General features: G+C 70.0%; 50 protein-coding genes and 1 riboswitch (2 of these 51 running past the window's edge). Of the genes, 20 read left to right on the forward strand and 30 right to left on the reverse strand.

Annotation, left to right across the window (positions count from 1 at the left end):
• Both BUR99_RS16345 and BUR99_RS16350 read right to left on the reverse strand, forming a co-directional pair.
• Positions 1 to 58, reverse strand: the 5' end (the start) of a protein-coding gene (locus tag BUR99_RS16345; protein WP_074261646.1) for a pyridoxal phosphate-dependent decarboxylase family protein. Its footprint begins 1496 nt before the window's first position; 58 of the gene's 1554 nt are visible here — the first part of the coding sequence; the start codon lies at positions 56 to 58; its stop codon lies off the left edge, out of view.
• Entirely contained in the window at positions 58 to 1434 is a 1377-nt protein-coding gene (locus tag BUR99_RS16350; RefSeq protein WP_074261409.1) for an MFS transporter, read from the reverse strand. Before BUR99_RS16350 ends, BUR99_RS16345 begins: the two co-directional genes overlap by 1 nt.
• 89 nt (positions 1435 to 1523) lie before the next feature.
• On the opposite strand from BUR99_RS16350, the gene BUR99_RS16355 reads away from it, so the two are divergent.
• Complete coding sequence (locus BUR99_RS16355; protein WP_074261410.1) at positions 1524 to 3074, forward strand: succinic semialdehyde dehydrogenase; 1551 nt, start codon at positions 1524 to 1526, stop codon at positions 3072 to 3074.
• 20 nt (positions 3075 to 3094) lie between these two features.
• Here BUR99_RS16355 and BUR99_RS16360 read toward each other — a convergent pair whose 3' ends face one another.
• Positions 3095 to 3493: a twin-arginine translocase TatA/TatE family subunit gene (locus BUR99_RS16360; RefSeq protein WP_074261411.1), complete on the reverse strand. Its 399-nt coding sequence runs from the start codon at positions 3491 to 3493 to the stop codon at positions 3095 to 3097.
• Positions 3494 to 3584: 91 nt separating this feature from the next.
• Here BUR99_RS16360 and BUR99_RS16365 point away from each other — a divergent pair, with 91 nt between their 5' ends.
• A complete protein-coding gene (locus tag BUR99_RS16365; RefSeq protein WP_074261412.1) occupies positions 3585 to 4217 on the forward strand; it encodes an O-methyltransferase in 633 nt (210 codons plus the stop codon).
• A gap of 184 nt (positions 4218 to 4401) precedes the next feature.
• Here BUR99_RS16365 and BUR99_RS16370 read toward each other — a convergent pair whose 3' ends face one another.
• The 3 genes from BUR99_RS16370 to dapE all read right to left on the reverse strand — a co-directional run bounded on the left by BUR99_RS16370 (position 4402) and on the right by dapE (position 7071).
• A complete protein-coding gene (locus tag BUR99_RS16370; RefSeq protein WP_067875042.1) occupies positions 4402 to 4575 on the reverse strand; it encodes a DUF3117 domain-containing protein in 174 nt (57 codons plus the stop codon).
• 140 nt (positions 4576 to 4715) lie between these two features.
• Positions 4716 to 5948 carry a hypothetical protein gene (locus BUR99_RS16375; RefSeq protein ID WP_074261413.1) on the reverse strand — a complete coding sequence of 411 codons (1233 nt, stop codon included), beginning with the start codon at positions 5946 to 5948 and terminating at the stop codon, positions 4716 to 4718.
• Between the two features lie 25 nt (positions 5949 to 5973).
• The gene (gene dapE / locus BUR99_RS16380) at positions 5974 to 7071 is read right to left on the reverse strand and encodes a succinyl-diaminopimelate desuccinylase (protein WP_074261414.1); all 1098 of its coding nucleotides are present in this window, start codon (positions 7069 to 7071) and stop codon (positions 5974 to 5976) included.
• Between dapE and BUR99_RS16385 the strand changes: the two genes are divergently transcribed.
• Entirely contained in the window at positions 7049 to 8269 is a 1221-nt protein-coding gene (locus BUR99_RS16385) for a LacI family DNA-binding transcriptional regulator (protein ID WP_159441002.1), read from the forward strand. The two genes, dapE and BUR99_RS16385, sit on opposite strands and share 23 nt — an antisense overlap.
• Here BUR99_RS16385 and BUR99_RS16390 read toward each other — a convergent pair.
• Positions 8246 to 9145 carry an ROK family protein gene (locus tag BUR99_RS16390; RefSeq protein WP_084184075.1) on the reverse strand — a complete coding sequence of 300 codons (900 nt, stop codon included), beginning with the start codon at positions 9143 to 9145 and terminating at the stop codon, positions 8246 to 8248. The genes BUR99_RS16385 and BUR99_RS16390 overlap by 24 nt on opposite strands.
• Positions 9146 to 9286: 141 nt before the next feature.
• A complete protein-coding gene (locus tag BUR99_RS16395; protein WP_074261416.1) occupies positions 9287 to 13960 on the reverse strand; it encodes a GH92 family glycosyl hydrolase in 4674 nt (1557 codons plus the stop codon).
• Between the two features lie 116 nt (positions 13961 to 14076).
• Between BUR99_RS16395 and dapD the strand changes: the two genes are divergently transcribed.
• Positions 14077 to 15030, forward strand: a complete 954-nt coding sequence (gene dapD / locus BUR99_RS16400; protein ID WP_074261417.1) for a 2,3,4,5-tetrahydropyridine-2,6-dicarboxylate N-succinyltransferase — start codon at positions 14077 to 14079, stop codon at positions 15028 to 15030.
• 187 nt (positions 15031 to 15217) lie between these two features.
• On the forward strand, positions 15218 to 17761 hold the full coding sequence (locus tag BUR99_RS16405; RefSeq protein ID WP_074261418.1) for a penicillin acylase family protein: 2544 nt from the start codon (positions 15218 to 15220) through the stop codon (positions 17759 to 17761).
• A 66-nt stretch (positions 17762 to 17827) separates the two neighbouring features.
• On the opposite strand, the gene BUR99_RS16410 is transcribed toward BUR99_RS16405, so the two are convergent.
• From BUR99_RS16410 to BUR99_RS16430, 5 genes are all read right to left on the reverse strand, one after another.
• Positions 17828 to 19138, reverse strand: coding sequence for a citrate synthase (locus tag BUR99_RS16410; RefSeq protein ID WP_074261648.1), 1311 nt, complete (start codon positions 19136 to 19138; stop codon positions 17828 to 17830).
• A gap of 183 nt (positions 19139 to 19321) precedes the next feature.
• Entirely contained in the window at positions 19322 to 20437 is a 1116-nt protein-coding gene (gene dapC, locus BUR99_RS16415) for a succinyldiaminopimelate transaminase (protein WP_074261419.1), read from the reverse strand.
• A 2-nt stretch (positions 20438 to 20439) separates the two neighbouring features.
• Positions 20440 to 20760: a ferredoxin gene (gene fdxA, locus BUR99_RS16420; protein WP_074261420.1), complete on the reverse strand. Its 321-nt coding sequence runs from the start codon at positions 20758 to 20760 to the stop codon at positions 20440 to 20442.
• 38 nt (positions 20761 to 20798) lie between these two features.
• Positions 20799 to 21182, reverse strand: coding sequence for a DUF6113 family protein (locus BUR99_RS16425; protein ID WP_074261421.1), 384 nt, complete (start codon positions 21180 to 21182; stop codon positions 20799 to 20801).
• Positions 21179 to 21628 (reverse strand): hypothetical protein, encoded by a 450-nt coding sequence (locus BUR99_RS16430; RefSeq protein ID WP_074261422.1) that lies wholly within the window; start codon positions 21626 to 21628, stop codon positions 21179 to 21181. The genes BUR99_RS16425 and BUR99_RS16430 overlap by 4 nt, the downstream gene beginning before the upstream one ends.
• Before the next feature lie 156 nt (positions 21629 to 21784).
• Between BUR99_RS16430 and BUR99_RS16435 the strand changes: the two genes are divergently transcribed.
• A complete protein-coding gene (locus BUR99_RS16435; RefSeq protein ID WP_074261423.1) occupies positions 21785 to 22594 on the forward strand; it encodes an enoyl-CoA hydratase/isomerase family protein in 810 nt (269 codons plus the stop codon).
• Positions 22595 to 22634: 40 nt separating this feature from the next.
• Here the strand turns inward: BUR99_RS16435 and BUR99_RS16440 are convergent, their stop codons facing one another.
• The 6 genes from BUR99_RS16440 to BUR99_RS16465 form a co-directional block, all read right to left on the reverse strand.
• Positions 22635 to 23435, reverse strand: a complete 801-nt coding sequence (locus BUR99_RS16440) for a M23 family metallopeptidase (RefSeq protein ID WP_074261424.1) — start codon at positions 23433 to 23435, stop codon at positions 22635 to 22637.
• 201 nt (positions 23436 to 23636) lie between these two features.
• On the reverse strand, positions 23637 to 25541 hold the full coding sequence (gene typA / locus BUR99_RS16445) for a translational GTPase TypA (RefSeq protein ID WP_074261425.1): 1905 nt from the start codon (positions 25539 to 25541) through the stop codon (positions 23637 to 23639).
• A gap of 233 nt (positions 25542 to 25774) precedes the next feature.
• Positions 25775 to 27544 (reverse strand): dipeptide ABC transporter ATP-binding protein, encoded by a 1770-nt coding sequence (locus BUR99_RS16450; RefSeq protein WP_074261426.1) that lies wholly within the window; start codon positions 27542 to 27544, stop codon positions 25775 to 25777.
• A complete protein-coding gene (locus tag BUR99_RS16455) occupies positions 27541 to 28494 on the reverse strand; it encodes an ABC transporter permease (protein ID WP_074261427.1) in 954 nt (317 codons plus the stop codon). The genes BUR99_RS16450 and BUR99_RS16455 overlap by 4 nt, the downstream gene beginning before the upstream one ends.
• Complete coding sequence (locus BUR99_RS16460; RefSeq protein WP_074261428.1) at positions 28484 to 29413, reverse strand: ABC transporter permease; 930 nt, start codon at positions 29411 to 29413, stop codon at positions 28484 to 28486. Before BUR99_RS16460 ends, BUR99_RS16455 begins: the two co-directional genes overlap by 11 nt.
• A 186-nt stretch (positions 29414 to 29599) precedes the next feature.
• A complete protein-coding gene (locus BUR99_RS16465) occupies positions 29600 to 31222 on the reverse strand; it encodes a peptide ABC transporter substrate-binding protein (RefSeq protein ID WP_074261429.1) in 1623 nt (540 codons plus the stop codon).
• Positions 31223 to 31428: 206 nt separating this feature from the next.
• Between BUR99_RS16465 and BUR99_RS16470 the strand changes: the two genes are divergently transcribed.
• Entirely contained in the window at positions 31429 to 32193 is a 765-nt protein-coding gene (locus tag BUR99_RS16470; protein ID WP_084184076.1) for a CPBP family intramembrane glutamic endopeptidase, read from the forward strand.
• On the opposite strand, the gene BUR99_RS16475 is transcribed toward BUR99_RS16470, so the two are convergent.
• Complete coding sequence (locus tag BUR99_RS16475) at positions 32139 to 32609, reverse strand: hypothetical protein (RefSeq protein WP_074261431.1); 471 nt, start codon at positions 32607 to 32609, stop codon at positions 32139 to 32141. The genes BUR99_RS16470 and BUR99_RS16475 overlap by 55 nt on opposite strands.
• A 193-nt stretch (positions 32610 to 32802) precedes the next feature.
• Here BUR99_RS16475 and BUR99_RS16480 point away from each other — a divergent pair, with 193 nt between their 5' ends.
• Complete coding sequence (locus BUR99_RS16480) at positions 32803 to 33000, forward strand: hypothetical protein (RefSeq protein ID WP_074261432.1); 198 nt, start codon at positions 32803 to 32805, stop codon at positions 32998 to 33000.
• 11 nt (positions 33001 to 33011) lie between these two features.
• Here the strand turns inward: BUR99_RS16480 and BUR99_RS16485 are convergent, their stop codons facing one another.
• The 3 genes from BUR99_RS16485 to BUR99_RS16495 form a co-directional block, all read right to left on the reverse strand.
• Positions 33012 to 33512, reverse strand: coding sequence for a COG4315 family predicted lipoprotein (locus tag BUR99_RS16485; RefSeq protein WP_074261433.1), 501 nt, complete (start codon positions 33510 to 33512; stop codon positions 33012 to 33014).
• A gap of 102 nt (positions 33513 to 33614) precedes the next feature.
• A complete protein-coding gene (locus BUR99_RS16490; protein ID WP_074261434.1) occupies positions 33615 to 34334 on the reverse strand; it encodes an anti-sigma factor family protein in 720 nt (239 codons plus the stop codon).
• Positions 34331 to 34837 (reverse strand): sigma-70 family RNA polymerase sigma factor, encoded by a 507-nt coding sequence (locus tag BUR99_RS16495; RefSeq protein WP_074261435.1) that lies wholly within the window; start codon positions 34835 to 34837, stop codon positions 34331 to 34333. Before BUR99_RS16495 ends, BUR99_RS16490 begins: the two co-directional genes overlap by 4 nt.
• 100 nt (positions 34838 to 34937) lie before the next feature.
• On the opposite strand from BUR99_RS16495, the gene BUR99_RS16500 reads away from it, so the two are divergent.
• Positions 34938 to 35453 (forward strand): DUF2231 domain-containing protein, encoded by a 516-nt coding sequence (locus BUR99_RS16500; RefSeq protein WP_074261436.1) that lies wholly within the window; start codon positions 34938 to 34940, stop codon positions 35451 to 35453.
• Positions 35454 to 35534: 81 nt separating this feature from the next.
• On the opposite strand, the gene gcvP is transcribed toward BUR99_RS16500, so the two are convergent.
• From gcvP to gcvT, 3 genes are all read right to left on the reverse strand, one after another.
• A complete protein-coding gene (gcvP, locus tag BUR99_RS16505; protein ID WP_074261437.1) occupies positions 35535 to 38432 on the reverse strand; it encodes an aminomethyl-transferring glycine dehydrogenase in 2898 nt (965 codons plus the stop codon).
• Positions 38433 to 38440: 8 nt separating this feature from the next.
• Positions 38441 to 38812 carry a glycine cleavage system protein GcvH gene (gene gcvH / locus BUR99_RS16510; protein ID WP_074261438.1) on the reverse strand — a complete coding sequence of 124 codons (372 nt, stop codon included), beginning with the start codon at positions 38810 to 38812 and terminating at the stop codon, positions 38441 to 38443.
• Between the two features lie 67 nt (positions 38813 to 38879).
• Entirely contained in the window at positions 38880 to 40070 is a 1191-nt protein-coding gene (gene gcvT / locus BUR99_RS16515) for a glycine cleavage system aminomethyltransferase GcvT (protein ID WP_074261439.1), read from the reverse strand.
• A 167-nt stretch (positions 40071 to 40237) separates the two neighbouring features.
• A riboswitch (glycine riboswitch) is annotated at positions 40238 to 40344 on the reverse strand.
• A gap of 202 nt (positions 40345 to 40546) precedes the next feature.
• On the opposite strand from gcvT, the gene BUR99_RS16520 reads away from it, so the two are divergent.
• The 8 genes from BUR99_RS16520 (at position 40547) to BUR99_RS16550 (ending at position 49173) form a co-directional block, all read left to right on the forward strand.
• Positions 40547 to 41500 carry an endonuclease domain-containing protein gene (locus tag BUR99_RS16520; protein WP_074261440.1) on the forward strand — a complete coding sequence of 318 codons (954 nt, stop codon included), beginning with the start codon at positions 40547 to 40549 and terminating at the stop codon, positions 41498 to 41500.
• Between the two features lie 154 nt (positions 41501 to 41654).
• Positions 41655 to 42383 (forward strand): NUDIX hydrolase, encoded by a 729-nt coding sequence (locus BUR99_RS16525; protein ID WP_084184077.1) that lies wholly within the window; start codon positions 41655 to 41657, stop codon positions 42381 to 42383.
• Positions 42380 to 43723: a quinolinate synthase NadA gene (gene nadA / locus BUR99_RS16530; protein ID WP_074261441.1), complete on the forward strand. Its 1344-nt coding sequence runs from the start codon at positions 42380 to 42382 to the stop codon at positions 43721 to 43723. Before BUR99_RS16525 ends, nadA begins: the two co-directional genes overlap by 4 nt.
• 1 nt (position 43724) lies before the next feature.
• Complete coding sequence (gene nadB / locus BUR99_RS16535; protein ID WP_074261442.1) at positions 43725 to 45290, forward strand: L-aspartate oxidase; 1566 nt, start codon at positions 43725 to 43727, stop codon at positions 45288 to 45290.
• A 55-nt stretch (positions 45291 to 45345) separates the two neighbouring features.
• Positions 45346 to 46200: a carboxylating nicotinate-nucleotide diphosphorylase gene (gene nadC / locus BUR99_RS16540; RefSeq protein WP_074261443.1), complete on the forward strand. Its 855-nt coding sequence runs from the start codon at positions 45346 to 45348 to the stop codon at positions 46198 to 46200.
• Positions 46197 to 47342 (forward strand): cysteine desulfurase family protein, encoded by a 1146-nt coding sequence (locus BUR99_RS16545; protein ID WP_074261444.1) that lies wholly within the window; start codon positions 46197 to 46199, stop codon positions 47340 to 47342. Before nadC ends, BUR99_RS16545 begins: the two co-directional genes overlap by 4 nt.
• On the forward strand, positions 47339 to 47473 hold the full coding sequence (locus tag BUR99_RS20625) for a hypothetical protein (protein WP_268756258.1): 135 nt from the start codon (positions 47339 to 47341) through the stop codon (positions 47471 to 47473). The genes BUR99_RS16545 and BUR99_RS20625 overlap by 4 nt, the downstream gene beginning before the upstream one ends.
• A 242-nt stretch (positions 47474 to 47715) precedes the next feature.
• On the forward strand, positions 47716 to 49173 hold the full coding sequence (locus tag BUR99_RS16550) for a DHA2 family efflux MFS transporter permease subunit (RefSeq protein ID WP_074261649.1): 1458 nt from the start codon (positions 47716 to 47718) through the stop codon (positions 49171 to 49173).
• A 101-nt stretch (positions 49174 to 49274) separates the two neighbouring features.
• Here the strand turns inward: BUR99_RS16550 and BUR99_RS16555 are convergent, their stop codons facing one another.
• The gene (locus BUR99_RS16555) at positions 49275 to 51011 is read right to left on the reverse strand and encodes a VWA domain-containing protein (protein WP_074261445.1); all 1737 of its coding nucleotides are present in this window, start codon (positions 51009 to 51011) and stop codon (positions 49275 to 49277) included.
• 266 nt (positions 51012 to 51277) lie between these two features.
• Between BUR99_RS16555 and BUR99_RS16560 the strand changes: the two genes are divergently transcribed.
• Complete coding sequence (locus tag BUR99_RS16560; protein ID WP_074261446.1) at positions 51278 to 51928, forward strand: phosphoribosyltransferase; 651 nt, start codon at positions 51278 to 51280, stop codon at positions 51926 to 51928.
• A gap of 47 nt (positions 51929 to 51975) precedes the next feature.
• Here the strand turns inward: BUR99_RS16560 and BUR99_RS16565 are convergent, their stop codons facing one another.
• On the reverse strand, positions 51976 to 52773 hold the full coding sequence (locus BUR99_RS16565; RefSeq protein WP_200802760.1) for a putative protein N(5)-glutamine methyltransferase: 798 nt from the start codon (positions 52771 to 52773) through the stop codon (positions 51976 to 51978).
• Positions 52774 to 52961: 188 nt separating this feature from the next.
• Here BUR99_RS16565 and BUR99_RS16570 point away from each other — a divergent pair, with 188 nt between their 5' ends.
• Entirely contained in the window at positions 52962 to 54875 is a 1914-nt protein-coding gene (locus tag BUR99_RS16570) for an anthranilate synthase family protein (protein WP_074261448.1), read from the forward strand.
• A gap of 92 nt (positions 54876 to 54967) precedes the next feature.
• A complete protein-coding gene (locus tag BUR99_RS16575; protein ID WP_074261650.1) occupies positions 54968 to 55405 on the forward strand; it encodes a hypothetical protein in 438 nt (145 codons plus the stop codon).
• Between the two features lie 14 nt (positions 55406 to 55419).
• Here the strand turns inward: BUR99_RS16575 and BUR99_RS16580 are convergent, their stop codons facing one another.
• Together BUR99_RS16580 and BUR99_RS16585 are read right to left on the reverse strand one after the other, a co-directional pair.
• Positions 55420 to 56070 carry a GNAT family N-acetyltransferase gene (locus BUR99_RS16580; protein WP_159441003.1) on the reverse strand — a complete coding sequence of 217 codons (651 nt, stop codon included), beginning with the start codon at positions 56068 to 56070 and terminating at the stop codon, positions 55420 to 55422.
• Between the two features lie 31 nt (positions 56071 to 56101).
• A protein-coding gene (locus BUR99_RS16585; RefSeq protein ID WP_074261450.1) for an ABC-F family ATP-binding cassette domain-containing protein crosses the window boundary here: on the reverse strand, positions 56102 to 56421 show its 3' end. Its footprint extends 1357 nt past the window's final position; the window shows 320 of its 1677 coding nt (coding positions 1358-1677); its start codon lies beyond the right edge, outside the window — the gene reads right to left on this strand; it ends in the stop codon at positions 56102 to 56104.

Genomic DNA, 56421 nt, shown 5'->3' on the forward strand with positions numbered 1-56421 from the left:
CGCGCATCGCCTCGAGTTCGGCGAGGATCGCGGATGCCTCGCGGCGGAAGTCGGTCATCATGCCACCGTCTCTGCGGTCGTGGCGGCGGCATCGGCCTCGATGTCACTGCGTCGGAGGGGGTACTTGCGCAGCGCCACGAGGCTCGCTGCCACGAGCAGTGCGGGGATCGCGCTGAAGCTGATCGCGATGCCGGCGACCGCGGCCGGCGACTGGGTCACCGTCTCGGAACCGATCGACTCCACGTAGCCGGTGAGGGCGAGCACGATCGTGAGCACCGTGGCGCCGAGCGCCATTCCCGCCGTCTCACCCGCGGTCCAGACGCCGCCGAAGCTGCCGGCGCGGCCGATGCCGTGCGTGCGTGCGTCGTGCGAGATCACGTCGGGCAGCATGGCCATCGGCAGCGACTGCATGCCCGCGTAGCCGGCGCCCGCGAGTGCGACGGGCACGTACACCCACGCGCCCGGCGCCCAGATCATGCCGACGAGGCTGAGGGCGGCGATGCCGAAGAGGGTGCTCGCGAGCGCGAACCCGCGCTCCTTGCCGACGCGGCGGGCGACGGCCTGCCAGACCGGCGCGAAGAGCACGGCCGGTCCGATGAGCGCGACGAAGAGGAACGTCACCGCGCGCTCGTCGCGGAGCACCCAGGTCGCGACGAACTGCGCGCCTGCGAGCATGAGGCCGGTCGCCAGGCCCTGCAGTACGAAGGCGGCGAGCAGCGCGCGGAACGCCGCGCTGCGCTTGAGCGCCGCGAAGCCCTCGGCGTAGCCGGCGCGGATGTCGCGGCGCGGCGCGGCCTCCGTCGACGCGATGCCTCTCGCGGCCGTCGTGGTGGCGACGAGCATGCCAGCACCGATCACGACACCCGCGACGATCGCCATCACGAGGTAGCCCGTGTGCTCGTCGGCGAACGCAGCGCGCACCTCGGGGCCGCCGGCGCCGAAGAGGAGGATCGCGATCGTGAGCACCACGACACGCCAGGTGAGCAGGCGCGTGCGCGCGTCGTAGTCGGCCGTGAGCTCTGCCGGCAGTGCGATGTAGGGCACCTGGAAGAGGCTGAAGGCCGTCGCCGTGGCCAGGAAGGCCAGGAACACCCAGATGCCGGATGCCCCGGGGTCGAGCCCCGCAGGCACGGCGAAGGTGACGATGAATCCGACGGGCAGCGCGGCGGCGCCGACGATCATCCAGGTGCGGCGAGTGCCGGTGCGCGCGAGCGCGCGGTCGCTGCGTTCGCCGATCCAGGGGTCGATCACGACGTCCCACACCTTCGCGGCGGTGACGACGAGGCCCGCGACGAGCGCGGTCACGCCGAGGGTGTCGGTCAGGTAGTACACGAGCACGAGGCCGGGCAGCGTGGCGAAGCCGCCGGTGCCGATGGATCCGATCGCATAGCGGGTCACGACACCGCGGGACAGGGTTCGCACCGATGCGGTCATGGAGGCAGTGTACTCACCCGTGGACGCCCGTCCGACAGCGAACTGGGTCAACTGACCTAGAACTGGGTCGACTGTCCTAGACTGTGCGCATGCGCGCCCCCACGGCCTCCCCCGACCTGTACGCGAGCCTTGCCGACGATGTCGTCGCCTCAGGCTCCGAGACCATCTCCGTTCCGACCCCGTCGACGGGCGAGACGATGCACGAGCTGCCGCGATCGAGCGCCGACGACGTGCACGACGCGTTCGCCCGCGCGAAGCTCGCCCAGCTCGCCTGGGCCCGTGCGGGCTTCGCCGAGCGCCGGCGCGTGCTGCTCCGGGCGCACGACCTCATCCTCGAACGGCGCGACATGCTGCTCGACCTCATCCAGCTCGAGAGCGGCAAGACGCGCGGCCAGGCCTTCGAGGAGATCTTCGAAGCGGTCTCCGTCACCCGCTACAACGCCCTCGCCGCCCGCAAGGTGCTGCACGGTCGGCCAGTGCGTTCCGGCCTGCCCACCGTCGCGACGAGCCGGGTGCAGTTCCGCCCGAAGGGCGTCGTCGGCGTCATCACGCCGTGGAACTTCGCACTCAGCCTCGCCGCGATGGACGTGGTGCCCGCCCTCGCCGCCGGCTGCGGCGTCGTGCAGAAGGCCGACGACCAGGGCGCCCTGTCGATCCTTGCGCTGCGCCGCGCCTTCATCGACGCGGGCGTGCCCGCGGCGCTCTGGGCCGTCGTCGCCGGCCCTGCGGCCGAGGTCGGCGAAGCCTTGACGGATGTCGCGGACTACGTGTGCTTCACGGGTTCCACCGCGACCGGGCGCAAGATCGGCGAGAAGGCGGGACGCCGGCTCATCGGCTCGTCACTCGAACTCGGCGGCAAGAACGCGCTGCTCGTGCTCGACGACGTCGACCCCGCCACGGCCGCAGCGAACACTGCGCACGCCGCCTTCTCGGCGATGGGGCAGCTCTGCGTCTCTATCGAGCGCATCTACGTGCACCAGAAGGTCGCCGGTCCCTTCCAGCTCGCCCTCGTCGAGCGCCTGCGTGCGGCCAAGCTCGGCTCCGGCCTCGACTTCAGTGCGGACTTCGGCTCGCTCGCGAGCGCCGCACAGCTCGCACGGGTGCAGGCGCACCTCGATGACGCCGTCGCGAAGGGCGCCGTCGTGCTCGTCGGCGGCAAGCACCGCCCCGACATCGGACCGTGGTTCTTCGAGCCGACCATCCTCACCGGGGTCACGCCCGACATGCTCGTGTACGCCGAGGAGACGTTCGGGGCGATCGCCTCGCTCTACCTCGTCGGCAGCGACGAAGAGGCGGTGCTCGCGGCCAACTCGAGTGAATACGGCCTGAACGCCGCCGTCTTCACCACATCGGCTGCGCGTGCCCGACGCGTCGCCGACGCGCTCGAGGCCGGCAGCGTCAACATCAACGAGGGGTACCGCGGCTCGTTCGGCTCGGTGGCGGCGCCGATGGGCGGCGTCAAGCAGTCGGGCCTCGGCCGCCGGAACGGCGAGGCCGGACTCCTGCGATTCGTCGAGCCCGTCACGATCTCATCGGTGACCGGACTCCTGCAGTTGCCGCGCACCGCGGCGGAGTACGAGCAGAAGGCGCCGCTCCTCGTGCTGCTCGCACAGGCGTTGAAGGTGCTGCGCCTGCGCTGACCCGCGCCGGCGCGCGCCGATCAGGTCGCTTCGGAGTCGAACGGCGCGGGTTCGTCGGCGCCGAGTCCCTCGCGCTTGCGCTTGCGCTGCAGGTACGCCGAGTTCTCGTTGACGGAGGCGCGCGCCACCACTGGCGCCGGTGCATCCTCCTCGGCGAAGGGGTCGATGTCGGTGAGCGCCTCGCGGATGATGCGTCGCGGGTCGTACTGCCGCGGGTCGAGCTTCTTCCAGTCGACGTCGTCGAAGTCGGGGCCCATCTCGTCGCGCATGCGGTCCTTGGCGCCGTTGGCCATGTCGCGCAGCGAACGCACGAGCCTCCCGAGCTGCGCGGCGTAGTGCGGCAGTCGCTCCGGTCCCAGCAGGAAGACCGCGATGACACCCACGATGAGGAGCTTGTCGAACGTCAGTCCACCGAACATCCCTACAGGATAGTCGGCGGCGAGGCGTACGAACGACACACGGTCCGCACCCTAGGCTTAGGAGCTGAGAGATGCATCCGGGAGCCGCCACGTGTCCGAACACGACCTGAACTGGAAGTACGTCGACGACTCGGTCGCCGTGACCGAGTCGATCGCCAAGGCCCGTCAGCAATCGCTCGAGCTCGGCGTCGAGCCGGTCTCGCCCGCGGTGGGCGCACAGCTCGCCGTGCTCGCCGCCGCATCCCGCGCACAGTCGATCATCGAGATCGGCACCGGAGTCGGCGTCTCGGGTCTCTGGATGCTGCAGGCCGCCCGCCGCGCGCTGCTCACCTCGATCGACACCGAGAACGAGTACCAGCAGCACGCCCGCCAGCATTTCGCCGACGCCGGCATCGCCGCCGCCCGTGTGCGACTCATCGCCGGACGCGCGAGCGAGGTGCTGCCGCGCATGAACGAGAGTTCGTACGACATCGTCTTCATCGACGCCGATGCACCGTCGGTCATCGAGTACGCCGAGCACGGCCTGCGCCTGGCCAAGCCCGGCGGCATCGTGCTCGTCGCGCGTGCGCTCTGGAAGGGCCGGGTCGCCGACCCCGCACGACGCGATGAATCGGCGAGCGCGTACCGCACCCTGGTCTCAGAGCTGTCGACCTCGTCGGCTGTGGCCACGGCGATCTCGCCCGCCGGCGACGGCCTGCTGCAGATCGTCAAGCTCGGCGTCTAGCCTGCCGAACCTGCGGGCTGAGCCTGCCGACCCGCGGGTTGAGCCTGCCGACCTGCGGGTTGAGCCTGCCGAAACCCACCCGGGCCGGCTTCGACGAGCTCAACCTGCGGACTCGACCCCAACAACGGCCCCGGAAACGACTCGAGCCCCGAGAGATCTCGGGGCTCGATTCGAGTGATGTGACTCAGGCGGGATTCACGACGCCGCCGAGGACGTCGTACAGCTCCTTGGCCTCAGCATCGTTCACCGAGACGACGAGGCGACCGCCACCCTCGAGTGGAACTCGAACGATGATGAGTCGACCCTCCTTCACAGCCTCCATTGGCCCGTCTCCGGTGCGTGGCTTCATGGCCGCCATTGAGCTCCCCTTTCGTGGCTGAGATTCCATTATCTGCTAACACAGGCGGTGCTGGGAAATCGCCGCGAGCCTGTGGACAAGCCGATTGACGACTTCCCACAGACGGAGGGCATTCTCCGATAGCCCGAATCGCCCTCCCATCAGGGAGGCGTCCAGTCGCGCCCGTCGATCCCCCATGCGATGAGCAGCCACCCGAGCTGCAGCAGGATGGAGAGCGCGACCATCCCCCAGCGGTACCAGCGCGCCCGCGGCTGAGCCATCGCCCCGACGAGCGGGAACATCGGCGCGAGCAGACGGAACGTGCTCGACTGCGGAAAGAACACCGCGAGCAGGTACAGGGCGTAGCTCGCGAGCCACAGCCGCAGGTCGACGCCGAGTCGTCGCACGGCCGGCAGGAACAGCGTCACCCCGAATCCGACGATGAGCGCGATCACGACGATCGCCCCGATCGGCTGGCCGAGCCACCAGTCGGCCGACTGGAACCACGCCGTGAACGGCACGAGCTCCTGGTAGCCGATGTACGCGGAGCGCCAAGCAAGCTCGGTCGCCGTGTACCCGTGCAGCTCCCCCGTCGCCGCCCAGACCACGCCCGGCCACGCGAGACCCACGACTCCCGCGAACACGGCGACGGATGCCGCGAGCACCCGCTCCCGCATCGGGAACGGGTCGCGCCGCCGCGTGTACCAGCGCCACAGCCAGTGCAGGCCGAGCGTGAGCGCGAAGGCGAGCGCCCCGGGTCGCGTGAACGCCCACACGGCGAGCACGGGCATGAGCCATCCGTATCGTCGATCGACGAGCAGGAGCAGCGCGAGCGCGAGCCACAGCAGGCCGAGCGACTCGGCGTAGCCGAACTGCATGATCGGCGAGACCGGCGCGACGCAGAAGAGCACGACGGCGAAGAGCACCCGGTCCGGCTCCAGGAATCGCGACATGAGTCGGTAGGTGACGAGCGCGGCTCCGAGACCGGCAGCGAGCGACACGATGACGGCTGCGGCGTTCCACGGCAGCCCGAACCACGTCACGATGCCGACGAGCGTCGGGTAGACCGGCAGGAACGCCCATGCGTTCTCGGCGACCTGGCCCGTCTCGGTCAGCGGCAGCTCACGCGGATACCCGCCGAGCCAGATGATCTGGTACCACCGGGCGTCCCAGAGGTTCGCATACTCGAAGTAGCCCGGGCGAGCCTGGGTCCACGGGTTCGAGCCCTGCAGGCTCGCCAGCACGAGCACCATCGCCGTGGTGATCGCCCGTGCGCCGAGGAAGATCGCGACGACCTTCGCCCACCACGGTGCGGCCCGCCAGCGCACCCGCGGCGACCAGCGTGTGGCGCGGAACGGGTCGGGTTCGCGCAGAGCGGCCGACGGCGTGGTCATGGGGTCCTCGTTCGAGCGGGGCCGCTCAGGCGGTGGCGCCGGTCAGCCAGGCACGGAGCGCGACCTCGGTGTGCACGATCTGGGGCACGTCGACCCGTTCGTCATCGGCGTGCGCCTTGAGCGGGTCCCCGGGGCCGAAGTTCACGGCCGGGATGCCGAGGGCGCTGAAGCGCGCGACATCCGTCCAGCCGTACTTGGGGCGCGCCTCGGCGCCGACGGCGCGCACGAACTGCTGTGCGAGCGGGTCGTCGAGTCCGGGCCTCGCGCCTTCGGCGCTGTCGACGATCGCGACCTCGAAGCCGTCGAAGAACTCGGTGACGAAGGCGGATGCCTCGGCGACGCTGCGGCTCGGCGCGAAGCGGTAGTTGACGGTGAGCACCGCCTCGTCGGGGATCACGTTGCCCGCGATGCCGCCCGAGACGAGCACGGCGTTCAGGCCCTCGCGGTAGGCGAGGCCGTCGACCTCGACGGTCTCGGCCTGGTACTCGGCGAGTTTCGCGAGCGCAGGTGCGAGCTTGTGGATGGCGTTCTCGCCGACCCAGCTGCGCGCAGAGTGCGCCCGCAGCCCGGTCGTCCACACCTCGGCACGGAGGGTGCCGTTGCAGCCGCCCTCGACCTGCCCGTTCGACGGTTCGCCGAGGATGGCGAAGTCACCGGCGAAGAGGTCGGGGCGGTTGCGCGAGAGTCGCCCGAGGCCGTTGAGCGAGGAGGCGACCTCCTCGTTGTCGTACCACATCCACGTCAGGTCGACGATGGGATCGGTGAGCTCGAGGGCGAGCTTCAGCTGCACCGCGACGCCCGCCTTCATGTCGACCGTGCCACGCCCCCAGAGGTACTCGACGCCGTCTTCGGTCTCGAACCGGGTCGGCAGGTTCTCGTTGATCGGCACGGTGTCGATGTGGCCGGCGATCACGACCCGGCGCTCGCGTCCGAGGTTCGTGCGCGCGACGATCGTGTCTCCGTCGCGAATCACCTCGAGGTGGGACGCCCCGGCGAGCGCCTGCTCGATCAGGTCGGCGAGCAGCGACTCGTCGCCCGACACGCTCGGCACATCGCAGATCGCCTGCGTGATGGCGACGGAATCGGCGGTCAGGTCGAGCGTGAGCGGTGATGCGGCGGGCATTCCCCGAGTCTATTCGCCCGGCTCCCGATGGTGCCGCGGTGATGCACACGAACGGATACACCGAGAAACGCGGCGCCCACCGCGGGGCACAGCCAGGAGGACGGCATCAGGGGATATCGTGTCGTTGCTCCGCAGCACATCGAGGAGGGCCATGCAGGACGCACGCGAACACGCGCAGAGGGTCACCCTCGCCCAGGTGGCCGATCGCGCTGGAGTGAGCCTCAAGACGGCGTCACGGGCCCTCGGCGGAGAGCAGTACGTGAGCCAGGACACGCTCTCGAAGGTGCTTGCCGCGGCAACGGCGCTGGGTTATCAGCGAAATGCCGCGGCGAGCATGCTGGCGAGCGGGCAGCTCGCCGAGTCGATCGGGCTCGTCGGCGGTGACTTCACCAACCCGTTCTACTCCGTGCTCGCGCAGAGCATGGAGAACGAGATCCGGCAGCAGGGGATGCACTTGACCGTCGCCACCTCAGGTGAGTCCGAGGATCAGGAGCGGCGCATCGTCGATGACCTCGCGAGCCGTCAGGCCAAAGCGCTCGTGGTGGTGTCGGCCATGTCGGATCATGCCCACTACGCGCAGGTGCAGGCGCGCGGTGTTCCGGTCGTGTTCGTCGATCGCCCCCCGGTCCATCTCGATGCCGACTCCGTCGTGTTCGACAATCGCATGGGCGGTCGTCTCGCCGCCCGGCACCTCCTCGACACCGGCCACACCCGTATCGCGTTCGTCGGCGACTACGCCTGGCTTCCCACCTATCGAGCGCGGCTCGAGGGCATGGCCGCAGTCCTCGACGGAGCCCCGTCATCGTCATGGCGCGATCTTCTGCGGGATGATGCGCACGACGTCGCGTCATCTCGCGCACGAACCCGCGAACTCCTGGCGCTCCCGACGCCGCCGACAGCCATCGTGGCGGGCAACAACCGGATCCTCCTCGGTGTCCTCGAGGAACTGTCGGCGACGAGCATGAACGATGCCCCTGCCGTCATCGGCATCGACGAACCCGAATGGGCGCGCGTCATGGGGATCACCACCGTGGCGGGAGATGTCGAAGACGTCGGGCGCCACGCCGCCCGTCTGGCCATCTCACGACTGACCGATCGCACTCGTCCTGCCGAGCACATCGTGCTCCCGATGCATCTCACGCCCCGCCGGTCGACGGCCGGACGCGATCCGGCATCACGAGATCCGGGAACCCGCTAGGGCCGCTTGAGCGGCGTATGCGGCACCGATCATCGGTGCTTCATGGGAGAGCTCGGCCCGGATGACCGGGAGGCCGGGTCGTCCGAGTCCGGCGGAGAGCGGCGCTTCGAGCAGGTCCCATGAGCGGGCGATGGTCCCGCCGATGACGAGCGCCTCTGCATCGAACCGGCCCAGCGGGTCGGCGAGCGCTCGGCCGAGGTACGAGAATGCGTCCTCGAGCACCTCGAGCGCGATCGGGTCGCCGCTGCGTGCGAGCTCGGCGATCTCCCGCACGTCGGGCACCTCGGCGGTGAGTCGCATCTGCCGTGCGTAGGCGGCCCGGATCGCCCGGCGCGACATCCGCGCCTCGATGCGTTGCCCTTCGAACTCGAGCAGGTGCAGTTCGCCGCCCGGCGCGGCGCCATCGGTGCGCTCGCCTGCAACCACCCACCCGGAGCCGACGCCCGTGCCGAGTGTGACGCAGCAGAACCTCGACAGGCCGCGTGCCGCGCCTGCCGCGTGCTCCCCCAGGGCGAATGCATCCGCGTCGTTGACGAACGTGAACGAGATCGCATTCGCCTCGAGGGCATCGGCGAGTCGCGCCCGGAGGTCGATCCCGTGGAGCGCGTCGAACTTCCCGACATCGGAGTACCGCGCGATGCCCTCTGCGAGGTCGAACGGACCGGGAACCGCAACCGCCCATCGCCGACCGTGGTCGGATCCGAGTGTGCGAGCCGCAGCGGCGATGTCCTCGAGGATCTCGTCGGCGTCGCCGCCCGAATCCAGCGGCCGGGTCCGATACGTGCCGTCGACGATCGATCGGGCGCCGGTGTCGATGACGGCCACTGCCACGTGGGTCCCGCCGAGTTCGATCGTCGGTATCAGGTTCCGTGTCACGGTGCCCTTTCAATTTCAATCTGGTCGCCGGTGAACCGGCGAGCTGCCGTGCAGCAGCACGATGGAACCGATCGACAGCGCGACCGGTTCCAGTACCTGGGCCGTTCGGCGGGTCGGCGCGAGCGCCGACCCGCCGAACGGTCATTTCGCTTCGACCAGGCGTTCGTACGCCCAGATGAGACGCGCCAGCGCCGCCACGTACTCGTCGTGGGTACTCGTCGCGTCGAGCGCGTCGGCCGCGGCGATCGCATTCTGGAGCTTGCGGTAGGACACCGCCGTGACGTCGTCCGCCTCGACGGCCTCGGCCTTCGCATTCCAGTCGGCGACCTGCTTGATCACCTTCCACTGCAGATGACCGGCTGCGACGTTCAGCACGCGCAACGCCTCCGCGACTCCGCCCGTGGTCGCGGCGGGGTCGGCGTCGACGCTCTGCGCCGCGTCGAACGCTCGCACGAAGACCGCGAAGTCGGTCACGAGGTACAGGCCGGCATCGGCGGAGAGCGTCGAGTACTTCGTGATCGCAGTCTGCAGGGCCGTCTTGTCGACGTCGTACTCGAACGAGAACCAGTCGAGGTTGCCGACGTAGGGCTGGGTCGCCGTCGGCGTGCTCTCGAGCGCGAAGTAGACGGCTCTCGTGCCGGTGATCGCGGACGGGAGCGTGACCGTCGCCGTGCTGTAGGTGCCCCAGCTCGAGCCGGTGGCCGTGAGCGGGACGGTGACGAACGGGTCGCCGGACATCTCGTCCAGGTAGATGTCGATCCGCCCGTCGGCCACCTTGGTCGCCGGCGCGTCGTAACGCACGTTGAGCGTGATCGCGCTGCGATCGCCCAGCTCGACACCGCCGTACCGGATCCACGCGCCGTTCTTCGTGCCGGCGAGCTGGCCGCCCACAGATCCGGCCTCGGTCTTGAGGTCGGCGCCCGAGAAGTCCGTCCCCTCGGTGAGCCCCGAACCGGCGGCGTTCAGCATGCCGTAGCCCGCGCGGATCGACTCGAACTGCACCGTCTTCGACGTAGCCGCGGCATCCGCCGCCGACGTGAACCGGAGCGAGTCGACGTTCGCGACCCAGCTCTGTCCCGAGGCGAGTGCGCCGGTGAACACGAAGTACACGTCGTTGACGCCGGCGAGTTTCGCGATCTCGTCCGCCGTGAGCTCGCGTGCGAGCTTCGTGTAGTTCGCCCAGCCGTTCGTGGTGGGCAACGGGATCCTGGTCACCAGCGGACCGGTGGCCGAGCCGGTGCGGACCTCGACAGCGGAGCTCGCCGATGCCGTGCCCGGATTGTGGGAGTACTCGACGACGAGCGACTTGAGCGGAGACGCGGAGAAGTCGAGCCCGCGGAACGCGAGCCACGCCCCGGGCGAGATCCCGCCCACCGTGGTCCCGCTGCCGCCGCTCTCGGTCTTGAGCGAACCACCGGACCACTGGTCGTAGCTCTCGGCCTGCAGCACGCGGTAGCTGTCGCCGGCGATCGCGAGGCCATCGGCCGCGACCCGCAGCAGAGCAGCCGTCGTGGACAGCGTGCGCTCCGACGAGTTCTCGTCGGCCAGCGCCGACGCCGCCTTCGCAACCGCCGCCTCGAGTTTCGCGAACGTCGCCGCGGAGTACCCGTCGGCCGTCACGAGGCGCGCGTCGTCGAACAGCGTCTGCAGCTCGGCGCGTGTGCCGGAGGACGGCGACAACGTGAACGGGACGAGCGCCGTCGTTCCGGCACCGGTCACCTGGGCTGCCGTCGCGCCCTCGAGTGCCGAGTCGGCGAGCAGCAGTGTGAAGTTCGTGCTCGCGGGGTTCTCCAGCTTCCCCTTGAACGTGACCTGGGCGGTGGTGTCGCTCATCCGCCGGACGGCGGCGGTGACGCCCTTGTCGAGACCGGGAAAGGTGACCTCTCCGTTCGAGAGCGCAGGCCGGTTCTTGCCGGCGAACGTCGCGCCACCGCTGAGGGTGAGGTCGATCGTGCTCCGCACGTCGCCCTTCGCGTCGGCCGTGAGCTCGGTGGTGCTCGGCGTGAGACGGTGTCCGGAGTAGCGGATCTTGAGCGCGAGTGCACGCTCGTCGGCGCTGGGCACCGTGCCCGAGAAGGCAGCCGGCTCGAAGGTGACCGCGAGGGCGTCGGTCGAATCATCGACGAGATGCCGCGCGGCCGTGCCCGCCAAGGTCAGTTCGACCGAGTTCTCACCAGACTTCGTCGCCACGAGGGTCAGACCCTTGGGCACACCGGTGACGTCGACCTGGGAAGACAGGTCCGAACCGATCTCACCGGCGAACGTCGCCCCGCTCACCTTCACGGAGATCGCGTCATCGATCGAGCCGTCGTTCGCGCCGGACTCCTCGAAGACCTGCGACGTCGTGGAGACGGCTTCGGTCGGGTGGTACAGCGCACTGCTGACGTGGTCGTCGAGCGAGTCCGCTTCGATACCGTCGGCTCCCCATGAAGACGGGCTCGAGCCCATCGTGAAGTGCAGAACGCCTCCCGCGTTCATCTCCGCGGCGGTGAGCCAGGTGCGGTCCAACGGCTGGCCGTTGAGCGTTGCGCTCTGGATGAAGTGGTTCGTCGTGCTGACGCCGGGCGCCTCGACGACGAACTCCTTGCCCCCGGGGTAGTTGATCGTCGTGCGGTCGAAGATCGGCGTCGTGATCTGGAAGGAGTCGCCTCCCGCCATCACGGGGTACAGCCCGATCGCGCTCGACACGAAGTACCCCGACATCGTGCCTGCGTCGTTGTCCATCGTCTGGAGCAGGCCCTTGGGATCGTTCTGGAACACCATGCGCTTCGACGGCGTCGTGCCGCTGCCGTCGGCGGTGTACCGAACGCAGACCGGTTCGGTGACCGCTCGGTACGTCCAGTCCTGAGTGTTCGCGGGCTCCCCGACGTAGTTGAAGAGGAACGGGGCGTGCACCGAGATCTCATTGGCGAACAGGTGGAGATTGCGCGAGCAGTCGTCGGGCGCCTGGTTGCCGAAGAAGTAGTTCACCGCTTTCGCTGCGTCCTCCTTGCCGCCCATGAGATCGACCATGCCGCCGAGGTCCTGGGCGTCGTACCAGTTGTACTGCCAGAACGTGCCCTGGTAGAGACCGCTGCTCCAACTCTCCGGGTTCTTCACCGTGAAGTCCGCCGATTCGTCGTTGCTCGAGCGCGGCATCATGAGACCGACTTCGTCGACGCCCTCGGCGACGCCGGTCGCCGCAGTCGCGTTGGCGTCCTTCTTCAGGGCGTTCTTGTCGAACGCCTTCGCCCAGCGTGCGCCCTCGACCCGATAGTGCTCGGCGTCGGCCGTCTCGCCGATCGCGTCGGCGATGACCGAGAGGCCGTACGCGTCGTAGGAGTATCCGAGGAGACCGCCGCTGACGGAGTTGAGGTTCGTCAGGCTCGCCGAGCTTCCGGTCTGTGCGACGAGCGCCGGGTAGGCCTGTTCGAGGCCCTGCAGCTGGACGCCCTTCGAGATCGCATCGGCCACGACGACCGGGGCACGCTCCCATCGCACCGTCGGCACGGACTGCACCAGGCTGCCGACCGACCCCTTGCCGCTCTCCGCGACGCTCGCGTAGAGATCGACGAGCGACTGGACGACGTCGCGATAGACGTCGGGGAAGACCGATGCGACGGCGGCGTACTTGTGGAAGTCGTCCCACAACGACCACGAGTCATAGTGCGTGTATCCCGTCGCCTCGTAGATGACGCCGTCGGCGCCCCGGTACGTGCCATCGGTCGATGTCGCGTTCATCGGGGTGCCGCCGAGGCGGTAGAGGTGCGTGTAGAACTGGGCCTTCAGGTCGCCGGTGGGGTCGTTCGCCGCAGTGGCGTCGACCTCGACCTTGCCGAGGCGATCGTTCCACTCGTCCTTCGTCGCGGCGCGGACCTCGTCGAACGTCTTGCCGCCGACCTCGACGGCCGCGTCGCGTTCCGCCTGCGCTGCGCTCACGGGCGACAGCGTGAACCTGAGACCCAGGTGCTCGCCGGCAGCCGCATCGAAGTTGAGCACCGCCCCGATGTCCGTGCCGTCCTGCTTCGTCGCAGTGGAGCTGAGCCCTCCGGCCCCCCACGTCTGGACCGAGGACGTCGGCGCCGTGGTCTCCGCGTAGTAGAACAGCTTGTACGACGAGTTGTAGAAGAACCCGGTGAAGGAACCGGAGATCGTCGTGTTGCCGCCCGCGCTCGTCCCGATCACGAGGTCGGTCGCCTTGCGGCCGTTGCCGGTGTGCTTGAGGTCGACCACGAGGGCCGCGTGGCCACCGGCGTCGAAGGCGTAGTCGTGAACGCCCGTACGAGTGGCGGCGGTCACCTGGGCGTCGATGCCCTTGCCCGACTCGTCGAGGCCGACCCGGTAGTAGCCCGCCGTGGCCGATTCGTCCTTGACGTCGTCGCTCGTCCGGATCGTCTTGTCGTAGCTGCTGGTCGACGGCCGGGACGTGTAGCTCCCGTAGGTGGGTACGACGAGCACGTCGCCCGCACCGCCTCCGCCACCGACTCCGTCGAGGGCGATGTTCGTGAAGCCGCGGAGCGTGCTCGCCGTGTACTCGTAGCCGACGTGGTTGCCGGGCGTCGTCGTCGGGGTGACGGTCGCCAGCCCGTACGGTGCGAAGGCTCCTGGGCCGTCCTGGCCGTGATCGCCCTCAGTGCCGATGAATGGGTTGACGTACTGGGTGTAGTCGGTCGGGTCGGTCGCGGCGTGTGCCGCGTTCGCAGGCCCCGCCAGCGGCAGGACGGCCGACGACACCAGCGCGAGCGCGACGGTCAGGGCGACGAGTCGTGGACGGGGGGCGCGGATCGACGTGCCGATGTTCGCCTCGGCCGGATCCTGGAAAGACAGCGCTGTCATACGGTGAAGATAGCATCCACCGCTCGGCGTGTCCAACCCCTCGTTCCTGCTCTCGATCGGGAAGCCGTCCGGACGCCCCGCGTCACACGCGCAGCCCCCTTCGATACCCTTGGAGCATGCCCGCGATCGACGACGCCATCAGCACTGCCCGCACGGCCTCCGCCACCGGTCTCACGACGATCGCCGGCGACGGCACCGTGCTCGACGCCTGGTTCCCGGCGCCCGCGCTCGGCTCCGAGGCATCACCGCTCGTCGCCGAACACGCGGCACTCGCGGGCGACGACGCCCGCCGCAACGTGCGCGTCGACGCCATCGAACTGACGATCGACCTCGATGCAGCGCCCGCGAGCACGAGCGATGCGTACCTGCGCCTGCACGTGCTCTCCCACCTGCTCGCGGCGCCGAACACCGTGAATCTCGACGGCATCTTCGCCCACCTGCCCGCCGTGGTGTGGACCAACGCGGGGCCGGTGCATCCGACCGACTTCGACCGCTTGCGCCCCGCCCTGCAGCGCGCCGGCATCCACGCCGTCAGCGTCGACAAGTTCCCGCGCCTGCTCGACTACGTCACCCCCGAGCGCGTGCGCATCGCCGACGCCGCACGAGTGCGCCTCGGCGCGCACCTCGCACCGGGCACGACCGTCATGCACGAGGGCTTCGTGAACTTCAACGCCGGCACGCTCGGCGCCTCCATGGTCGAGGGCCGCATCTCGCAGGGCGTCGTCGTCGGCGACGGCTCCGACATCGGCGGCGGGGCATCCATCATGGGCACCCTCTCGGGCGGTGGCACGCAGCGCGTCGTCATCGGCGAGCGTGCACTCCTCGGCGCGAACTCGGGCATCGGCATCTCGATCGGCGACGACAGCGTCGTCGAGGCCGGCCTCTACGTCACCGCGGGCACCAAGGTCGTGCTGCACGGCGGGCCGGGCGAACGGCCGAACACCGTCAAGGCCGTCGTGCTCTCGGGCGTGCCCAACCTGCTCTTCCGACGCAACTCGCTGAACGGCCAGGTCGAGGCGCTCCCCCGTTCGGGCGAGGGCGTGCAGCTGAACGCCGCACTGCACGCGTAGCCCGCGGAACCGCGCGGCTCGAGCCACGCGGTTCGCCCCACATCACAGCCCTGCAACGACCCGTTGCAACCCGAGGACTCTCGGCTACAGTTGGTGACTCGGGCCGCCACGGGGCGGCCCCACGTCTTGCGCAGCACGAAGGAGTGGCGTGGGTACCGACGCACCGCGAACCGGCCGGCATCGAGCGATGAGATTCGTCATCGGCCTGCTCATCACCGTGCTCGCGCTGGCCGTCGTCGCGGCCGGACTCGGCTGGTGGACCGTGCAGCGTTCCTTCCCGACGACGAACGGCGCGATCGACGTTCCGGGGCTCGGCGCCGAAGTCACGGTCATCCGCGACGACGCCGGCATTCCGCAGCTCTACGCCGAGACCGACCACGACCTGTTCTTCGCGCAGGGGTACGTGCATGCGCAGGACCGCTTCTGGGAGATGGACTTCCGTCGGCACGTCACCGCCGGCCGGCTCGCCGAGATGTTCGGCGAGTCCCAGGTCGGCACCGACACCTTCATCCGCACGCTCGACTGGCGGGGCATCGCCCAGCAGGAGTACGACGCACTCGGCGAGGTCTCGAAGGCGTACTACGACGCCTACGCCGAGGGCGTGAACGCCTATCTCGACGAACGCGGCGGCGCCGACCTCTCGCTCGAGTACGCCGTGCTCGGGCTGCAGAACCCCGGCTACTCCCCCGAGCCCTGGTCGGGCGTCGACTCCATCGCGTGGCTGAAGGCGATGGCCTGGGACCTGCGCTCGAACCTCGGCGACGAGATCGACCGCGCGATGCTCTCGACCGTGCTTCCCCCCGAAGAGGTCGCGCGCCTCCACCCCGACTTCCCCTGGGACACCATGCCCACGATCGTCGACGGGCAGCCCGCAGCGGCCACCGCGGCGCTGTCGACGACCCCGCTCCCGGGTGAAGCCGACACGATCCAGACGGATGGCGCCGCGGCATCCGCGCCCGCCTCCGACTACGTCGCCGCCCTCGCCACGCTGCGCGCGGCGATCGACGGAGTGCCCGAGCTGCTCGGTCCCGAGGGCGGCGACATCGGCTCGAACTCCTGGGTCGTGGGCGGCGCGCTGACCGAGTCGGGTCTGCCGCTGCTGGCGAACGACCCGCACCTCGGCCCGGCGATGCCGTCCATCTGGACCCAGATGGGCCTGCACTGCGCCGAGATCACCGAGACCTGCGGCTTCGACGTCGCCGGGTACTCGTTCTCGGGCCTGCCCGGCATCGTCATCGGGCAGAACGCCGCGGTCGCATGGGGCTTCACCAACCTCGGTCCCGACGTGGCCGACCTGTACCTCGAGCGCATCGACGGCGACGCCTACGAGCTCGACGGCACGCTCGTGCCCCTGACCCTCCGCGAGGAGACGATCGAGGTCGCCGGCGGCGATCCGGTCACGATCACCGTGCGCTCGACGGCTCGCGGTCCGATCGTGACCGACATCCGCGACGACTTCGCGGGCGTCGCAGCCGAGTACCCCGCAGCCTCCGGCCAGCCCGAGGGCGAGTACGCGGTGTCGCTGCAGTGGACCGCACTGACGCCCGGCACGACCGCCGGGGCGATCTTCGCCCTCGACCGGGCGCAGGACTGGGAGGGCTTCCGCGCCGCCGCCGCGCTCTTCGACGTCCCAGCTCAGAACCTCATCTACGCCGACACCGCGGGCAACATCGGCTACCAGGCGCCGGGGCGCATCCCGGTGCGCAAGACCGGCGACGGCACCGTGCCCATGCCCGGTTGGACGAGCGAGAACGGCTGGTCGAGCACGATCCCCTTCGACCGGCTGCCCTCGGTGCTGAACCCGGCGGCCGGCTACATCGTCACCGCCAACAACGCCGCCGCCGGACCCGATGGACCGATGCTCACGAAGGACTGGGACTACGGCTATCGCGCCGCCGGCATCGACCGCCTGATCCGCGAACGCATCGACGCCGGTGAGCAGTTCACGGTCGACTCGCTCGCCGAGATCCAGCTCGACACCGGTGACGCGAACGCCGATGCCCTCCTGCCGGTCATCGCGTCGCTCGACCTCATCGGCGATGCCGGACGCGGAGCCGACCTCCTCCGCGAGTGGAACGGCGACGCCGAGGTCGACAGCGCGCAGGCCGCGTACTTCGCCGTGTTCTGGCGCACCCTGCTCGACGACATGTTCGGCGGGCTCCCCGACTCGACCCAGCCGCAGGGCGGCGACCGGTGGTTCAACGTGGTCGGCACCCTGCTCGGCGAGCCCGAGTCGACATGGTGGACGAACGAGGAGCTCGGCGTCTCCGGCCGCGACGCGATGATCGCGCATGCCCTCGGCGCCGCCTGGGCCGAGTCGACGAGTCGCTTGGGGTCGAACCCCGACGCATGGCGCTGGGGCCGCCTGCACACCCTGACGCTCACGAACCAGAGCTTCGGCGAGTCGGGCATCGCCCCGATCGAGTGGCTCTTCAACCGCGGCCCCTACGAGCTCGGCGGCGGTTCGGCGATCGTTAACGCGATCGGCTGGGACGCGAGCGTCGGGTACGGCGTCGACTGGGTGCCGTCGATGCGCATGGTGGTCGACCTGGCCGACCGCGACGCGTCGCGCTGGATCAACCTCACCGGTGCGTCGGGTCACGCGTTCCACGCGAACTACGCCGACCAGGCGCCGCTCTGGCAGCACGGTGAGCTCCGCGACTGGGCGTTCACCCGCGAGGCCGTCGAGGCCGACGCCCGTGACACCCTGACGCTGACGCCCGCCGGCTGACCCGGCCCCCGACACGAAACGCCGGCCGCACCCGAAGGTGCGACCGGCGTCGTGGTCGTGTTGCGGCTAGACCGAGGGGTAGTGCCGCTCGGACTCGCCGATGTAGAGCTGCTGCGGGCGCCCGATCTTCGTCTGCGGGTCGAGGTTCATCTCGCGCCAATGGGCCATCCAGCCGGGCAGGCGACCGATCGCGAAGAGCACGGTGAACATGCGCGTCGGGAAGCCCATGGCCTTGTAGATGACGCCGGTGTAGAAGTCGACGTTCGGGTAGAGACGACGCTCCTTGAAGTAGTCGTCCTGCAGGGCGAACTGCTCGAGCTCCTTGGCGATGTCGAGCAGCGGGTCGGCGACGCCGAGCCCGGCGAGGACCTCGTCGGCCGACTGCTTGACGATGGTCGCCCGCGGGTCGTAGTTCTTGTAGACCCGGTGCCCGAAGCCCATGAGCTTCACGCCGTCTTCCTTGTTCTTCACGCGCTCGACGAACTTCTCGACGCCTTCACCGGAGTCGCGGATGCGGCCGAGCATCTGCAGCACGGCTTCGTTGGCGCCGCCGTGGAGCGGGCCCGAGAGCGCCTGGATACCCGCGGAGATCGACGCGTAGAGGTTCGCACCGGTCGAACCGACGAGCCGCACGGTCGAGGTCGATGCGTTCTGCTCGTGGTCCTCGTGCAGGATGAGCAGCCGGTCGAGTGCAGTGGAGAGCACCGGGTCGACCTGGAACGGCTCGGCCATGTTGCCGAAGTTGAGCTTCAGGAAGTTGTCGACGAACGACAACGAGTTGTCGGGGTACAGGAAGGCCTGCCCGATCGACTTCTTGTGCGCGTACGCCGCAATGACCGGCAGCTTCGCGAGCAGTCGCACCATGGTGAGTTCGACCTGCTCGGGGTCGTTCGGGTCGGTCGAGTCCTCGTAGTACGTCGAGAGGGCCGACACCGCGCTCGAGAGCACCGACATGGGGTGCGCCGTGTGCGGCAGCGACGAGAAGAAGCGCTTCAGGTCTTCGTGCAGCAGCGTGTGGTGACGGATCTTCTCGTCGAACTCGCCCAGCTGATCGGCGGTCGGCAGCTCACCGTAGATGAGCAGCCACGCGACCTCGAGGAACGTCGAGTTCGCTGCGACCTCTTCGATCGGGTACCCGCGGTACCGCAGGATTCCCTGTTCGCCGTCGATGTACGTGATCGCCGACCGCGTCGACGCGGTGTTGACGAACCCGTAGTCGAGCGCGGTGAGCCCGGTCTGACGGGTCAGCGTCGACACGTCGATGCTCGAGTTGCCCTGCACCGCACGGTGGACGGGCAGTTCGGCGGTGGTGCTGCCGAACTTCAGGGTCGCGGTCTGGGGGGTCTCCCCGGCCGCATTGTTCCGGACGTCGCTCACGGCGCCTCCTGTGATCGTCACTTGCGCGGTCACCTGCTTTCCGGTCTCGACCGCACGAACGGTCTCGACCCGAATACAGCCTAGACGGGCTCCGAACACACTGTCGCACCCGCCAACAGATCATCCTATCCGTTGGTGAGAGTCACAGTTGGCAGGGCGATCCCCCACGCGAAACAGCGGATGTCACGCCGCGGCGGCGGCCCGGAGTCGCTCGGCCGCGGCCGCGATGCGCTCGTCGGTCGCCGTCAACGACAACCGCACGTGTTCGGGGTGGTGCACGCCGTAGAAATGGCCCGGGCCCGCGACGATGCCGAGATCGGCGAGTCTGCCGATCGAATCCCAACCGTCGCGCCCCTCGGTCGCCCAGAGATAGAGCCCGGCCTCGCTGCGGTCGACACGGAATCCCGCCGCCTCGAGTGCGGGCTTTAGCAGCTCGCGACGCGCGCGGTAGCGCGCCTTCTGCTCGGCGACGTGCTCGTCGTCGCGCAGCGCGGCGATCATCGCGGCCTGCAGCGGCTGCGGGAGCATGAGTCCCGCGTGCTTGCGCACGGTCGTGATGCGCCCGATGACGGTGCGGCAGCCCGCGATGAAAGCGGTGCGGTAGCCCGCCATGTTCGACTGCTTCGAGAGCGAGTAGGCGACGATCGTGTTGCGACGGCTGTCACCGACAACGCGCGGGTCGAGCAGGCTCGGGATCGGAGCATCCGCCCACTCGCCGTCCCAGCCGAGCTCGGCATAGCACTCGTCGCCGACGATGATCGCGTCGAGTTCGAGGGCGCGCTCGCGCGCGGCCCGCAGCTCGTCGATCGTGAGCACGCGCCCGTCGGGGTTGCCGGGGCTGTTCAGCCACACGAGCTTCGTCGCGGCCGGCCACTCGGCGGGGTCGTCGGAGGCCATCGACGTGGCGCCGACGAGCACGGCGCCCATCTCGTAGCTCGGGTAGGCGGCGCGGGGGTGCACGACGACGTCGCCTTCGCCGAGCCCCAGCAGGAACGGCAGGAGCGCGACCAGTTCCTTGGATCCGACCGTCGGCAGCACATTGGCCTCGGTGAGCCCGGTCACGCCTCGGCGGCGGGCGAACCAGTCGATGATGGCACCGCGCAACTCGTCGGTGCCGGTGGTCTGCGGGTAGGCGTGGGCATCGGTCGCGTTCGCGAGCGCCTCGCGAACGAGCGCCGGTGTCGGGTCGACCGGCGAGCCGATCGACAGGTCGACGACGCCCTCGGGATGCGCGGCGGCGCGCTCACGGAACGGCGCCATGAGGTCCCACGGGTAGTCGGGCAGTTCGCCGCGAGCCATGCTCAGTGCGCCTGAGGAGGGAGCACCGCGATCACGGGGTGGTCCTTCGGGATGACGCCGATCTTGGCTGCGCCGCCGGGCGAGCCGATGTCGTCGAAGAACTCGACGTTCGCCTTGTAGTAGTCGGCCCAGACGTCGGGCAGGTCGTCTTCGTAGTAGATCGCCTCGACGGGGCAGACCGGCTCGCACGCACCGCAGTCGACGCATTCGTCGGGGTGGATGTAGAGCGAGCGCTCACCCTCGTAGATGCAGTCGACGGGGCATTCGTCGATGCAGGCGCGGTCTTTGACGTCGACGCACGGAAGGGCGATGACATAGGTCACGGTGTTCGCTGTCCCTTCGAAAGGCTGGGAGTTCCAGTCTAGGCGTCGCGCGGCTGCCGTGACGGCAGCTTCGGCCACGCGACGACGAACACCGCGATCAGGGCGGGCGCGACCGACCAGATGGTGCCGGTGAGGTCTCCCACGATCAGCACCGAACCGCCAGGCCCCGGCAGGGTCAGCACCGCGACCGCCACGATGATGCCGGCGCCGGCCGCGGCCGCAGCCGCTCGCCCGCCCGCGACCAGGCGCATGCCGAGCAGCAGCGCCGCGACGCCGACGAGTGCGGCGACGAGACCCCACGGGATCGAGACCTCGCCGAGCTGCAGCGTCGCGCGATGTCCGACCGTGCCGAGGGTGCCGTAGGCGAGCCCGACCAGGAAGGCGACGACGATCGTGCCGATTCGGCTGCTCCGGCTCGTCATTTCGGCTGCTGCGTGACGGTGTACGTGACGGCCTCGCCGTCGCCTGCGAGAAGCACGATGTGCTCCCCGTCGGAGTACACGACGGCACTGCCCGTGTCACCGCTCAGTGCGGTGTCCTCGGTGAACCCCGCAGCCTCGAGTTTCGCGGCCGCATCGGCGACGGGGTCGGCCGCGCTCGACGAGACCATCACGATCCAGCCTTCGGCACCGCCGGCGCCCGCGGCGAACGTGATGTCACCGTCGATGAGCTCGACGGACGCCGGGAAGTCGGCGGGAAGTTCGCCGCTGAGGCTGACGTCGCCGCCCGTGGCGTCTTCGATGGCGTCTTCGACGCCCTTGTTGACGAGCTCGCCGGGATTCGGGAAGCACCCGGTGAGCAGGGTCGCGGTCACCGCGGCGATCACCACCGCAGTGCCCGCACGGCGGTGGGTGATGGACTGTCGCATGGCGGGCTCCTCGCGTGCAGCGGTCTGGGAGACGGGGCGGGCAGGCGCCACGCGGCATCCGATCGCCCCCGCTCGGAATTCTATCGCCCGACCCTGTGGAGCCGATGGCGTAGCGTGGGGCGAGACACGGAACGGGCCGTGCGGAGAGGACCGAAGATGGCCGAGCCCAGCACCCACGAGAACGCGCCCGATGTACGAGTCGAGCGCGACGGTAGCCTCGCGATCGTCACGATCGACCGGCCGAAGGCGCTGAACGCCCTCTCCCCCGATGTGCTCTCGGCCCTGCTCGGCGCCGTCGAGGCCCTCGCCGCCGAAGGCAGCGCCGTGCGCGGCGTGCTGCTCACCGGCGCAGGCGGTCGCGCCTTCGTGGCAGGAGCCGACATCCGGTCGATGGCGGGTCGGACGCCCGAGCAGGGCGAGGAGGCGTCGCGCCTCGGCCATCGTGTGGCCGCGGCGATCGAGGGCCTCTCCGCCCCGGTGATCGCGTGCGTCGACGGCTTCGCGCTCGGCGGCGGCCTCGAGCTCGCCCTCGCCTGCGACTTCATCTACGCGACGGATGCCTCGAGCTTCGGTCAGCCCGAGGTGCACCTGGGGCTCATCCCGGGCTTCGGGGGCACCGTGCGCCTGCCCCGTGCAGTCGGACTCGCCAGGGCGAAGGAGCTCATCTACACGGGCCGGCGCATCGACGCCGCCGAGGCCGTCGCGATCGGCCTCGTCGTGCGGTCGTTCCCCGACCGGGAGTCGCTCTTCGCCGGGGCCAGGGCCACGCTCGCCGAAGTGGGCGCGAACGCCGCACCCGCGGTGGCCCTCGCCAAGCGCGTGCTCGTCGACTCCGCGGGTCGCCGCACGGAGTCGGCGACCGAGCTCGAGATCGCGGGGTTCGGCGATGCGTTCCGCACGAATGACATGCGCGAGGGCGTCGCCGCCTTCATCGAGAAGCGCGACCCGGTCTTCACCGGCGTCTGAGCCGCCGCGGATCGAGTCGGCGCATCGGCGCCGATCCCGATCAGCCCACGCGCGCCGACAGCCAGGCGAAGCCGTCGAACCGCACGCCGTCGGCACCGAACATCTCGAGGTGCAGGTGCGGGCCGGTCGACTGACCGGTCGTGCCGACGAGTCCGAGCTGCTGGCCTGCGGTGACCTGCTGCCCGACCGAGACGGCGATCGAGCCGTACTGCATGTGGGCGTACGAGCTCGTGATGAGTTCGCCGCCGATGTTGTGCTGCACCTCGACGTTGACGCCGAGGCCGCCGCCGTTCTCGGTGGCGAGCACGACCACGCCGTCGGCGATCGACACGACGGGGGTGCCGTTGCCCGGGTTGAAGTCGACGCCGTCGTGCGAGCTCGAGCAGCCGCTGCAGGGTGCCGACCGCGGACCGAAGCCGTCGCTGCGCTTCGTCGGGTTCTGCACGGGCCAGACGATCGCGTTCGTGTCGATGAGCTGCACGTTGCCGACGCTCGCGACCTGCGAGGTGATGGGCGGCGGTGCGGCCTCCACGTCGTACTGCTCCGCCGCGAGCTGTGACATCACGCCATCGCTGCCGACCTCGACGGTCTGCGGCGCGTAGTCGATCGTGTCCTCGACCGGCGCGTAGACCGAGGCGCGGGCCTCGGAGTCGGTCGCGGTGACCGCGAGCGCGGGAACGCTCGTGGCGACCATCATGGCCGCGGCGAACGACATCGCGATGATGGAGAACGCCGGCCGGAGCGACGCGGTGCCGTTACGAGCGGTGCCGGGGCGAAGTTCGGGGGTCGGGCGGGCAGGGCTGGTGTTGGCCGCGCGGCGGCCGTGCTTGGGGGGAGTCATATATAGGGTGCGTTACGTATTTTCTGAGTCAGGTGCGAGACAACCTCAGCTACGGTACGCACTGACTCTGGGAAGAACCTCTGATGCGCATGCATATTCCCCGCGAAACGTGAGAGCGGTCTCCCCTTGTCGCGACACGAAAAAGCGGATGCCCCGGGGTCGATCGACCCCGGGGCATCCGCTCGTCTGCGTCAGTGCCTGCTAGTTCTGCTTCTTCAGGCGCGACGTCGTGCGGGCACGAGCCGTCGCGTCGAGCTCGACCTTGCGGATGCGCACAGCGGCCGGCGTGACCTCGACGCACTCGTCTTCACGGGCGAACTCGAGGCACTCCTCGAGCGAGAGCTGGCGCGAGGGCGTCATCGACTCGAACGTGTCGGAGGTCGACTGACGCATGTTCGTCAGCTTCTTCTCCTTGGTGATGTTCACGTCCATGTCGTCGTTGCGCGAGTTCTCGCCGATGACCATGCCCTCGTAGACCTCTTCGGTCGGGTTCACGAAGAACGTCATGCGCTCCTGCAGGGCGATGATCGCGAACGGCGTCACGACGCCCGAGCGGTCGGCGACGATCGAACCGTTGTTGCGGGTGACGATCTGGCCGGCCCACGCGTCGTAGCCGTGCGAGATCGCGTTCGCGATGCCGGTGCCGCGCGTGGTGGTCATGAACTCGGTGCGGAAGCCGATGAGTCCGCGGCTCGGCACGATGAACTCCATGCGCACCCAGCCCGTGCCGTGGTTCGACATGTTGTCCATGCGGCCCTTGCGCGACGCGAGGAGCTGCGTGATCGCGCCGAGGTACTCCTCGGGAGCATCGATCGTGAGGTGCTCGTAGGGCTCGTGCACCTTGCCGTCGACCTGCTTGGTGACCACCTGCGGCTTGCCGACGGTGAGCTCGTAGCCCTCACGACGCATCTGCTCGACGAGGATCGCGAGTGCGAGCTCGCCGCGGCCCTGGACCTCCCACGCGTCGGGGCGGCCGATGTCGACGACCTTCAGCGACACGTTGCCGACGAGTTCGCGGTCGAGGCGGTCCTTCACCATGCGGGCGGTGAGCTTGTGGCCCTTGACCTTGCCGACGAGGGGCGAGGTGTTCGTGCCGATCGTCATCGAGATCGCGGGCTCGTCGACCGCGATGATCGGGAGCGGACGCACGTCTTCGGGGTCGGCGAGCGTGTCGCCGATCATGATGTCCTCGAAGCCCGCGACCACGGCGATGTCGCCGGGGCCGGCGCTCTCGGCCGGGTAGCGGTCGAGCGCCTTCGTGAGGAAGAGCTCGGTCACGCGCACGTTCTGGACGGTGCCGTCGTGCTTGACCCAGGCGACAGTCTGGCCCTTCTTGATGGTGCCGTGGAAGACGCGGAGCAGGGCGAGACGACCGAGGAACGGCGACGCGTCGAGGTTCGTGACGTGCGCCTGCAGGGGGTGCGCGTCGTCGTAGGTCGGCGCCGGGATGTGCTGCAGGATCGCCTCGAAGAGCGGCTCGAGGTCTTCGTTGTCGGGGAGCTCGCCGTTGCCGGGCTTGTTGTGGCTCGCGGCACCGTTGCGGCCCGAGGCGTAGACGACCGGCACGTCGAGGATCGCGTCGAGGTCGAGGTCGGGCACGTCGTCGGCGAGGTCGGAGGCGAGGCCGAGCAGCAGGTCCTGGCTCTCGGCGACGACCTCGTCGATGCGCGCGTCGGGACGGTCGGTCTTGTTGACGAGGAGGATCACCGGCATGCGGGCCTCGAGCGCCTTGCGCAGCACGAAGCGGGTCTGCGGCAGCGGGCCCTCGCTCGAGTCGACGAGGAGGACGACGCCGTCGACCATCGACAGACCGCGCTCGACCTCGCCGCCGAAGTCGGCGTGACCGGGGGTGTCGATCACGTTGATCGTGATCGGGCCGTCGGTGGCGTGCGCGCCCTGGTAGGTGATCGCCGTGTTCTTGGCGAGGATCGTGATGCCCTTTTCGCGCTCGAGCTCGTTCGAGTCCATCGCGCGCTCTTCGACGTGCGCGTGCGCGTCGAAGGAGTGCGTCTGGTTGAGCATCGCGTCGACGAGCGTGGTCTTGCCGTGGTCGACGTGTGCGACGATCGCGACGTTTCGCAGATCGTTCCGGGTGGCGTTGGCCATGTTTGGTCCTCGAGGGTGCCGGCCCCCCGTCGCCCCCGAGCAAGAGATCAGCGCACGGAGACAGCGTGGAAGCGCTGAGATGAAGGTCTGTGGGGAGCGCAGGATGCCGCAGTGACGGCGTGCGCCCCTCTAGCGTACCCTGTCGCGCGCCCACGAAGCTGAGAACGCGGAAGCGCCCGGCCTCCGAGTGATCGGAGGCCGGGCGCTCACGTGGCGCGTCTGCCGCTCGGCGCCTAGGCTCCGAGCTCGATGCTGGCACCGGGGATCGCCGCGAGGAGATCCTTCGTGTACTGCTCCTGCGGGCTGTCGAACACCGAGTCGGTGGTCGCCGCCTCGACGATGCGGCCCTTCTGCATCACGCAGACGTGGTCGGCGATGACGCGCACGACCGCGAGGTCGTGCGTGATGAAGAGGTACGTCAGTCCGAGCTCGGCCTGCAGGTCGGCGAGCAGGCGCAGGATCTGCGCCTGCACGAGCACGTCGAGCGCGGACACGGCCTCGTCGAGCACCACGATCTCGGGCTTCAGTGCGAGTGCACGCGCGATCGCGATGCGCTGGCGCTGGCCGCCCGAGAGTTCGTTCGGGTAGCGGCTGATGAGCGTGCGCGGCAGCGAGACCTGGTCGAGCAGCTCGTAGACCCGCTCACGACGCGAGGCGTTGTTGCCGACCTTGTGTGTGAACAACGGCTCCGCGATGGTGTTGCCGATGTTGCGCAGCGGGTTCAGCGAACCGTACGGGTCCTGGAACACCGGCTGCATGCGGCTGCGGAGGTTGAAGAGCTCCTTGCCGGTCACGCTCGCCAGGTCCTTGCCGCCGACGACGATCTTGCCGCTCGTCGCGTCTTCGAGCTTCAGCAGCATCTTCGCGACCGTCGACTTGCCCGATCCGGATTCGCCCACGAGCGCCATGGTGGTGCCCTTGGGGATCTGGAACGAGACCTTGTCGACCGCCGTGAAGTCGCCGGAACCGCGGATCTTGAAGACCTTCGTGAGGTCTTCGACCACGATCGCCGGTGCGGCTTCGGGCGCTGCCGCGAGTGCCTCGGCACGCGCCTCGGCGGTCGCGATCAGGTCGATCGCGTCGCCTGCCGCGTGTGCTGCGTCATCGGCCATCGACGACTCGGCCGCCGAGATCGAACCCGTCGCCTGGATGCGGCGCGAGGCGAGGCTCGGCGCCGCGGCGACGAGTCGCTGCGTGTACGGGTGCTGCGGGTTCTGCAGGATCTCGACCGACGGCCCCGACTCCACGACGCGGCCCTTGTACATGACCACGAGCTGCTCGGCGCGCTCGGCGGCGAGGCCGAGGTCGTGCGTGATGAACAGCAGGGTCGTGCCGAGTTCACGGGTGAGCGACTCGAGGTGGTCGAGGATGACGCGCTGCACCGTGACGTCGAGCGCCGAGGTCGGCTCGTCGGCGATGAGCAGCTGCGGGTTGGCCGCGAGTCCCATGCCGATCAGCACGCGCTGGCGCATGCCGCCCGAGAACTGGTGCGGGAACTGACGCATACGACGATCGGCGTCGCCGAGGCCTGCCTGCTTCAGCACCTGGACGGCGCGCGCCTTGACCTCTTTGCGGCCGGTGGCGATGCCGTTGGCCTTGATGGCCTCCTCGACCTGGAAGCCGATCGACCACACGGGGTTGAGGTTCGACATCGGGTCCTGCGGGACGAAGCCGATCTTGCGGCCGCGAACGACCTCCATGTCCTTCTTCGACGCCTTGGTGAGGTCCTGGCCGTCGAGGAGGATCTGACCGCCCGAGACGTGGCCGGTGCCCGGGAGCAGGTTGATGATCGCGTGCGCGGTCGTCGACTTGCCGGAGCCCGACTCCCCCACGATCGCGAGGCTCTGCCCGCGATAGAGGGTGATGTTGACCCCGTCGACGGCCTTGACGAGACCGTCTTGGGTGTTGAAGCCGACCTGGAGATCCTTGATCTCGAGGAGCGGCCGTTCGGCGCCGGCGGCGCGTTCTGTTTGCACGTTCGATCCGTTCGAAGTCTCGCTCATCGCTGCGCCCTCGCCTTCGGGTCGAGCGCGTCGCGCACGACCTCGCCGAGCATGATGAAGCTCAGCACGGTGATCGACAGTGCGATCGAGGGCAGGATCAGCGTCTGGGGCGCGGTGCGCAGCGAGGTCTGGGCCTGGCTGATGTCGTTGCCCCACGACATGATGTCGGTCGGCAGGCCGACGCCGAGGAACGACAGGGTCGCCTCGGCGACGATCGCGCCGGCGAGCGAGATGGTCGTGATGACGAGCACCGGTGCGATCGAGTTCGGCAGCACGTGACGCAGCAGGATGCGGAATCGCGAGACGCCGAGCGCCGTCGACGCCATGACGAAGTCGGCGTTCTTCACCCGCAGGATCTCGGCTCGCAGCACACGGGCTGTCGCTGGCCACGCGAACAATCCGATCGCGAGCGAGATCACCCACACGTTCCGGTAGGCCGAGAGCACCGACATGATGACGACGGCGGCGAGGATGTAGGGGATCGAGAAGAAGATGTCGCCCAGGCGCGAGAGCACCGAGTCGAGCCATCCGCCGTAGAAGCCCGCGAACGCACCGAAGATGATGCCGAGCACTGCCACCAGGAACGTCACGATGAGGCCGACGGCCAGCGAGGTGGACGTTCCGTGGATGATGCGCGAGTAGATGTCGCAGCCCTGCTTCGTGAACCCGAGCGGGTGGCCCTCGGTCGGACCCGCGTTGCTGTTCGCAAGGAGGCAGTCGTTGTTCGGCGGCGTCTGAGTGAACAGGCCGGGGAACAGCGCGACGACCACGACGAGGAGGATCAGCACGGAGGAGATCCAGAACATCGGGCGCTTGCGCACGTCGTTCCATGCGTCGGTCCACAGGTTCGAGGGCTTGCCCTCGGCCTTGACCGAGTCGATGGCGACGAGCGGCGTCTCTTCCAGCGGAGCGACGTAGTGCTGCTGGTCTGGTCTGGTGTTACTTGGCATAACGGATCCTCGGGTCGAGAACGGCGTACAGGAGATCGACCAGCAGGTTCACCACGAGGTAGATCAGCACCATGATCGTCACGAAGGAGACGACGGTCGGTCCCTCACCTCGGATGATCGCCTGGTAGAGCGTGCGGCCGACGCCGGGCACGTTGAAGATGCCCTCGGTCACCGTCGCGCCGACCATGAGCGTGCCGAAGTCGACGGCGAGGTAGGTGACGACGGGGATGAGGGAGTTGCGCAGGATGTGCACGGGGACGATACGCCCACGGGAGAGGCCCTTGCTCGCAGCAGTGCGAACGAAGTCCTGTCCGTCGGTGTCGATGACCGACGCCCGTGTCAGTCGAACGATCTGGGCGAAGCTGATGGTGGCCAGCACGATGGCCGGCAATATCAAGTCTTGCGTTGGAGCTCCTGGCCCGACCGTGGTTCTGAACCACCCCAGATAGATGCCGAAGAACCACTGCATCACGAACGCGAGCACGAAGATCGGCAGCGAGATCAGGATGAGGCTCACGACGAGCGAGCTCGCGTCGAAGATGCCGCCCTTGCGGAGACCCGAGACGAGGCCGATCGAGATGCCGGCGACCATTTCGAAGAACACGGCCATCGCCGCGAGGCGGAGCGTGACCGGGAACGTGTCCATCAGGATCTCTGAGACCGGCTGACCCGAGAACGAGACACCGAGGTCTCCCGTGAAGATGTTGCCGAGGAAGATCAGGTATTGGACGATGAACGGCTTGTCAAGGTTGTACCGCTCACGAAGGGCTTCGATGACCTGCGGGGGCGGAGTCTTGTCGCCGAACAGCGCGACGATCGGATCGCCGGGCATGGCGAAGACCATGAAATAGATCAGGAATGTGGTGCCGAGCAGGACAGGGATCGCCTGCAGCAGTCGGCGCAGGATATAGCCGGCCATGGATCAGGCCCTGCGTTCTGCGAATGTGGACATGTTGAAAGAAACCTCACCGTTTGCGAGTTCGACTCCACGATGCTACGCCGATCAGGTGAACACCGTGGATACGTGGGAGTGGGGCGGCAGCCTGCTCGGCTGCCGCCCCACGGGCGCCTCAGAGTATAACCCCGAGTCGTCCTTGATCGAGAACTACTCGCTCTTGGTGACCTGGTAGTACAGCGGCACCGAGTTCCAGCCGAACTCGACGTCGTTCACGACCTCGCTCCAAGCGCCGTTCACCGTGGAGTACCACAGCGGGACGGCGGGGAGGTCCTGGAACAGGATCTCCTGTGCAGCCTGGAACTTCTCGTTCGCGGCGGCGATGTCGGTCTCGGCGAGACCCTCCTTCAGGAGCGTGTCGACCTCGGGGTTCGAGTAGTCGCCATCGTTCGAGCCGGCACCGGTTCCGTAGAGCGGGCCGAGGAAGTTGAAGAGCGCCGGGTAGTCCGCCTGCCAGCCCGAACGGAAGGCCGTCTGGATGGTGCGGTCGGTGATCTTCGTGCGCGCCTCAGCGAACGTGGGGTACGGGTCGCCGGCGGCGTCGATGCCCAGGTCGTTCTTCAGGCCGTTCGCCACAGCGTCGACCCAGGCCTGGTGGCCACCGTCAGCGTTGTAGGCGATCTTGAAGGTGCCGTCCCAAGGAGCGATGGCGTCGGCCTGAGCCCACAGCTTCTTCGCCTCTTCGGGGTTGTAGTCGAGCACCTCGGAGCCGGGGATGTCTTCCGAGTAGCCGTCGATGACCGGCGACGTGAAGTCGTGCGCCGGGGTGCGGGTGCCGGCGAAGATCACGTCGGTGATCTCGTCGCGGTTGATCGCCATCGAGATCGCCTGGCGGCGGAGGTTGCCCTCTTCACCCGAGAAGTGCGGCAGACGCGCGGGGATCGTGAACGACTGGAAGATCGCAGCCGCCTGCGTGACCGAACGGTCGCCGAACTCGTCCTGGAAGGTGGCCAGAGCCGAGTCGGGGATCGCGTCGAGCACGTCGAGGTTGCCGCCCTGGAGGTCGGCGTACGCGGCGTCCTGCGAGGCGTAGAAGATGATGTCGAGACCACCGTTGGCCGCCTGGCGGGGGCCATCGTAGTCGGGGTTCACGACGAGGTCGATCTTCTCGTTGTGCTTCCAGGCGCCTTCGCCGTCGAGCATGTACGTGCCGTTGCCGACCGGGTTCTCACCGAACGTGGCGAGGTCTTCGAACGCCGACTCGGGCAGCGGGTAGAAGGCCGAGTAGCCGAGACGCAGCGGGAAGTCCGACTCGGGCTGGTTCAGCTCGACGGTGAACGTGGTGTCATCGACGACCGTGAGGCCCGGAAGCTCGGGAACCGACTCTTCGTAGCTGAAGCCCTTGATGGACTCGAAGAAGTACTGCGAGAGCTGCTCGTTGGCAGTGTCTGCGCCGTAGTTCCACGCGTCGACGAACGAGTTCGCGGTGACGGGCTCGCCGTTCGTGAACTTCTGGTCGGCCTTGAGCTTGATCGTGTAGGTCTGCGCGTCGTCGGTCTCGATGGACTCGGCGACATCGTTGTGCGCAGCGCCCTTGGCGTCGTAGTAGACCAGGCCCGCGAAGATCGCGTCGAGGATCTTGCCGCCACCGACCTCGTTGGTGTTGGTGGGGATCAGCGGGTTCTGGGGCTCGGAGCCGTTGGTCGTGATGACCGCGGTGGCATCGCCAGCAGGGGCCGACGGGTCAGCGCCGCCGCTCGTGCAGCCTGACAGCGTCAATGCGCCGGCGGCAGCAAGAGCAATGGCTGCAACGCCGATTCTCTTGATCTTCAATGTTCCTCCTGTGAGATATGCGACGACAACACGGCTCGTGGCCGCGCTGGAGCGCTGGTAGATCGAGACTATGAACCTCACCTCCGGTAAGCAAACCAGAAGGGCAAACCGTTACCCATGCGCAACCTAGCGACACACGCGCCGCCGGATTTCGTCGCGAATCCGCACGAATGTTGCGTCTGGGCCGCTCATGCGATGATTGCCGCATGTCTTCTGCACGGCGGCTGCGGCTCGAGGTCGTCATCGTGCTCGGACTCTCGCTCGGGGCATCCGCTGTCTACTCGATCGTCTCGATCATCGCGAAGCTCACCGCGGAGACGCCGCTCGGCGAGCAGTCGGTCGCGCTGAACCCCTCTCGCGCGCCCCGTGAATGGCTCGATTTCACGTACCAGTTCCTCGACGTCTTCTTCGGGCTCTTCGCCGTCGCGCTCGTGCTGTACCTGCTCTGGGCGCCCGGGACGAACCCGTTCCGTCGCATCGGCCTCGACCTGACGAGACCGGGTCGCGACGCGGCAGCCGGCGTGCTGCTGGTGCTCGCGATCGGCGTGCCCGGGCTCGCGCTCTACGCGGCCGGCCGCGCACTCGGCCTGACCGTCGCGGTCGAGGCCTCACCCGCCGACTGGCTGTGGTGGACCGTGCCGATCCTCGTATTCCGGGCTCTCGAAGCGGCGCTGACCGAGGAGGTCATCGTCGTCGGCTACCTCTTCACGCGATTCAGGGAGCTCGGCGTCGGCCCGTGGGCGACGATCCTCTCGAGCGCCGTGCTGCGCGGCACCTACCACCTCTACCAGGGCATCGGGCCGTTCTTCGGCAACGTCGCGATGGGCGTCGTCTTCGGCTGGTGCTACCAGCGCTGGGGCCGCACGATGCCGCTCGTCATCGCGCACTGGATCCTCGACGTGGTGTCGTTCGTCGGCTATCCGCTCGCGGTCGGCTGGTGGCCGGGGCTCTTCGCCGTCTCTGCCGGCTGATCCGTTCGCGCGGGCTGATCCGTGCGAAGCGGATGCCGCGTGCGGGTCGTCCTCGGCACGTGCTCGCTGCGGCCGAGCGCGACGACCGTCGTCGGCATCGGCGGCAACGCCTCCTCGGCGGCCTCGACCCTCAGGTCGGAGTCCGTGCCGCGCACACGTGCCAGGTCGAGGCCGCTGCGCCGCGACGGCGTGCAGACGGGCGAGTAGAAGCCCTCGTCGCCGAAGACGCTGCCGCTCGCGAAGTCGGTGATCGACTGGGCTCGGCGCAGGGCCTCGGCCGTGGCCGGGTCGCGTCTCTGGAGGAGGCCGGCTCGCTGTTCGAGCCCGAGGCCGCGACCCGCGAGCACCGAGGTGCCGACGAGCAGCCCCACGAACCCGACGGTCGTGAGCACCGTGATGAGATCGACGGACATCATGCCCCCTCTGCTTCGAGAGAACCCGGGCCCTCCGACAGAACCCGCGGGTAATTTCGAGAGAACCTCAGTGTACTCCCGGGGGCGCTGCTCGGGGTCGCCCTGATCCCTCGATTCGCGGCGCTCGCGAACATGGAGACACCCCTCGAAGCGAGGGTGCACGCCGGGCATCGCCCGCAGGAATCGGAACGGAACCATGTCACTCGCCGCCGCCTTCGCCGCAGGTCACCACTCCGCCCGCGCCACAGACCGCCGCTTCCGCGCGACGGAATCGGAGATCCGCGAGGCGCACGAGCGGGTCACCGCCCGGCGCACCGCCATCGTCGCCGCTCCGTCTCCGACCCGTCGCGAATACACGGAACGCGGCCGCCATGCGGCGCCGCGCCCCGCGTAGCCCGGCACTGGTCAGCCGGCGATCCTCTCCCCAGCGGGGCTCAGCACCCACCAGACCCCGTTCACGCCTTGGCCGTTGACGTCGCCCGCAGCGCTGTCGCCCGCGAAGTAGTAGAGCGGCCAGCCGTTCAGCGTCACCTGCGTCGAGCCGTCGACCCCCGTGATGGTGCCGACCTCACCGGTCACGCCCTCGACCTCGGGGGCATCCGACTCGGTCGTCACCGCGGGCCAGTTGGTCGCGCACTCGCCCTCGCAACTGCTCGCGTCCGCTCCCTGCGTGTCCTTGTCGAACATGTAGACCGTCATGCCCTCGCCGTCGACCACGATCTCTCCGAGATCGGAGTCGGCGGTGGTGAGCGGTGCGCCGGACGATCCGTAGTCCATGTCGGGCGACTCGGTCTCCGCCGAGGTGCCCGCACCGTCGGTGGGCTCCTCCGCGGCGGGGGCCGAGCAGCCCGCGAGTGCCACGATGAGTCCCATGACGGCCAGTCCTGTTGCGATGCGCAGCTTCATGCGTCGTCCTTCTCTCATGCTCAGGGCCGCGGTTGCGACCTCTCCAGAAGCACGAGACGCAGCCACGGATGGTTCAACCGGACCCGGTACCCGCAGCGCCGATCAGTCGAACTCGCTCCGCATGAGCACGTCGCCGCTGCCGATCGCGCGGATCTCGAGCGACGCGATCTCGTCGAGGTCGAGCGCGGCGCCGGCCGAGAGCCGGGCCGCGGCCCCTGGACTCGCCCGCCAGCTCGAGACATCCGTGCGCTCGCCATCGCGACCGACGACGACGAGCGCGTACGGCCAGCCGCCGGCCGGGGCATCGGATGCCTCGGCCTCGGCGTAGCGGCAGTCGAGCTCGATCCTCGTTCCCCACGCGACCTGGGTGAGCGTCGCGGTGGCCGAGAGCGGCACCTCGGCGACGGCCTCGAAGGCGACCGATTCCGAGAGAACGGACGGCCGGGTGAGGGCGAGGGGCACCGCGATCGCGACGATGACGAGGACGGCGGCGGCCGCGGCCGCGGCCGCGGAGGCGACCCACCACGTGCGAGCGCGACGGCGACGTCGGCGGCGATCCTCCAGTCGCACCGCGTCGAGGAGGTCGTCGCGGGGCGCCGGTGCCGGAGCGGAGCCGTCGTCGGGTTCGCGCATGAGCGCCTCGGCGCGCTCGGGGGAGAGCCGCGCGAGGAGGCCCGGCATCGGGGCGAGCTCGGCGACGGATCGCCGGCACAGCTCGCACGACTCGAGGTGCTGCTCGTACTCGCCGCGCTCGACCGGCGAGAGCGCCCCGAGCACGTAGGCGGAGTCCCAATCCGCGAAGCGCGCGTGATCCGCGTTCATCGCGTCACCCCTTTCTCCTGCAGTGCGAGGCGCAGCGCCCGAAGCCCGTAGTGCAGTCGGGACTTCACCGTACCCTCCGGGATGCCGAGCCGCCGTGCGACCTCGGCCACGCTGCATCCGCCGTAGTACGCATGCACGATCACCGCCCGATGCTCGAGGCTCAAGGTCACCAGTGCCTCCTCGACCAGCAGGCTCTCGAACAGGGCGTCGGTCGCGTCGCCCGCCGCGCGCTCGGGCGTCTCGGCGACGCCGATCTCGTGACGACGACGCGCACTGCGCGCCTCGTCGATCACGAGGTTGCGGGCGACCGTGATCATCCACGACCTCGTCGACGCGGGCTCCTGCGCCATGATGCGAGGGCTTCGCCACGCCCGGAGCAGCGTCTCCTGCACGATGTCGTCGGCGCCGGCGGCATCGCCGGTGAGGTGCACCACGTACCGCCACACCGACGGCCCGTGCGCGTCGTAGAGCGCGACCAGACGGCTGTCGTCATCGAGCGGCATCCATCACCTCCTGTCCTCTGCCCTGAGAACGAGAGCGGGCGCCGAATGGTTCATTCGCGGCGACGGTGAACCGGAGCGGCGTGAGCGACGTGTTCTCGTCATGGATGCCACTGATCTCGCACCGCTCGCCTCGGAGGATCTCCTCCAGGTCGCAGGCCTGCCCCTGCACCCGCTCATCGTGCACGCGGTGGTCGTGCTCACGCCACTCACGGTACTCGCCCTGCTGCTCGGCACGTTCTGGCCGGCTGCCCGAAGGCGCCTCGGCATCGTGACCGCGCTCGGAGCGCTCGGCGTGCTCGTGCTCGTGCCCATCACGGTCGCAGCCGGGCAGTCGCTCGCCGCCGTCATCGGCCCGGTCCCCGCCGTCGCGCGGCATCAGCAGTTCGGCGAGATGCTGCTGCCCTGGGCCATCGCGCTCTTCATCGTCGCGGCGGCCCAGTGGGCGTGGTTCCGCTTCGGCGACGAGCGGATGCGCCGGGACTCGCCCGGCGCAGCACGAGCGGCGCGCATCGGCCTCGCGGCGGCATCCGTCGTCGTCGGCGTGGGCACGGCCGTGCTGCTCGTGCTGATCGGAGACTCAGGAGCCCGCGCCGTCTGGGGCGGGCTCCTGAGCTGACCGATCTCGGGGCGATCGCTACGCGAACGCCGTGACTGCAAACGGCGGAAGAGCCGCCGCCGCATCTTCTCGAGGCGCTCGCTACGCGAACGCCTCGACCGGCGGGCAGGCGCACACGAGGTTGCGGTCGCCGAACGCCTGGTCGATGCGGCGCACCGGCACCCAGTACTTGCCGCGCACCAGCGAGTGCACCGGGTACACGGCCTGCTCGCGGGTGTAGGCGTGGGTCCACTCCCCCGCGATGACCGACTCCGCGGTGTGCGGTGCGTTCACGAGCGGGTTGTCGTCGGCGGGCCACTCGCCCGCGGCGACGGCGTCGGCCTCGGCCTTGATCGCGACCATCGCCTCGACGAAGCGCTCGAGCTCGGCCAGGTCCTCCGACTCGGTCGGCTCGATCATGAGCGTGCCCGCGACGGGGAACGACATCGTCGGCGCGTGGAAGCCGTAGTCGACGAGGCGCTTGGCCACGTCGTCGACCGTCACGCCCGTCGCCGCCGTGAGCGGGCGCAGGTCGAGGATGCACTCGTGCGCGACGAGGCCGTTGTCGCCGGTGTAGAGCACGGGGTAGTGCTCGCGCAGGCGCGAGGCCACGAAGTTCGCGGCGAGCACCGCCGAGGCGGTCGCCTGCTTCAGGCCCTCGGAGCCCATCATGCGCACGTAGGCCCACGAGATCGGCAAGATCGACGGGCTGCCGTACGGCGCCGCCGAGACGGGGCCGCCGTCGTGCGTGACGCCCCCCGAGTGGTCGGCGCGCTGGGCCATCGGGTGGCCGGGCAGGTAGGGCGCGAGGTGCGCCTTGGCCGCGACCGGGCCGACGCCGGGGCCGCCGCCGCCGTGCGGGATGCAGAACGTCTTGTGCAGGTTCAGGTGCGACACGTCGCCGCCGAAGTCGCCGAAGCGGGCGAAGCCGAGCAGGGCGTTGAGGTTCGCACCGTCGACGTACACCTGGCCGCCGGCGTCGTGCACGGCCTGCGTGATGGTCTTCACCTCGTGCTCGTAGACGCCGTGCGTCGACGGGTAGGTGATCATGAGGGCCGCGAGGTTCGCGGCGTGCTCGGCGATCTTCGCGCGCAGGTCGTCGAGGTCGACGTTGCCGAGCTCGTCGGTCGCGACGACCACGACGCGCATGCCCGCGAGCACCGCGGATGCCGCGTTGGTGCCGTGCGCGCTCGACGGGATGAGGCACACCGTGCGCTCGGTCTCGCCGTTGGCGTGGTGGTACCCGCGGATCGCGAGGAGGCCGGCGAGCTCGCCCTGGCTGCCCGCGTTCGGCTGCAGCGACACCGTGTCGTATCCGGTGACCTCGGCGAGCCAGGTCTCGAGCTGCTCGATGAGGCCGAGGGTGCCGACGACGTCGGCCTCGGGCGCGAACGGGTGCAGGTTCGCGAACTCGGGCCAGGTGACCGACTGCATCTCGGTCGCGGCGTTGAGCTTCATGGTGCACGAGCCGAGCGGGATCATTCCGCGGTCGAGCGCGTAGTCGCGGTCGGCGAGGGTCTTCAGGTAGCGCATCATCTGCGTCTCGGAGTGGTGCGTGTTGAAGACCGGGTGCTCGAGGTAGCCGCTCGTGCGACGGAGCTCGCCGCTCGCGACGGCGGGCAGGGTCGCCGTCTCGACGACGACCTCGGTGCGCTCGGGCAGCCCGAACGCCTGCGCGACGAGCGAGAGCTCGGCCTCGGTCGTCGTCTCGTCGACGGCGACGTGCACGGTGGCCTCATCGGCCTCCCACACGTTCACGCCGAGGGCGCGGGCGCGCTCGACGATGTTGCCGGCGAGTCCGGGCACGTGCACCCGGATCGTGTCGAAGTACGCGTCGTGCGCGAGGGTGAGGCCGTAGCCGGTCAGCACCCCGGCGAGCGCGGTCGCCTTCGCGGCCGTCGAGACGGCGATGTGACGGATGCCGCGGGGCCCGTGGTAGACCGCGTACATCGACGCCATGACGGCGAGCAGCACCTGCGCGGTGCAGATGTTCGACGTCGCCTTCTCACGGCGGATGTGCTGCTCGCGGGCCTGCAGGGTGAGGCGGTACGCGGGCGCGCCCACGGCGTCCTTCGAGACGCCGACGAGGCGGCCGGGCAGCTGGCGCTCGAGGCCAGTGCGCACGGCCATGTAGCCGGCGTGCGGTCCGCCGAAGCCCATCGGCACGCCGAAGCGCTGCGAGGTGCCGACGGCGACGTCGGCGCCGAGCTCGCCCGGGCTCGTGATGAGCGCGAGGGCCAACAGGTCGGCGGCCACGACAGCGAGGGCGCCCTGCGCCTTCGAGGCGGCGATCACGGATGCCGGGTTCCACACGCGACCCGATGCACCCGGGTACTGCACGAAGAGACCGAAGTGCTCGCCGAAGGCGGCGACATCCGTCTGCTCGTCGAGCGAGGCGACGACGAGCTCGATGCCGACCGCCTCGGAACGCGACTCGAGGAGCGCGAGGGTCTGCGGCAGCACGTCGGCGTCGACGACGAAGCGGTTCGAGGTCGACTTCGAGGCGCGGCGCGCGAGCAGCATGCCCTCGACGACCGCGGTGCCCTCGTCGAGCATCGACGCGTTGGCGGTGTCGAGGCCCGTGAGGTCGGTGACCATCGTCTGGAAGTTGATGAGCGCCTCGAGCCGGCCCTGCGAGATCTCGGGCTGGTACGGCGTGTAGGCGGTGTACCAGCTCGGGTTCTCGAGCACGTTGCGCTGGATGACCGACGGCGTGACCGTGCCGAAGTAGCCGAGGCCGATCATCGAGGTGCGCACGGTGTTCTGCTCGGCGAGCGCCGCGAGCTCTGCGAGCGCCTCCCGCTCGGTGGCGGCGGCGGGGATCGCCGAGTTCAGCACCTCCCCCATGCGGATCGACGTGGGCACCGCGGCGGCCATGAGGGCGTCGAGGGAGTCGTAGCCGAGCTCGGCGAGCATGAGCCCGTGGTCGCTCGGACTGGTGCCGATGTGGCGGCGCCCGAAGGCGTCGAGGTCGAATGCGGAGGAGGTGGGGGTGCTCATGCGGGTGCTTACTCTCCGACCAGTGCGCGGTACTCGGCGTGGGTGAGGAACTTCGGCAGGCTCGAGGCGTTCACCTTGATGAGCCAGCCCTCGCCGAACGGGTCGCTGTTGACGAGCTCGGGCGAGTCGACGACGGTCTGGTTGGCCTCGACGACCTCGCCGCTGACGGGGGCGAACAGCTCGCCGACCGATTTCGTCGACTCGATCTCGCCGACGACGGTGCCCTCGGTCACGGTCGTGCCGGCCGCGGGCAGCTCGACGAAGACGACGTCGCCGAGCTTCTCGGCGGCGTAGTCGGTGATGCCGATCGTGGCGACGTCACCGTCGATGGCGATCCACTCGTGTTCTTCGGTGTAGTGCAGTGCGGTCTGGTCGGTCATGGGGTGCTCCTTGCGATGGGTTGGCTGCCGAGTCGCCCGATTCCCTGCAGGGTCGGGCGACTCGAGGTCAGGCGGTGGCGGTGCGCTTGTAGAACGGCAGGGCGACGACGGATGCCGCGACGCGCGTGCCACGGACGTCGACGAAGAGCTCGCGGCCGGGCTCGGCGGCGGCGGGCGCCACGAGCGCCATGGCGATCGGGTGGCCGAGCGTCGGCGAGAGCGCACCGCTCGTGACGATGCCGATGCGGGTCGCGTCGGCGCCGTCGCCGTCGTAGATCTCGTAGTCGGCGCGGGCCGCGCGTCGGCCCTCGGCTGCGAGGCCGACGAGCACCGGGGCATCCGCTGCGGGGCCCTGCTCGATGGCGGCGCGACCGACGAAGGCGTCGGGCTTGGCGAGTGCCACCACGCGGCCGAGGCCGGCCTGCACGGGCAGGATGTCGCGGCTCAGCTCGTGGCCGTAGAGCGGCATGCCCGCTTCGAGGCGGAGCGTGTCGCGGCTCGCGAGCCCGCAGGGCGTCACGCGGGGGCCGCCGGTCTCGGCGAGCGCCTCCCACAGGCGTGCCGCCCGCTCGGGTGCGAGGTAGAGCTCGAACCCGTCTTCGCCGGTGTATCCGGTGCGTGCGACGAGCACCGGTTCGCCCTCGAAGGTCGCCGGGAATGCACGGTAGTACTTGAGGGCTTCGAGCTTCGCGTCGAAATCCTCCTCGTCGTTGCCGGGCCCGTCGACGCCGAAGCCCGGCGTCTCGAGCAGCACCGCTCGGGCATCGGGGCCCTGCAGCGCGATGAGTGCGACGTCGTCGCTCTCGTCGGAGACGATCGTGTCGAAGCCGGCCGCGCGGGTGCGGAGTTCGTCGGCGACGACGCGGGCGTTCGAGGCGTTCGCGACGACCATGTAGCGGTCGTCGCCGGTGCGGTAGACGACGAGGTCGTCGATGATGCCGCCGTCTTCGGCGAGCAGCAGCGAGTACTTCGCCTGCCCGATCTCGATGGCCGAGAGCTTGCCGGCGAGCGCGTGGTCGAGCGCGGCGGCGGCCTGGGGGCCGATGAGCACGATCTCGCCCATGTGCGAGAGGTCGAAGAGGCCGGCCGCCGTGCGCACGGCGTGGTGCTCGGCGAGGTCGCTGGAGTAGCGCACGGGCATCTGCCAGCCCGCGAAGTCGGTGAAGCTCGCGCCCGCTGCGCGGTGCACGGCGTCGAGCGGGCTCAGCCGTTCGGTGCTCGACGACTCGAGGCTGGTGGTACCGGGTTCGTTGGTCACGAGAGTTCTCCAGACGTGCCGACGTGCGCCGGCGTTGTCACGGTCGCGGAAGCGGCACCGTGTGGGAACTCCCCCTCTGTCATGAGCCTGAGAGTTTCACGCGGGGTCGCGCTTTCACCGTGGGCGGGAGGCCGCGAGCCATCGCGGAATCCACTTTTCAGAGCGGCCTCGTCATCGCGGTGTAGTGACCTGAGAGATTGGCGGGGAGGCTTGCTCCTTCGGTGCCGGTCTGGCGCTGTTCATCGGCGCTGACCGGCTCTCCCGCGACGCGTCGATGGCCCGGTATGAGATTGTGCTCCGATCCTAGCAGCGAGGCCGCCGGATGCCGCAGGCTCGAGCGCCGCCGTGTGCGAACAGGTGGTCAGATCGACGCCGAACGGCCGACTGAATCGGCGCAGGTGTGGCCGGCGGTTCCCCGCTGCGGCGCCTGTGGATGAATCCGACCACGCACAACCCTCCGGCTGCAGGCTTGGAGCATGCGTCGACCGGCCCAACTCCCACCGGAACTCGCCGACGGCGGCGTATTCGGCCTCGAAGACGCTCGCCGCCTCGGGCTCACCCGAGGAAGGCTCGCCGCCGGCGACCTGTCCACGCCGTTCCGCGGCAGCCGGATGGTGGTCGGCACCGACCGGTCCATCAGGCATCTCGCCCTCGCCTACGCCGCCCGCATGCCCGACCGCCAGTTCTTCAGCCACGCGACCGCCGCCCTGCTCAACGGCGTGCCGCTCCCGACTGCCGTCGAGCGCGACCCACGACTCGACGTCTCGGTGTTCGAAGGTGCGCCGCGACCCCGCGTACGCGGTGTCGTCGGCCACGTGCTCGAGCCGACACGTACGACCGTGCTCGCCGCAGGTCGGCTTCGAATGACGGATGCCGCGACCACGTGGTGCCAACTCGGAGCGCGCCTCGGCGTGGACGACCTCGTGGCGGCCGGAGACTTCATGGTCACCGGCCGTGATCCCGTCGGCGGCCGCGCGCCGATGGTGCGGGTGACCGACCTCGTGGCGGCTGCAGAGCGACATCGCGGCAGCTCCGGTGTCGCTCGACTGCGCATCGCGCTGCCGTTGATCCGCTACGGCCCGCTCTCCCGTCGGGAAACGCGTCTGCGTCTGGTCATCGTGCGGGCCGGCCTGCCCGAGCCGGAGATCAACCATGTCGTGCGAGACCCACGATTGGGCGGCTGGGAGCCGATGATCGACCTCGCGTACCCGCGGCATCGCGTCGGCATCGAGTACGAGGGCGATCATCACCGCGATCCTCGCCAGTTCAGAGCAGACATCCGGCGATACGAACGGCTGCAGGATGTCGGGTGGTCCTTCGTGCGGGTCACCGCAGCCGACCTGCCGGAGCAGGGCGGCGATGGCGCGTCGGTGGCACTGACACGGCGGATCGCCGCCCGTCTGGAATCCCGAGGCTGGCGCACCAGATGATCACCTGGGCAGTGGCGCAGCCCATGAGGTGGGCGAACGACGCTGGACTGCCCATTCGTTCGTGGCCGCTAGGGTTCGTGTTCTGGTCATTCCGACTGTAAGCTGTCGATCGTTCGAGTTCGAGTCAACATGACCAGAAGATCGGAGGCGCCGGATGCCGCAGCAGACGAAGCCGCTCGGCGAGGTGTCGACCCGTCTCGCCGTCTCCACCGTGATCTTCGCCCTGCGCCCCGATCGCACCGGTCGCCCGGTGCTCTGGACCCCGCTCGTGCGCCGAACGCGTGAGCCCCAACTCGGACTCTGGGCCCTGCCCGGCGGCTGGCTGCCGCCCGCCGAGGAACTCGAGGCCGCGGCCGCCCGCACCCTGCGGCTCACGACCGGCCTCGCTCCCACCTACCTCGAGCAGCTCTACACCTTCGGCGAGGTCGACCGCTCCCCCGGAGCCCGCGTCGTCTCGGTCGTCTACTGGGCACTCGTGCAGAGCGACGAGGCGGCACGAGCCACGGCGGGGCCGAACGTGCGCTGGGTGCCGGCAGACACCCTGCCCGGGCTCGCGTTCGACCACAATCGCATCATCGAGTACGCGCTCTGGCGCCTGCGCACCAAGGTCGAGTACGCCTGGATCGCGCATGCGTTCCTCGGCGAGACCTTCACCCTCGCCGAGCTCCGCGAGGTCGTCGAAGCCGTGCTGCAGCGCCCGCTCGACCCCGCGAACTTCCGCCGCACGATGCTCGCCTCCGGCCGACTGCGCGAGACCGGCGAGCGCCTGGCCGGCGCACGGAACCGGCCCCCGAAGCTCTACCGCTACGACTCCACCGCCCTCGCGGCGACCACCGAACCGACCGCGCGAACCGAAGCGCTGAAGGAGCGACCGGCATCATGACCATCTCCATCGACGATCCTCGTACCGACGACACCCGCGCCGCGGCATCCGTCGACCGCACCATCCGGCTCATCACGACCGGAGCCGCCGCCGGCGAGTCGTGCTCGCCCGAGCTCGCGAAGGGGCCGTGGGAGTTCGACGCGGGCCCCGTGGCCTACGGACCGGGCTCGTCGATGGGCGACGTCATCCCCACGGGCTCGCCCCGCCAGGGCGCACTGCCCGAGTCGTACCGCACGGCCTCGGCCGACGAGCTGCACACGCGCATCCGCGCCGCGAAGGCGACGCTCGGCGATCGCGCCGTCGTGCTCGGCCACTTCTACCAGCGCGACGAGGTCATCGAGCACGCCGACTTCGTGGGCGACTCGTTCCAGCTCGCGAACGCCGCGCTCACCCGGCCCGATGCCGAGGCGATCGTCTTCTGCGGCGTGCACTTCATGGCCGAGACCGCCGACCTGCTCTCGACCCCCGAGCAGGCCGTGATCCTGCCGAACCTCGCCGCGGGCTGCTCGATGGCCGACATGGCCGATGAGAGCTCGGTCGAGGAGTGCTGGGAGCAGCTCGAGTCGGTGTACGGCGACCTCACGGCGACCGATGCCGACGGCCGGGTGCCCGTGATCCCGGTCACCTACATGAACTCGTCGGCGGCGCTCAAGGGCTTCGTCGGGCGGCACGGCGGCATCGTCTGCACCTCCTCGAACGCGAAGACCGTGCTCGAGTGGGCGTTCGAGCGCGGGCAGCGGGTGCTCTTCTTCCCCGACCAGCACCTCGGCCGCAACACCGCGAAGGCCATGGGCGTGCCGCTCGAGCAGATGCCGATGTGGAACCCGCGCAAGGCGCTCGGCGGAAACTCGGCGGGCGACCTGGGCGACGCGCGCGTCATCCTCTGGCACGGCTTCTGCTCGGTGCACCGCCGGTTCACGGTCGACCAGATCGCGCAAGCGCGCATCGACCACCCCGGCGTGCAGGTCATCGTGCACCCCGAGTGCCCGATGCCGGTCGTCGACGCGGCCGACGCCGCCGGCTCGACCGACTTCATCGTGAAGGCGATCCAGGCGGCGCCGGCCGGTTCGACGTTCGCGATCGGCACCGAGATCAACCTCGTGCAGCGCCTCGCGGCCGAGTACCCGCAGCACACGATCTTCTGCCTCGACCCGGTCGTGTGCCCGTGCTCGACGATGTACCGCATCCACCCCGGCTACCTCGCCTGGGTGCTCGAGGAGCTCGTCGCCGGCCGGGTCGTCAACCGCATCACGGTGGCCGACGAGGTGGCAGAGCCCGCGCGGGTCGCGCTCGAGCGGATGCTCGCGGCCAAGCCGCCCGTCGCCGTCACGGGGGCCTGACATGGCCCGCGTGCTCGTCATCGGCGGCGGCATCGCCGGGCTCTGGGCCGCGGTGAAGGCCACCGACGCCGGGCACACCGTCGAGCTCGTCACGAAGGCCGAGCTCGCCGAGGGAAACACGCGCTACGCGCAGGGCGGCATCGCCGCGGCGCTCTTCCCCGATGACTCGGCCGAGCGCCACTTCGCCGACACGATCGACGCGGGCGCAGGGCTCGCCGACCCCGCCGCCGTGCGCGTGCTCGTCGACGAGGGCCCCGACCGGGTGCGCGACCTGATCCGGTTCGGGGTCGCGTTCGACCGAGGAGAGTCGGGCCTCGAGCGCGGCCTCGAGGCCGCCCACTCGCGGGCGCGCATCCTGCACGCCGGCGGCGATGCCACCGGCGCGGCGATCGAACACGCCCTCGTCGCCACCGTGCGACGCCGTGCCGTGGCGATCGACGAGCAGACGATGCTCGTCGACCTCCTCGTCGAGGGTGGTCGCGTGGTCGGGGCGCAGCTGCTCGGGGCATCCGGAGCCGTCGTCGAGCGCCGCGCCGACGCGGTCGTTCTGGCCACCGGCGGCAGCGGATGCCTCTTCCGGCATACGACGAACCCGGCGGTCGCGACGGGCGACGGCGTGGCCGCAGCCTGGCGGGCCGGTGCACGGGTCGCCGACCTCGAGTTCACCCAGTTCCACCCGACCGCGCTCGCCGCACCCGGCACGCCGCTCATCTCGGAGGCCGTGCGGGGCGAGGGCGCGGTGCTCCGCGACGCGAGCGGCCGGCGATTCCTGCTCGACGTCGATGCTCGCGGCGAACTCGCGCCCCGTGACGTCGTCGCCCGTGCGGTCTGGCGGCGCTCGCTCGAGCAGGGCGGCGCTCCCGTGCTCCTCGACGCCACCTCGCTCGGCGGGGCGGAGCTCGCCCGACGCTTCCCCGGCCTCGACGCCGTCGTGCGCGCGGCGGGCTTCGACTGGGCCCGCGAGCCGGTGCCCGTGACGCCCGCCGCGCACTACGCCATGGGCGGCGTCGCGACGGACCTCGACGGGCGTACGAGCCTGCCCGGCCTCTTCGCCGTCGGCGAGGTCGCCCGCACGGGCGTGCACGGGGCGAACCGGCTGGCCTCGAACTCGCTGCTCGAGGCTGCGGTGTTCGCCGACCGTGCGGTGCGGGCGATCACGGCTTCGGAATCGTCGGCTCGACCCGCCGGAGCCGACGGCGATGAGTCGGCGACGGCCGGCGTGCCCGGCCGGCCCTCCGAATTCGTGGCCGGCGCGCCCGGCCGGCCTTCCGAATTCGTGCACGGCGCGCCCGTCGATCGCGACGAGCTGCAGGCGCTCATGTGGAGCCACGTCGGGCTCGAACGCGACGAGGCCGGGCTCGCCGAGGCATCCGCTCGGCTCGACGCGTGGAGCGCGCCGGAGCCCGGCGACCACCGCAGCGCCGAGGATCGCAACCTGCTCGACCTCGCCAGGCTCACCGTGGCGGCGGCCCGTGCTCGGCGCGCCAGCTGCGGCGCGCACTTCCGCACCGACGACCCGGCCCTCGACCTCGTACTCCCCATCGAACTCGAACGAGAGGCCGCCTGATGACCGACACTCACACTGTGCGCTGCATCGACGTGTTCGAACGAGAGGCCGCCTGATGACCGACGCACGCGAGATCGACCGCATCGTGGGTGCAGCGCTCGACGAGGACGCCCCGTGGGGCGACCTGACCTCCGAGGTGCTGATCCCCGCCACCGCCACCGCGACCGCCGTGCTCATGGCGCGCGAGGCCGGCGTGCTGAGCGGCATCGAGGTGTTCGCCGCGGCGTTCCGCCTCGTCGATCCGGCAGTGGTCGTCGAGCAGCTCGCCGGCGACGGCGAGCCGTTCGAGGCCGGTGCGGTGCTCGCCCGGGTCAGCGGTCCGGCACGCGGGATCCTCCGCGCCGAGCGCGTGGGCCTGAACCTCGTGCAGCGCATGTCGGGCATCGCGACGCTCACCGCCCGCTACGTCGCCGAGACGGCGGGCACCGGCGCGCGCATCGTCGACACCCGCAAGACCACGCCGGGCCTGCGCAGCCTCGAACGCCAGTCCGTGCGCGACGGCGGCGGCCGCAATCACCGCCGCTCGCTCTCCGATGCGGTGATGGCGAAGGACAACCACCTCGCGGTGCTGACCGCGGGCGGGCACGACCTCGCGACCGCGCTGCGGGCGGCGCGCGAGCGGATGCCGCACACCGCCCACCTCGAGGTCGAGGTCGACCGGCTCGACCAGGTCGAGGCGGTGCTCGCCGGCGGCGCCGACACCGTCATGCTCGACAACTTCACGCCCGACGGGCTGCGGGCGGGCGTCGCGCTCATCGCGGGGCGGGCGATCGTGGAGGCATCCGGCGGGGTCACGCTCGAGACGGTGCACGAGATCGCGGCCACCGGCGTCGACGTGATCTCGGTCGGGGCGCTCACCCACTCGGTGCGCTCGCTCGACCTCGGACTCGACGTGGCGGTCGCGACGTGATCTTCCTCGATCACGCGGCGACGACGCCCGTGCGCCGCGAGGCGCTCGAGGCGATGTGGCCCTTCCTCTCCGGCTCCTTCGGCAACCCGTCGAGTCACCACGGGCTCGGCGACGAGGCCGCACGCGCGCTCGCCGCCGCGCGCGCCACCGTCGCCGCGGTCATCGGCTGCCGACCCGGCGACGTCGTCTTCACGAGCGGCGGCACCGAGGCCGACAACCTGGCGCTGAAGGGCCTCGCCCTCGCGAATCCCCGGGGGCGGCACCTCGTGGTCTCGCCGATCGAACACGAGGCGGTGCTCGAATCCGCCGCGTATCTCGCCCGGATGCACGGCTTCGAGGTCTCCGAGGTCGCGGTCGACGCGGGCGGCCTCGTCACCCCCGACGCACTGGCCCGAGTCATGCGACCCGACACCGCGCTCGTGTCGGTGCAGCTCGCGAACAACGAGATCGGCACCGTGCAGCCGATCGCCGAGCTCGCCGCCGTCGCGCACGCCGCCGGGGCGCTCATGCACACCGATGCCGTGCAGGCCGCGGGCTGGCTCCCCCTCTCCCTCGACGCCCTCGGCGTCGACGCCCTCTCGCTCGCCGGTCACAAGGTGGGCGCACCGAAGGGAACCGGCGCCCTCGTCGTGCGCGGACGCCTGCCGCTCGAACCGGTGCTGCACGGCGGCGGGCAGGAACGCGGCCGCAGGTCGGGCACCGAGAACGTCGCGGGCGCGGTCGCGTTCGCCACGGCACTGCGGCTGGCCGACACCGAGCGAACGGATGCCGCGGCGCGTGTCGCCGCGCTCGGCGCCGAGTTCGCGGCGACGATCGCTGCGACCGTGCCCGGGGCGACTCCGACCGGCGACGCCGAACACCGCCTGCCGGGCACCGTCTCCTTCGTCTTCCCCGGCACGAGCGGCGAGGCCGTGCTGCTCGAGCTCGAGCGCGACGGCGTCATCTGCTCGAGCGGCTCGGCGTGCGCGGCCGGCAGCGACGAGCCCTCGCACGTGCTCACGGCGATCGGGCTGCCCGCCGAACTCGCGCAGACGGCGGTGCGGTTCACCCTCGGCGCCGAGACGACTGCCGAAGAGCTCACGGATGCCGCGGCATCCGTCGTTCGTGCCGTGTCGGCCGTACGCGGTATCGTGGCGACATGAGCGAATCGACACCTGCAGCTGACACGGCGAACGAGCGGCGCATCGAGAACGAGCTCGCTCCCGAAGAGCAGCTCCTCGAGGGCTGGCTCCCCCGTCCCACTCCCACCGACGGCCCGGCACCGGCTCCGTAAGCCGCCCCGCGACGACCGAGGTTCCCAGCAGGCCGAAGCGCTTCCAGAGCGCTCGGTTCCATACGTTCCGATCGATGTCGGAATCGGGGAATAGCGAGTCACCCGACGCGGGTTGACCAACGTATTCGACGCAATTCCCCGGCGCAGTTCTGCGCCGACATCGATTGGACGCATCTTCCTTGACCGAACGCGCCGTTCCCGAACTCCGTGACCCCGTCGTCGCCCCTGCGGGCGACACCACCATGCACGAGCACTCCGATGTCGAGGCGCTGCACGGCGCCCGCAACAACCGGGTGATCTGGCTCCTCCTCGCCGCCTCCTTCGTCGTCATCCTCAACGAGACGATCATGGGCGTGGCGATCCCGCACCTCGTCGTCGACCTCGGCATCTCGATCTCCCAGGCGCAGTGGCTGACCACCGCGTTCATGCTGACCATGGCCGTCGTCATCCCGATCACCGGCTACCTGCTGCAGCGTTTCGCGACCCGCCCGATCTTCATCGCGGCGATGAGCCTCTTCTCGACGGGCACGCTCATCGCGGCCATGGCTCCGGGCTTCGAGGTGCTCCTCGTCGGCCGGGTGGTGCAGGCGAGCGGCACGGCCATCATGATGCCGCTGCTCATGACCACGCTCATGACCCTGGTCGCTCCGAGCGATCGCGGCCGGCTCATGGGCCGCGTCGCGATCGTGATGTCGGTCGCCCCCGCGATCGGCCCGACCATCTCCGGCCTCATCCTGAACTCGCTCTCGTGGCGGTTCATGTTCTGGCTCGTGCTGCCGATCGCGCTCGCGATGCTCGTCATCGGCATCCGACGGGTCGAGAACGTCAGCGAACCCCGCAAGATCCCCATCGACGTGTTCTCGGTGGTGCTCTCTGCCTTCGGCTTCGGCGGGCTCGTCTACGGTCTCAGCCAGATCGGCGCGGAGACCGCCGGCAGCAGCCTCGGCGCCGCACCCATGTGGATCTCGTTCAGCATCGGTGCGATCTCGATCGGCGCGTTCATCTGGCGTCAGCTGATCCTGCAGAAGCAGGACCGTGCGCTGCTCGACCTGCGCACCTTCCTGTCGCGCAACTTCTCGATCTCGATCGGTCTCATGACGATCATGATGGCGGCGCTGTTCGGCACGATCATCCTGCTGCCGATCTACCTGCAGAACGTGCTGCACCTCGAGCCGATCACGACCGGCCTGCTGCTGCTGCCCGGCGGCCTCACGATGGGCCTCCTCGGCCCGACCGTCGGCCGCCTCTTCGATCGGCTCGGCCCGACCCCGCTGCTCGTGCCGGGTGCGTTCGTCGTGAGCGGGGTGCTGTGGTCGCTCACGCTCGTGACCGACACCACCTCGCCGTGGCTGCTGCTCGTCGCCCACGTCGTGCTCTCTGCGGGCCTGGCGTTCATGTTCACGCCGCTGTTCACCTCGGCGCTCGGCTCGGTCGACCCGAAGTTCTACTCGCACGGCTCGGCGATCGTCGGCACCGTGCAGCAGGTGGCCGGTGCGGCCGGAACGGCGCTCTTCGTGACGATCATGGCGACGCAGTCGCTGACCGCGACGACGGCGGGCGCGACGGCCGAGGCCGCCGCGGCGTCGGGCATCCGCTCGGCGTTCATGGTGGGCGCGATCCTCTCGGTGCTCGCGATCGTCGGGGCCTTCTTCGTGCGCAAGCCCGCCGACATGATGGAGGGCGCGCCGACGGCGCACTGACGCGCGGCTGCGACCGCATAACGAAGGGGGCCCGGCACATGCCGGGCCCCCTTCGTCGTTCGCTGCCGGTCAGCCGCAGTTCGGGCGGCAGCTGCGCCGGGTCAGCCGCAGTTCGGGCGGCAGCTGCGCTGCGAGAGGGCGTCGACGAGCACCGTGCCGAGGTCTTCGGGTTTCGAGGCCGAGTACGCGGCGCCCTTCGTCGCCTGGGCGATCTGCTGCATCGCGGCGAGGTCGGTGTCGGGGCCGAATCCGATCATGATGACGGGCACCGGCTTCGTCGGGTCGTCGATCTTCGCGAGCTCGGCGAGCAGCGTCGCGAGATCGATGCCGTTCTCGTCCTCGTTCTTGCCGTCGGTGAACAGCAGCACCGAGTTGACCTTGTCGGGGTCGTACGTCTCACGCACGCGCTTCACCGCCGCGAGGGTGGTGTCGTAGAGCCCCGTGGCCCCGCCGAGCCTGGCCGGCAGCGACTGGATGATCCCGGCGATCTCCTGCGTGTGCGCGACGTCGGCGAGCGGCGCGATCGGCGAGAGGTCCTCGTAGTCGAGTTCGCCGTTGCGGGCGGTGGAGAAGACCCACACGCCGAGTTCGACCTCGCCCGAGAACTTCTGCATCGCGCCGACGGCGGCCTGCTGGAAGATGTCGATGCGGCGCAGGCCGTTCTCGGCGGGCTCCTCCATCGAGCCCGACACGTCGATCACGGCGAGCATGCGCGAGCGGAGCGTCAGCACCGACCACGCGCGCAGGATCTCGAGCTGCGTGGCACCGTCGAGCGCCGCCGTCGCCGCGGGAGCCTCGGCCCCGACCCCGGCGACATCGAGCTTGCCGGTGCCGTCGGGCGCTCGGAAGCCGTTGGCAGCCAGGATCTTGGCGCCCTTTCGGACTGCGGCTTCGAAGGCGTCGAGCAGCTCGGCGTGCGTCGAGGCGCCCGTCGTCTCGGACGCGGCATCCGCATCGGTCTCTGCAGCGGCCTCCGAATCGGCGTCGGCCGCGGCATCCGGCGCCGACAGGAACACCAACGGGTAGTCGAGCGAGACGGTTCCGTCGACGGGGTATGCGGCGACGAGGGCCTCGGCCGGGCCGTCGAGGTTGTAGGCGGCGACCTGCGCCTCGCTCGTGACGACGACGGCCGGCTCGTGCGAGGCGGTGACGGAGCCGAACGCGGCACTCGTCGAGGCGGGGATCGTCTTGCCGAGCTCGATCATGGCGCCGGCGAACTGCCGCGGGTCGTCGGGTGAGGAATGACCGCGGAGCGCGAGCAGTCCCGCGAGACTGGCAGCGGATGCCTCGGGGTCGGGCAGGATCGTCGGCAGCGTGCCGCCGAGCACACGGGCCCAGCTCACCGGTTCGGCCGCCAGTTCGGTCGCCTTGGTGGTGGCGCCGGCGAACACGACCGGCGACGAGGCGATGGACTCGCGAACGTCGATCTCGGGCGGCGACTGGCCGAGCGAGGACGCGGTCGCGTTCATGCGGTCGACCCACACGCTCGCCTCGGGGATCCAGGCGTCGGCCTCGGCACCGCCGGAGGCGACCACCGCAGCGGTGTCGGCCGAGTCCTGTGCGGTGATCTCGGTCGACACGCAGAGCTCGGACTTCGCATCGAACTTCTCGGCGATGTCGGTGAGGGCGGGCGCGATCGACGTGTCGGCGACGATCGCGAGGTGCTCGGTCTCGGCGCAACCGGAGTCGGCCGACGCGAACAGGGGGTTCAGGTAGCCGCCGACCCAGACGAAGACGCCTGATGACACGACTCCGACGACGACGACTGCACCGATGATGGACAGGATGAGCTTGCGGCCCGGCTTCTTCGCCGTTGCCGCTTCACTGTGACGTCCCACGGACACTCCAAGCCGACGAGTGGGGGCCTCGTCGAATCCTCAGTTCGGGTTCCCCAGATGGGGAGGGATTTGGTTCAGTGTAAGCGACGAGGTGCAAGACGCGAACTTCACTCGAATTCCGCCCGGAGTTCCGGGGAAGGCACCGGCTGGAGACCCGGCATCGGTCCGCGCCGATCCCTTGGCCGGGCGGGCCTGCGGTGGGAGCATTGAATGGAGCCGAACGGTCGCGATCGACGGGCCGGCGATCGGCTCGATGGGCGCGCGACATGGAGCACTTCACGAATCGGGCCGACGCCGGGCGGCGGCTCGCTGCGGCGCTCGAGGGCGTCGACCTGGGCGAGCCCGTGGTGCTCGGCCTCCCGCGCGGCGGGGTGCCCGTCGCCGCACCGGTCGCGATGGCACTCGGCGCGCCGCTCGACGTGCTCGTGGTGCGCAAGCTCGGGGTTCCCGGGCAGCCCGAAGTCGCGATGGGCGCGATCGGCGAGCAGGGGGCCCGGGTGCTGAACGACGACATCGTCGACTCGGCGTTCGTCTCGCCCGGGGAGCTCCGCGACATCGAGCGCGTCGAGCGGGCCGAGCTCGAGGCGCGGGTCGCGCGCTTCCGCGGCGGTGCGCCGCCGGTGCCGCTCGAAGGGCGCACCGCGGTGATCGTCGACGACGGTGTCGCGACGGGTGCCACCGCTCGCGTCGCGGCGGTCGTCGCGAAGGCTCGCGGGGCCGCACGAGTGGTGCTCGCGATTCCCGTCGGCGCGTCCGACTCGCTCGGCTCGCTCGCGGCCGACCCCGCCGTCGACGAGATCGTCTGCCTGTCGGTGCCGCGTGGCTTCATGGCGGTCGGCATGCACTACCTCGACTTCGCGCAGACGACCGACGCTCAGGTCGCGGAGCTGCTCGCGGCGGCGCGAGCGGGGGGCTGAGCTGCGGGTCGATCTCGATCGACCTGCGGCGGAGACCGCGAGCCGACCTAGGAGCGATCGGCGCCGCGCACCCCGACGACGACGGTCGCATCGGCCTCGTCGTCGTGCAGGATCCGGGCGTCGAGCCCGCTCGCTTCGAAGAACGCCGCGGCGATGGACGCCTGGCGCTCGCTCGTCTCGATCAACAGCGCTCCGCCGGGCGCGAGCCACGATCGAGCGGATGCCGCGACGCGGCGATGCACGTCGAGCCCGTCTCCCCCGCCGTCGAGTGCCATGCGGGCTTCGTGGTCGCGCGCCTCGGGCGGCATCATGGCGATCGCGTCACTCGGCACGTAGGGGGCGTTGACGGCGAGCACGTCGATACGCCCCCGCAGATCTGCGGGCAGCGCGTCGTAGAGGTCTCCCTCGCAGACGAGACCGCCGATCGGTTCGAGGTTCAGGCGCGCCGCCTGCACGGCGACGGGATCCAGGTCGGCGGCGACGAGGTGCAACGGCCCCGCGGCATCCGCGATCGCCGCACCGATGGCACCGGCGCCGCAGCAGAGGTCGACGACGACCGCAGGGTGTGCTCCACCCGCGCGCTTCGCGAGGCGCGCCGCCTCGGCGGCGAGGAACTCGGTGCGGCGTCGCGGCACGAAGACACCGGGCAGCACCCGGATGCGCAGGCCCGCGAACTCGGCCCAGCCGAGCACCTGCTCGAGAGGTTCCCCGGCGACCCGGCGCTCGACGAGCGCCTCGAGGTCGTCGACGTCGGCGCCCGTCTCGAGCAGCAGGGCCGCCTCGTCTTCGGCGAACACGCATCCGGCAGCCCGCAGGCGGGTCACGATCTCAGTCTCTGTCGTCATCATTCGAAGCGTATCGGCGCTGCTGTCGAGAGGCACCGATGCTAGAGTCCTCGACATGACCTCGTCGAACCAGAACTGGTGGCCCGCCTCCTAGGCGGCCATTCGTTTCGACGTACTGACGACCGCCCGAGGGCGGTCGTTTTCGCGTATGCGGAGGGCGGCGCCCGAGGGCCCGACCGGAGAACCCCATGACGCGACTCCTCGCCGCCCTGCTCGCCACCGCCGTCCCCGCGCCCTTCGCCGTCGTGCGCCGGGAGCACGAGCCGACGCTCGACGTGCTCGTCGGCGACGTCGTCGACGTCGAACTCCTCGCCGACATCCCCCTCGACGGCGCCGAAGTGCTCGCACTCGTGCCGTTCCGCCAGGTGCGCGAGCGCGGCTTCATCGCCCACGACGACGGCGCTCCGCTGCGCTGCCTCATCGTGCGCGATCGTGAGACGATCGACCTCGACGAGGCGATCGGCCTCCTGCCGGAGCATCCGATCGCCGTCGACGACCTCGCCGTCGACGTGAGCGATGCCGAGTACGCCGCACGCGTGCGCCGCGTGATCGACGAGGAGATCGGGCGGGGCGAAGGTGCGAACTTCGTGATCCGCCGCGAGTTCACTGGGCGCATCGAGGCATCCGCCGCGCACGCCGTGCTCGGCTGGCTGCGCGCGCTGCTCGAGCACGAGGTCGGCGCGTACTGGACGTTCGCGGTGCACACGCCCGGCCTCTCGGTCGTCGGCGCGACGCCCGAGCGGCACGTGTCGTCGATCGACGGGCTGGTGTCGATGAATCCGATCAGCGGCACGTTCCGTCACCTCGCCGGGCCGCCCGCAGATGACGAGCTGGTCGCGTTCCTCGATGACGTGAAGGAGCGCGAAGAACTCGTGATGGTCGTCGACGAGGAGCTCAAGATGATGAGCGCGGTCTGCCCCGACGGCGGGCGCATCCGAGGGCCGTTCCTGAAGCGGATGTCGCGGCTCACGCACACCGAGTACCTGCTCGAGGGGCGCAGCGACCGCGACCCCCGCGACGTGCTGCGGCTCACGATGTTCGCGCCGACCGTGACCGGCTCGCCGATGGGCAACGCCTGCACGGTGATCGCGCGCCACGAGTCGACCGCTCGCGGCTACTACGCCGGCGTGCTGGCGCGCTTCACGCCGACCGCCGACGGCTACGACCTCGACGCGCCGATCCTCATCCGCACGGCGTACGTCGACGCCGTCGGCGGGGTGCGCGTGCCGGTGGGGGCGACGCTCGTACGGCATTCGAACCCCGACGGCGAGGTGGCGGAGACGCATGCGAAGGCCGCGGGGGTGCTGACCGCGCTCGGAGCGATCCCCGGCGCGGGCACGGCGGCGGTCGCCCCGCCCTCCCCGGGCAGCAACGGCAGCGATCGCGATCGCGAGAACGATCGCATCGCCACCCTCCTCGATTCGCGCAACGACCACCTCGCACCGTTCTGGAGCACCCCGCAGGCCGCACACCGTTCCCGAGGGGCGTCCGCGCTCGTCATCGACGCGGGCGACGACTTCACGACGATGCTCGCCCACCAGTTGCGGCACCTCGGCGTCGACGCCCGGGTCGTGCCGTGGAACGACGCGGCGCCCGAGGCATCCGCTGACCTGGTCGTGTTCGGCCCCGGGCCCGGCGACCCGCGCGACGAGGCCGACGCTCGCGTCGCCCGCCTGCGCGAGCTCATGACCCGGCGCCTCGCGAGCGGTGCGCCGATGCTCGCCGTGTGCCTCAGCCATCAGGTGCTGGCGATGCTCGCCGGGCTGCCGATCGCGCCGCTGCCGGCGCCGCGACAGGGCGTGCAGCTCGACGTCGACCTCTTCGGGGAGCCGGCGGCGATCGGCTTCTACAACACCTTCGGCGCGATGGCCGCCGACCGCTCGATCACGCCGCACCTCGACCTCGAGGTGGCAGCGGATGCCGCGACGGGCGTGGTGCACGCCCTTCGCGGGCCGCGCGTGGCGTCGGTGCAGGGCCACCTCGAGTCGGTGCTCTCACCCGACGGGCTCCGAGTGCTCGAGCGCATCGTCGACGGCCTGCTGGAACCAGGACCGGCCGAACTTCCGGCCGTCGAGCGCGGCGGGACGCCTTCGGGGGCGTGATCATCTCGCACGACGCCCGATTCCGCAAGGCGTTGCCGATGCGACCCCAGCGCGGTTGGCTGGTGCGACCCGACCGGAGGAGGCGGATCACCATGGACACGAGCACCATCGTCTGGATCATCATCGGCATCGTCGTCGTCATCGCGATCGTCGTCGTCATCATCGTCATGGCGACAGGAAGGCAGCGACGGGAGGCCCGCATCGAGGCCGATCGGCGGCGAGCCGCCGACCTCAGGCAGAGCGCAGCCGAGACGGAGGCCGCAGCGCGTCAGCGCGAAGCGGATGCCGCCCGGGCAGAGGCGGACGCGAAGCAGGCCCAAGCAGCCGCCGCCCAGGCCCGGCTCGATTCCGATCGCCTCGCCCGTGAGAGCACCGACCACAGCTCCGACGCGGCCGAACTGCGCTCCGAAGCCGACGACCGGCTGCGGAAGGCCGACACGCTCGATCCCGACACCGACACCGACACCACGGCCGGGGCGGACGTCGAGACCGGCGGCACCGGCCGACATGGGGCGACCCCGACGACCTGACGCGGGCCGGACGTCTAGCCCAGTGCGATGACCGCGTCGAGGGTCTCGTCGTCGAGCACGCGGTCGGCGAAGATCACCCGTTCGAGATGCGTCGTGCCCCCGGGCGTCGACGGGTGGTCGTCTTCGGTGCCGCCGAGGCGCGCTGAACGACCGTGCCACTGCAACTCGAGGCCGATGCGTTCGAGCACGCGGATCGAACCGGCGTTGTTGCCGAGCACCCGGGCCGTGACCGGGGTGTCGGGCCGAGTCGCCTGCGCGGTGGCGAGCGCGATGGCCGCGGCCTCGGTCGCGAATCCATGGCCCCAGGCTTGAGGTGCGAAGCGGTAGCCGAGGTTCCACGCCTCGAAGTCGAGCATCTTGGCCCCGGCCGACCCGAGGAAGACGCCCGCAGGCAGTTCGCCGAGCGGCTCGCGGAGCAGCACGGCGCAGTGCGCGAAGCCGTAGACCCGACGGCTGTCGATCGAGGCCCGAATCGCCCGCTCCGACTCGTCACGGCTCGTGTGACGGCCGCTCGGCAGGTGCTCCCAGGTGCGGGCATCGCCGTACACGGCGTGGTACGCGTCGACATCGTCGAGGGAGAGCGGGCGCAGCAGCAATCGTTCGGTCTGCAGGGTCTGCACCATCGTCGGCTGAGCCGTCTGCAGCGTCTGGGTCTCGTCCATCATCGTTCCCGAGTCTCGCAGCGGCGTCCGACATTCAACGGTCGGCGACCTGCCCTGCCTCCACATGCCAGCGGCGGTCGAGGCGCACGTGCTCGAGCATGCGGCGGTCGTGCGTGACGAGCAGCAGCGTGCCCTCGTAGGAGTCGAGCGCCTCCTCGAGCTGCTCGATCGCGGCGAGGTCGAGGTGGTTCGTCGGTTCGTCGAGCACGAGCACGTTGACGCCGCGCGCCTGCAGCAGCGCGAGCCCGGCGCGGGTGCGCTCGCCCGGCGAGAGGGCGTCGACCGGGCGCAGCACGTGGTCGGCCTTCAGCCCGAACTTCGCGAGCAGGGTGCGCACCTCGCCCGCCGAGTACT

Source organism: Agromyces cerinus subsp. cerinus (assembly GCF_900142065.1).
Lineage (GTDB): Bacteria > Actinomycetota > Actinomycetes > Actinomycetales > Microbacteriaceae > Agromyces > Agromyces cerinus.

What these genes read in the sequence shown, in the direction of transcription:
- BUR99_RS16350 (WP_074261409.1), bottom strand. Translation starts at nt 1,434, where the DNA reads ATGACCGCATCGGTGCGAACCCTGTCCCGCGGTGTCGTGACCCGCTAT.
- BUR99_RS16355 (WP_074261410.1), top strand. Translation starts at nt 1,524, where the DNA reads ATGCGCGCCCCCACGGCCTCCCCCGACCTGTACGCGAGCCTTGCCGAC.
- BUR99_RS16360 (WP_074261411.1), bottom strand. Translation starts at nt 3,493, where the DNA reads ATGTTCGGTGGACTGACGTTCGACAAGCTCCTCATCGTGGGTGTCATC.
- BUR99_RS16370 (WP_067875042.1), bottom strand. Translation starts at nt 4,575, where the DNA reads ATGGCGGCCATGAAGCCACGCACCGGAGACGGGCCAATGGAGGCTGTG.
- BUR99_RS16375 (WP_074261413.1), bottom strand. Translation starts at nt 5,948, where the DNA reads ATGACCACGCCGTCGGCCGCTCTGCGCGAACCCGACCCGTTCCGCGCC.
- dapE (WP_074261414.1), bottom strand. Translation starts at nt 7,071, where the DNA reads ATGCCCGCCGCATCACCGCTCACGCTCGACCTGACCGCCGATTCCGTC.
- BUR99_RS16395 (WP_074261416.1), bottom strand. Translation starts at nt 13,960, where the DNA reads ATGACAGCGCTGTCTTTCCAGGATCCGGCCGAGGCGAACATCGGCACG.
- dapD (WP_074261417.1), top strand. Translation starts at nt 14,077, where the DNA reads ATGCCCGCGATCGACGACGCCATCAGCACTGCCCGCACGGCCTCCGCC.
- BUR99_RS16405 (WP_074261418.1), top strand. Translation starts at nt 15,218, where the DNA reads ATGAGATTCGTCATCGGCCTGCTCATCACCGTGCTCGCGCTGGCCGTC.
- dapC (WP_074261419.1), bottom strand. Translation starts at nt 20,437, where the DNA reads ATGGCTCGCGGCGAACTGCCCGACTACCCGTGGGACCTCATGGCGCCG.
- BUR99_RS16425 (WP_074261421.1), bottom strand. Translation starts at nt 21,182, where the DNA reads ATGACGAGCCGGAGCAGCCGAATCGGCACGATCGTCGTCGCCTTCCTG.
- BUR99_RS16430 (WP_074261422.1), bottom strand. Translation starts at nt 21,628, where the DNA reads ATGCGACAGTCCATCACCCACCGCCGTGCGGGCACTGCGGTGGTGATC.
- BUR99_RS16435 (WP_074261423.1), top strand. Translation starts at nt 21,785, where the DNA reads ATGGCCGAGCCCAGCACCCACGAGAACGCGCCCGATGTACGAGTCGAG.
- BUR99_RS16440 (WP_074261424.1), bottom strand. Translation starts at nt 23,435, where the DNA reads ATGACTCCCCCCAAGCACGGCCGCCGCGCGGCCAACACCAGCCCTGCC.
- typA (WP_074261425.1), bottom strand. Translation starts at nt 25,541, where the DNA reads ATGGCCAACGCCACCCGGAACGATCTGCGAAACGTCGCGATCGTCGCA.
- BUR99_RS16450 (WP_074261426.1), bottom strand. Translation starts at nt 27,544, where the DNA reads ATGAGCGAGACTTCGAACGGATCGAACGTGCAAACAGAACGCGCCGCC.
- BUR99_RS16455 (WP_074261427.1), bottom strand. Translation starts at nt 28,494, where the DNA reads ATGCCAAGTAACACCAGACCAGACCAGCAGCACTACGTCGCTCCGCTG.
- BUR99_RS16460 (WP_074261428.1), bottom strand. Translation starts at nt 29,413, where the DNA reads ATGGCCGGCTATATCCTGCGCCGACTGCTGCAGGCGATCCCTGTCCTG.
- BUR99_RS16470 (WP_084184076.1), top strand. Translation starts at nt 31,429, where the DNA reads ATGTCTTCTGCACGGCGGCTGCGGCTCGAGGTCGTCATCGTGCTCGGA.
- BUR99_RS16475 (WP_074261431.1), bottom strand. Translation starts at nt 32,609, where the DNA reads ATGATGTCCGTCGATCTCATCACGGTGCTCACGACCGTCGGGTTCGTG.
- BUR99_RS16480 (WP_074261432.1), top strand. Translation starts at nt 32,803, where the DNA reads ATGTCACTCGCCGCCGCCTTCGCCGCAGGTCACCACTCCGCCCGCGCC.
- BUR99_RS16485 (WP_074261433.1), bottom strand. Translation starts at nt 33,512, where the DNA reads ATGAAGCTGCGCATCGCAACAGGACTGGCCGTCATGGGACTCATCGTG.
- BUR99_RS16490 (WP_074261434.1), bottom strand. Translation starts at nt 34,334, where the DNA reads ATGAACGCGGATCACGCGCGCTTCGCGGATTGGGACTCCGCCTACGTG.
- BUR99_RS16495 (WP_074261435.1), bottom strand. Translation starts at nt 34,837, where the DNA reads ATGCCGCTCGATGACGACAGCCGTCTGGTCGCGCTCTACGACGCGCAC.
- BUR99_RS16500 (WP_074261436.1), top strand. Translation starts at nt 34,938, where the DNA reads ATGGATGCCACTGATCTCGCACCGCTCGCCTCGGAGGATCTCCTCCAG.
- gcvP (WP_074261437.1), bottom strand. Translation starts at nt 38,432, where the DNA reads ATGAGCACCCCCACCTCCTCCGCATTCGACCTCGACGCCTTCGGGCGC.
- gcvH (WP_074261438.1), bottom strand. Translation starts at nt 38,812, where the DNA reads ATGACCGACCAGACCGCACTGCACTACACCGAAGAACACGAGTGGATC.
- BUR99_RS16520 (WP_074261440.1), top strand. Translation starts at nt 40,547, where the DNA reads ATGCGTCGACCGGCCCAACTCCCACCGGAACTCGCCGACGGCGGCGTA.
- BUR99_RS16525 (WP_084184077.1), top strand. Translation starts at nt 41,655, where the DNA reads ATGCCGCAGCAGACGAAGCCGCTCGGCGAGGTGTCGACCCGTCTCGCC.
- nadA (WP_074261441.1), top strand. Translation starts at nt 42,380, where the DNA reads ATGACCATCTCCATCGACGATCCTCGTACCGACGACACCCGCGCCGCG.
- nadB (WP_074261442.1), top strand. Translation starts at nt 43,725, where the DNA reads ATGGCCCGCGTGCTCGTCATCGGCGGCGGCATCGCCGGGCTCTGGGCC.
- nadC (WP_074261443.1), top strand. Translation starts at nt 45,346, where the DNA reads ATGACCGACGCACGCGAGATCGACCGCATCGTGGGTGCAGCGCTCGAC.
- BUR99_RS20625 (WP_268756258.1), top strand. Translation starts at nt 47,339, where the DNA reads ATGAGCGAATCGACACCTGCAGCTGACACGGCGAACGAGCGGCGCATC.
- BUR99_RS16550 (WP_074261649.1), top strand. Translation starts at nt 47,716, where the DNA reads ATGCACGAGCACTCCGATGTCGAGGCGCTGCACGGCGCCCGCAACAAC.
- BUR99_RS16560 (WP_074261446.1), top strand. Translation starts at nt 51,278, where the DNA reads ATGGAGCACTTCACGAATCGGGCCGACGCCGGGCGGCGGCTCGCTGCG.
- BUR99_RS16565 (WP_200802760.1), bottom strand. Translation starts at nt 52,773, where the DNA reads ATGACGACAGAGACTGAGATCGTGACCCGCCTGCGGGCTGCCGGATGC.
- BUR99_RS16570 (WP_074261448.1), top strand. Translation starts at nt 52,962, where the DNA reads ATGACGCGACTCCTCGCCGCCCTGCTCGCCACCGCCGTCCCCGCGCCC.
- BUR99_RS16575 (WP_074261650.1), top strand. Translation starts at nt 54,968, where the DNA reads ATGGACACGAGCACCATCGTCTGGATCATCATCGGCATCGTCGTCGTC.
- BUR99_RS16580 (WP_159441003.1), bottom strand. Translation starts at nt 56,070, where the DNA reads ATGATGGACGAGACCCAGACGCTGCAGACGGCTCAGCCGACGATGGTG.